39 protein-coding genes and 2 tRNA genes (2 of these 41 cut by a window edge) are annotated in these 57,671 nt (G+C 59.7%); 14 read left to right on the plus strand and 27 right to left on the minus strand.

Annotation, left to right across the window (positions count from 1 at the left end; all coding sequences use genetic code 11):
• On the minus strand, positions 1-643 hold the 5' portion of the coding sequence (locus PSDT_RS04835; protein WP_006289062.1) for an HAD-IIB family hydrolase. 161 nt of this gene lie to the left of the window's left edge; the window shows 643 of its 804 coding nt (coding positions 1-643); the start codon lies at positions 641-643; its stop codon lies off the left edge, out of view.
• A 262-nt stretch (positions 644-905) separates the two neighbouring features.
• Between PSDT_RS04835 and PSDT_RS04840 the strand changes: the two genes are divergently transcribed.
• A complete protein-coding gene (locus tag PSDT_RS04840) occupies positions 906-1,325 on the plus strand; it encodes a metallopeptidase family protein (protein WP_006289061.1) in 420 nt (139 codons plus the stop codon).
• Between the two features lie 102 nt (positions 1,326-1,427).
• Here the strand turns inward: PSDT_RS04840 and PSDT_RS04845 are convergent, their stop codons facing one another.
• Positions 1,428-3,068 (minus strand): DUF5719 family protein, encoded by a 1,641-nt coding sequence (locus PSDT_RS04845; protein WP_006290338.1) that lies wholly within the window; start codon positions 3,066-3,068, stop codon positions 1,428-1,430.
• Positions 3,068-6,595, minus strand: a complete 3,528-nt coding sequence (locus PSDT_RS04850; protein WP_143828286.1) for a beta-carotene 15,15'-monooxygenase — start codon at positions 6,593-6,595, stop codon at positions 3,068-3,070. Before PSDT_RS04850 ends, PSDT_RS04845 begins: the two co-directional genes overlap by 1 nt.
• 189 nt (positions 6,596-6,784) lie before the next feature.
• Between PSDT_RS04850 and PSDT_RS04855 the strand changes: the two genes are divergently transcribed.
• From PSDT_RS04855 to PSDT_RS04870, 4 genes are all read left to right on the plus strand, one after another.
• A complete protein-coding gene (locus PSDT_RS04855) occupies positions 6,785-8,194 on the plus strand; it encodes an LCP family protein (RefSeq protein ID WP_036737402.1) in 1,410 nt (469 codons plus the stop codon).
• 132 nt (positions 8,195-8,326) lie between these two features.
• On the plus strand, positions 8,327-9,784 hold the full coding sequence (locus PSDT_RS04860) for an LCP family protein (protein ID WP_143828285.1): 1,458 nt from the start codon (positions 8,327-8,329) through the stop codon (positions 9,782-9,784).
• Positions 9,785-9,979: 195 nt separating this feature from the next.
• Positions 9,980-12,100 carry an FtsK/SpoIIIE domain-containing protein gene (locus PSDT_RS04865; RefSeq protein WP_036737400.1) on the plus strand — a complete coding sequence of 707 codons (2,121 nt, stop codon included), beginning with the start codon at positions 9,980-9,982 and terminating at the stop codon, positions 12,098-12,100.
• Between the two features lie 116 nt (positions 12,101-12,216).
• Positions 12,217-12,489 (plus strand): WhiB family transcriptional regulator, encoded by a 273-nt coding sequence (locus tag PSDT_RS04870; RefSeq protein ID WP_006289055.1) that lies wholly within the window; start codon positions 12,217-12,219, stop codon positions 12,487-12,489.
• A 104-nt stretch (positions 12,490-12,593) separates the two neighbouring features.
• Here PSDT_RS04870 and PSDT_RS08355 read toward each other — a convergent pair whose 3' ends face one another.
• Positions 12,594-12,734, minus strand: a complete 141-nt coding sequence (locus PSDT_RS08355) for a hypothetical protein (RefSeq protein WP_006290333.1) — start codon at positions 12,732-12,734, stop codon at positions 12,594-12,596.
• A gap of 132 nt (positions 12,735-12,866) precedes the next feature.
• A complete protein-coding gene (locus PSDT_RS04875) occupies positions 12,867-14,375 on the minus strand; it encodes a sensor histidine kinase (RefSeq protein ID WP_006289054.1) in 1,509 nt (502 codons plus the stop codon).
• A gap of 234 nt (positions 14,376-14,609) precedes the next feature.
• On the opposite strand from PSDT_RS04875, the gene trhA reads away from it, so the two are divergent.
• Entirely contained in the window at positions 14,610-15,572 is a 963-nt protein-coding gene (gene trhA / locus PSDT_RS04880) for a PAQR family membrane homeostasis protein TrhA (RefSeq protein WP_143828284.1), read from the plus strand.
• A gap of 148 nt (positions 15,573-15,720) precedes the next feature.
• Here the strand turns inward: trhA and PSDT_RS04885 are convergent, their stop codons facing one another.
• The 12 genes from PSDT_RS04885 to PSDT_RS04945 form a co-directional block, all read right to left on the minus strand.
• Positions 15,721-16,197 carry a GreA/GreB family elongation factor gene (locus tag PSDT_RS04885; RefSeq protein WP_006289052.1) on the minus strand — a complete coding sequence of 159 codons (477 nt, stop codon included), beginning with the start codon at positions 16,195-16,197 and terminating at the stop codon, positions 15,721-15,723.
• Between the two features lie 97 nt (positions 16,198-16,294).
• The gene (locus PSDT_RS04890; RefSeq protein ID WP_006289051.1) at positions 16,295-16,714 is read right to left on the minus strand and encodes an FKBP-type peptidyl-prolyl cis-trans isomerase; all 420 of its coding nucleotides are present in this window, start codon (positions 16,712-16,714) and stop codon (positions 16,295-16,297) included.
• Between the two features lie 20 nt (positions 16,715-16,734).
• Positions 16,735-16,817: transfer RNA gene (locus PSDT_RS04895), tRNA-Leu, on the minus strand.
• 196 nt (positions 16,818-17,013) lie between these two features.
• Positions 17,014-18,009 (minus strand): Ppx/GppA phosphatase family protein, encoded by a 996-nt coding sequence (locus PSDT_RS04900; RefSeq protein ID WP_006289050.1) that lies wholly within the window; start codon positions 18,007-18,009, stop codon positions 17,014-17,016.
• On the minus strand, positions 18,000-18,605 hold the full coding sequence (locus PSDT_RS04905; protein ID WP_006289049.1) for a DUF501 domain-containing protein: 606 nt from the start codon (positions 18,603-18,605) through the stop codon (positions 18,000-18,002). The genes PSDT_RS04900 and PSDT_RS04905 overlap by 10 nt, the downstream gene beginning before the upstream one ends.
• A gap of 84 nt (positions 18,606-18,689) precedes the next feature.
• Entirely contained in the window at positions 18,690-19,265 is a 576-nt protein-coding gene (locus PSDT_RS04910; RefSeq protein ID WP_006290331.1) for an FtsB family cell division protein, read from the minus strand.
• Between the two features lie 143 nt (positions 19,266-19,408).
• On the minus strand, positions 19,409-20,704 hold the full coding sequence (gene eno, locus PSDT_RS04915) for a phosphopyruvate hydratase (protein WP_006289047.1): 1,296 nt from the start codon (positions 20,702-20,704) through the stop codon (positions 19,409-19,411).
• A 73-nt stretch (positions 20,705-20,777) separates the two neighbouring features.
• Positions 20,778-24,398 carry a transcription-repair coupling factor gene (gene mfd / locus PSDT_RS04920; RefSeq protein WP_006289046.1) on the minus strand — a complete coding sequence of 1,207 codons (3,621 nt, stop codon included), beginning with the start codon at positions 24,396-24,398 and terminating at the stop codon, positions 20,778-20,780.
• Between the two features lie 44 nt (positions 24,399-24,442).
• Positions 24,443-25,042 carry an aminoacyl-tRNA hydrolase gene (pth, locus tag PSDT_RS04925; protein ID WP_006289045.1) on the minus strand — a complete coding sequence of 200 codons (600 nt, stop codon included), beginning with the start codon at positions 25,040-25,042 and terminating at the stop codon, positions 24,443-24,445.
• 395 nt (positions 25,043-25,437) lie between these two features.
• Positions 25,438-26,604: a glycosyltransferase family 4 protein gene (locus PSDT_RS04935; RefSeq protein ID WP_006289044.1), complete on the minus strand. Its 1,167-nt coding sequence runs from the start codon at positions 26,602-26,604 to the stop codon at positions 25,438-25,440.
• 32 nt (positions 26,605-26,636) lie between these two features.
• Positions 26,637-27,722: a redox-regulated ATPase YchF gene (gene ychF, locus PSDT_RS04940; RefSeq protein WP_006290329.1), complete on the minus strand. Its 1,086-nt coding sequence runs from the start codon at positions 27,720-27,722 to the stop codon at positions 26,637-26,639.
• A 27-nt stretch (positions 27,723-27,749) separates the two neighbouring features.
• Positions 27,750-29,273 carry an alpha/beta fold hydrolase gene (locus tag PSDT_RS04945; protein WP_006289042.1) on the minus strand — a complete coding sequence of 508 codons (1,524 nt, stop codon included), beginning with the start codon at positions 29,271-29,273 and terminating at the stop codon, positions 27,750-27,752.
• A 95-nt stretch (positions 29,274-29,368) separates the two neighbouring features.
• Here PSDT_RS04945 and PSDT_RS04950 point away from each other — a divergent pair.
• Positions 29,369-29,442: transfer RNA gene (locus tag PSDT_RS04950), tRNA-Arg, on the plus strand.
• 59 nt (positions 29,443-29,501) lie between these two features.
• Positions 29,502-30,695 carry an SLC13 family permease gene (locus PSDT_RS04955; protein WP_006289041.1) on the plus strand — a complete coding sequence of 398 codons (1,194 nt, stop codon included), beginning with the start codon at positions 29,502-29,504 and terminating at the stop codon, positions 30,693-30,695.
• Between the two features lie 53 nt (positions 30,696-30,748).
• Here the strand turns inward: PSDT_RS04955 and PSDT_RS04960 are convergent, their stop codons facing one another.
• The gene (locus PSDT_RS04960) at positions 30,749-33,226 is read right to left on the minus strand and encodes an ATP-binding cassette domain-containing protein (RefSeq protein ID WP_006289040.1); all 2,478 of its coding nucleotides are present in this window, start codon (positions 33,224-33,226) and stop codon (positions 30,749-30,751) included.
• A gap of 13 nt (positions 33,227-33,239) precedes the next feature.
• Positions 33,240-33,890 carry an ECF transporter S component gene (locus PSDT_RS04965; RefSeq protein ID WP_006289039.1) on the minus strand — a complete coding sequence of 217 codons (651 nt, stop codon included), beginning with the start codon at positions 33,888-33,890 and terminating at the stop codon, positions 33,240-33,242.
• Positions 33,891-34,141: 251 nt separating this feature from the next.
• Here PSDT_RS04965 and PSDT_RS04970 point away from each other — a divergent pair, with 251 nt between their 5' ends.
• The 4 genes from PSDT_RS04970 (at position 34,142) to glnA (ending at position 38,890) form a co-directional block, all read left to right on the plus strand.
• Positions 34,142-34,813 (plus strand): DUF3043 domain-containing protein, encoded by a 672-nt coding sequence (locus tag PSDT_RS04970; RefSeq protein ID WP_006289038.1) that lies wholly within the window; start codon positions 34,142-34,144, stop codon positions 34,811-34,813.
• A gap of 3 nt (positions 34,814-34,816) precedes the next feature.
• Positions 34,817-36,337, plus strand: coding sequence for an FAD-dependent oxidoreductase (locus PSDT_RS04975; RefSeq protein ID WP_006289037.1), 1,521 nt, complete (start codon positions 34,817-34,819; stop codon positions 36,335-36,337).
• Positions 36,338-36,447: 110 nt separating this feature from the next.
• Positions 36,448-37,257 carry a DUF4191 domain-containing protein gene (locus PSDT_RS04980; protein WP_006289036.1) on the plus strand — a complete coding sequence of 270 codons (810 nt, stop codon included), beginning with the start codon at positions 36,448-36,450 and terminating at the stop codon, positions 37,255-37,257.
• Positions 37,258-37,453: 196 nt separating this feature from the next.
• Positions 37,454-38,890, plus strand: coding sequence for a type I glutamate--ammonia ligase (gene glnA, locus PSDT_RS04985; RefSeq protein WP_006289035.1), 1,437 nt, complete (start codon positions 37,454-37,456; stop codon positions 38,888-38,890).
• Between the two features lie 237 nt (positions 38,891-39,127).
• Here the strand turns inward: glnA and PSDT_RS04990 are convergent, their stop codons facing one another.
• The 5 genes from PSDT_RS04990 to PSDT_RS05010 all read right to left on the minus strand — a co-directional run bounded on the left by PSDT_RS04990 (position 39,128) and on the right by PSDT_RS05010 (position 45,482).
• The gene (locus PSDT_RS04990; protein WP_006289034.1) at positions 39,128-40,534 is read right to left on the minus strand and encodes a GH1 family beta-glucosidase; all 1,407 of its coding nucleotides are present in this window, start codon (positions 40,532-40,534) and stop codon (positions 39,128-39,130) included.
• Between the two features lie 155 nt (positions 40,535-40,689).
• A complete protein-coding gene (locus tag PSDT_RS04995) occupies positions 40,690-41,637 on the minus strand; it encodes a carbohydrate ABC transporter permease (protein WP_006289033.1) in 948 nt (315 codons plus the stop codon).
• Positions 41,634-42,812 (minus strand): carbohydrate ABC transporter permease, encoded by a 1,179-nt coding sequence (locus PSDT_RS05000; protein ID WP_006290325.1) that lies wholly within the window; start codon positions 42,810-42,812, stop codon positions 41,634-41,636. Before PSDT_RS05000 ends, PSDT_RS04995 begins: the two co-directional genes overlap by 4 nt.
• Before the next feature lie 133 nt (positions 42,813-42,945).
• On the minus strand, positions 42,946-44,259 hold the full coding sequence (locus PSDT_RS05005; protein ID WP_006290324.1) for an ABC transporter substrate-binding protein: 1,314 nt from the start codon (positions 44,257-44,259) through the stop codon (positions 42,946-42,948).
• Positions 44,260-44,480: 221 nt separating this feature from the next.
• A complete protein-coding gene (locus PSDT_RS05010) occupies positions 44,481-45,482 on the minus strand; it encodes a LacI family DNA-binding transcriptional regulator (protein ID WP_223293554.1) in 1,002 nt (333 codons plus the stop codon).
• A gap of 323 nt (positions 45,483-45,805) precedes the next feature.
• On the opposite strand from PSDT_RS05010, the gene PSDT_RS05015 reads away from it, so the two are divergent.
• Complete coding sequence (locus PSDT_RS05015; RefSeq protein WP_006289029.1) at positions 45,806-48,760, plus strand: multicopper oxidase domain-containing protein; 2,955 nt, start codon at positions 45,806-45,808, stop codon at positions 48,758-48,760.
• 80 nt (positions 48,761-48,840) lie between these two features.
• On the opposite strand, the gene PSDT_RS05020 is transcribed toward PSDT_RS05015, so the two are convergent.
• The 3 genes from PSDT_RS05020 to PSDT_RS05030 are packed head-to-tail and all read right to left on the minus strand — an operon-like array spanning position 48,841 to position 56,681.
• Entirely contained in the window at positions 48,841-50,019 is a 1,179-nt protein-coding gene (locus tag PSDT_RS05020; RefSeq protein ID WP_006289028.1) for an Mrp/NBP35 family ATP-binding protein, read from the minus strand.
• Between the two features lie 11 nt (positions 50,020-50,030).
• On the minus strand, positions 50,031-52,616 hold the full coding sequence (gene ligA, locus PSDT_RS05025; protein ID WP_397224340.1) for an NAD-dependent DNA ligase LigA: 2,586 nt from the start codon (positions 52,614-52,616) through the stop codon (positions 50,031-50,033).
• 42 nt (positions 52,617-52,658) lie between these two features.
• Positions 52,659-56,681: a hypothetical protein gene (locus PSDT_RS05030; protein WP_006289026.1), complete on the minus strand. Its 4,023-nt coding sequence runs from the start codon at positions 56,679-56,681 to the stop codon at positions 52,659-52,661.
• A gap of 212 nt (positions 56,682-56,893) precedes the next feature.
• Between PSDT_RS05030 and PSDT_RS05035 the strand changes: the two genes are divergently transcribed.
• Positions 56,894-57,671, plus strand: partial view of a hypothetical protein gene (locus tag PSDT_RS05035; RefSeq protein ID WP_006290322.1) — the 5' portion only. The gene runs 1,595 nt beyond the window's last position; 778 of the gene's 2,373 nt are visible here — the first part of the coding sequence; the start codon lies at positions 56,894-56,896; its stop codon lies beyond the right edge, outside the window.

Here is a 57,671-nt window from a genome sequence, read left to right on the forward strand (position 1 = left end):
AAGTCTGGGCGAGTTCGCGGACGGCATAGGATTTATCGACCCCTTTGACGGAAATATCCACGCTGGTCGCCCCGCCAGCCCGCACGGTCAACTCGGGCAGATCGGCCTGGATGGCCTGGGCCAAGGCCTGCCGACGCGAACCATCAGGGTCCCAAGCCTCTTTGGCGTCCACGGGGGCCTGCTGCCCTAAGGCAGAAAAGGTGATTTGGGACCCCCGGTCATCAATCCTTTCCCCCCAAACGCGGTCCTGAGGATACCAGAACCCCAGTTCCTGGGCCCTGCGCCGCACGGAAGCCAAGGCATGCTCCCGGTCTTGGGGATCGATGTTGATTTCATATTGGCAGACCCAACCCGCCCCATTCCAACTATAGTACCGGGTCCCGGTCGTCGGCATCAGGTGGAGGCGGGAAAGGTCGGCTGAGGAGGAGATCATCGAAAGGATTTGGCTATCGATCAGGTCCCATCGGCCCCCAGAGATGATGGCGACCGGGAAAGAATAGGTGAGTTTGCTCAAAAGTTCGGCGTCTTCCCTCTTCATCGGCATCTTGGACCGGGCCAAGGTCCCGTCCAAGTCGAAGGCGATAAGCGTGGCCCGGCTCGCGATATAGTGATAATCCGCGGTCTGCCAATGAGGAAGATCCATGCTGCCAACCTTTCTTTTCCTACGATTCCCGACTTGTTCTGCCTTTTCATTATGCCATGGCGGCTTGTCAGAGTGGCTCGTCAGGGCATGAAGGCAGGGCATGAAGGTGGCGGCTTATCGGAAGAGCGAAGACGGGTCGATAGGACGACAGGGCGACAGGAAGACAATAAAAGGGAGAGGCAGAAAGGATTAGGCAGTAACCGAGTGGTGAGAGCCATGCAATGGGAGCCAGCCAGTAAGGACGAAAAGCTAAAGTAGAGCTATGAGCGACATCCCTTGGGAAAAAAGAAGATATCGGGACCGGCACGGCCGAGGGGCCAGACGCCCTCCTTTCGGCCTGCGGTTGCCCCACTATCGGACGGCGGCCGGGACCTTCGACGCCCTTTTCGCCGCGCAGCTGCGGCGCCTGTCCCGGGGATGGCCGGACCTGATCGCCAACACCCAGTTCGCCGTGGAGGACGTTCCCCCTTCCGATCCTTTGCCTTGGGAAGAGAGAATCGCCCCCCTGTCGGCGTCTTATCCAGCCGAGCATGGGCAGGCCGCCCGCATCGTGCTTTACCGTCTGCCAATCCAGATGGCCGCGCACAGTCGATGGGAGTTGGAATTCGTCATGCACGACGAAATTGTCCGCCAACTCGCCCAGTTGACGGGGAGGAATCCCGAAGACATCGACCCTCGCTGATCAGACCGATTCGCGCGAATCAAGTCGATCCATACGGATTGGAGTCATGCCTGGCAATCAAGAATTAGAGCCATGACTAGAGTCCTGCCTTAAAACCAGCGGTCACCGCAGGACGGGCTGCTGACGGATGGACACACGTTCGGACACCACTTCCAGAGACGACCCATTCACCGTCGCCAAGGCCTTGACCCCGGCCTTGTTCAGAGAAGGGGCCGCTAGAGAGGCGGACAGGGTCACCGCGGCGGGTTTCTTGGAGATGGAGGCCGTCCCCTCCCCCTGGACCAGGCAGAAGGCACGGGCGGAGGATTCTTTCGAGGAGGATGAAGAAGAAGAGGAAGCCGAAGCGGAAGACAGGGCCGTCACGCTATGCGCCGGCAAATGGTAGGTCTTCGCCGATATGAGCTTGCCTTGGTCGTCGAAAGCCTGCAAAACCATCGCAGTCTCGGAGTCAGACGAATTGGCCGCGTAAAGCGTGGCGGATACATCCTTGGGCAAGGCCAAGGCCGATGTACGACCGGCTTTCTGCCCGTTTTCCAAGGCGAAATCGGCCTGTTCCCCCGATGAGGTCTTCAACTCGGCGCTGACGGAGAAATCCTGGTCGGCGGTCACCGCCAAGCCTCGCGCTCCCCGCGGGAAATCCTGGAAGGAAAGGACCTGGACCTGTCCCCCGGTCACGGTGATTTTCTTCCCTTCCTTCTTCCCCTCCTTCGTCAGCCATTGAAGGGTCATATGGGCGCTTCGGTCCGAATAGACCCGCACGGTCGCGGCAGAGGCCGAAGCCAGGGCCGGCAAGGAGAGGGTGGAATTCGCAGGGGCGGAGTCCACCGGAAGGGCGAAATCGTTCCCCTGGGGGTCCAACCCATCCATATGGACCACGCGGACGAAGGCGGACAGGGGGGTGACGGAGCTGGAAACAGTCAGGTAGACCCCTTCCTGATCCGGAGCGGTGGCGGAAACGTTGACGATCGTCCGCGAATGGGCGTCCACGGTCACCGAACTGTCGGCGCTCAAGGCCAAGGCATTCCCATCATGGGAACCGTGCGCCTTCATGGTGGCGACCGTGGCTTTGGAAGAAGGATTGACCAGGACCAGTTGCTGGGTCCAGCCGGTCTGGGTGGAAGGCAGAAGGAAGGATTGGGCTAGCCGAGCGTCCACGGCGCTGGCGACGGCCATCCCTTTCAAATCACCCTTGCTCGCCCAGGAAACGGTGGAAGCGACCGCCCCGGTCCCCTCCCGGTCGGAAGTCATCCGGGTGGACAAGACCAAGGGGGACTCCCCCATGCTGTCGGACAAAAGGGAGATCGAATCATCCGCCTGGGCGGCACCGATCAACGGCTTGGACAGGGTGCCCGGTCCGGTGGGGTCTGAAGAGACCGCGGAAGGGTCGGAGGAAATCATGTCGGCCACGGAAGATTGATAGACCGAGCCGAAAGCGGCGGCCTGCCAGGAAGCCGAGATATCTCCGGACGAGGCTTGGAATTGGCTGTCTCCATAGGCCTGGGGATCGGCCAAGGTCATCCGGTCGGGAATCACTTGGGTGGATTGGGTCCGGGCCACCCGATAAGCGGCCGGCAGATGGGAAGGAGGCTGATCGTTCAGCCCGGGCAGGGGGATGCCGAAGACCCCGTAGACGAACAAGCTCACCACGAGGATGGCCGAAAGAGCCCCCAGGAAGACCCGCCAAACGATTCTCGGCGCTCGCGACGGTAGGGCGCGGTTCTCGGTTTCCGAACGATCTGCCATTATGCCTGCTCCTGACTGTAACGATGACGCCGTGGGAAGGCGACCAAAAGATAAAGGGCGCCGACGATCCCCATGGACCAGAGCCAAACCTTGCGCCAGAACGAGGATTCCGCCCGGGTCTGGCCGCTGAGGCTGATGCCGTGGGTGTTGGTGTCGTCGACGGCGAACCGGATGTAGGTCCCTTGCTCATTGCTCACTACGGATTCGGTCCCGTCGGAAGAGACCAGGTGGGAAATCAGCTCGGCCGTTTCACCCTGGTTCGTTTTGACCAGATAGATCCCTCCGAATCCCAAAGCGCTCAGGGAAGCGACCGCTGAGGAGTCAGCCTCACCCGCCAATCGGGACAGGGCCGTGGCGATGGATTCATCCTGAGCGCCCACCCCACCCCGGCGGGCGGCTGAGTCTCCTGTCAGCCAGGAGGAGACGAGCCGGGCTTGGGCGCTGGGGTTGAGGTCGATGACGTCCCCCCGAGATGTCCGCATGGAAGCATAAGAGATCTCCCCCGGGTTGGAAGCGTCCACGGCCAGGATGCGGCGGATCTGTCGTGCGGCCAGGTAATCCTGGGCGACCATGGGCAGCTGGGCCGTGGAAGGAGTCAGGCGGGCCGACACGGAGGGGGCGAGCATGCCGATGAAGACGGCGGCGATGGTCCCCAAGACGAACAGGAAGCTGAGCAAACCACGCCCGGCCAAAGCCACGGAATGAGCCGCGCCCGCCGTTCCGGCCCGCTTGCCGTCATCGCGTTTGCGGCTCAAAGCCGTGAAGGACTTGGCCCCGGCTCCGGCGACCAGGCAGGTCCCAGCCAACAAGCCCATAAGAGCCAGCAAAAGACCGGGAAGGACCGAGCCCGCCACCGGAGAGCCGGAGGCATCGAAAGAGACCGTGGTCCGCGAGGCGATGAGGGCGACGACCACCCCTGCTATGACGCAGGTCCAGACCATGCGCGAAAGCCGCAAAGCGAAAGGCAGGAAAAGGGAGACCAAGGCCAGAAGGACCACCAGGGCCACAATCACCAGGACGATCCAGGAAAGCAGGCCCGTCAAGGGCGCGGCGACGGTAGAGGAAAGCCCCAGACCAATCAGCCCCGAAGTCAGGCTGGAGGAGGAACTGGAAGTCAGGATCCCAGACACCCCCAAATGCCGGGCGAAAGACCCAATCAAAGCGCCGCCTGCCGTCACCGTCCCCGAAGAAGAAACAGCAGGGGTCATGGAATCCATGAAGAACTGCCGCCAGCCCCCCTGGCCCCAGCGGGTCAAAGAGTCGACCACGGTGGGCAAAAGGACGATCACGGAAGGCAAAGGGATGAGGAGCAGGTAAGACTTATGGGAGCGGGCCAGCAAGAAGAAGGCCAGGTAAGCCAGGAGGAAGGCCGGTAGGTATTGGGGTTCGCACAGGCAGACGACCATGAGGCAAAGGGCTGCGCAGGCCCCATGCTGGGCCGAAGGCAAAGGCTTGCTCAGGTACTCGGTCCGGTACATGCCCAAGGCCTTGAAAGTGAAAGCCAGCCCGGCCGGCAGGAAGATGGTGGTGATGAGCAAAGGGAGGTTGCCCTGGCCGTAGATCCCCATCAGGATGGACAGGCCCACCCAGGCCAGGGAGGAGGCGACCCGGATGGAGTTGGACCTGGTGACCGTTCCGGCCAAGGCCCAGAAACCCAAAGCGGCGAAAGGGGCCGCCAGGAGGATGATCAGGTCATAGGCGATGGCCACATGGCCGCCCGTGACCGCGCAGAGGCAGAGGAGAAGCAGGAGGAAGGGGGCGGGGGCGGCGGGCAGACCCAGACCGGAAGCGTAGGTCCATGACGTGGTCGCGCTTTCCGCCACCTGTCTCAGGCTGGCCCCGGAAGGCAGCAGAATCGGCGAAGAGACGGCCTGGAAGCTCAGGAGGGAACGCAAAGAGGGGAAATTGGCGGCCAGGCCCATGATCAGGGCGATGACCATCATGATCCCGGCCCAACCATAACGGACCCGGCGGCGGGCGGCCAGATGGGCCCGGACCAAAGGGTTGAGAAGGGCGTCATCGTTCTGGTTGGCGGCGGAGAAGGCTTTTTCCTTCCACGTCTTCATCTGGCCGCGGGAAGCCTGCAGCAAAGCCAGGCTCCGCAAAGGGACCGAGGTTTGCGACGCCACCCGGATCCGGGCGGAAATCATGGTGAACAGGGAAAAAAGGTCCCGCCAGGGGGCGGTCAATTCCGCCCCGGCTTCGGCGACCTGTTTGCGTCCCAAAAGGCGGGCGCAGGCGTAAAGGGAGAAGAGCCAGCGGCCAAGCCAGGCGAAAATCCACTGCCATACGGGCAGGTCGGAATAGAAATACGTATCCCTGGCCTTGGTTTGGGCCCCGTAAGAAGTGGAAGGCTCGTTGACCGGATCATCGACCCGGCGTCCCCGTAAGTCCCTGACACCTTCCAGGCGGGCGGCCCGATGGGCGGTGCGCACTTGGGGGGAGATGATCACGCGGCCCCCACTGCGGCACACCCGACGGCAGAAGTCGCGGGACTGGCCCAGGGTGCTGAAGGGGTAGGGCCCTTGGGACAGGTGGAGCCACTGGTTCAGGTTGACCAAGGCCCCGGACAGGGAGACGGCGAAGACATCGGACCGGTCGTCGTACTGTTCCTGGTCCTCCTCCCCGTCGACGACCAGGCTGGCCACCTTATGGCCGGGGGCGGCGAAATAGCCGACGTTGCGCAAAGAACGGTCGGCCCAATCCATCTGTTTGGTGCCGATGACGGTGGCGCTGGGATTCTTCTCCTTGGTCTCCAGCAGGCCCTCCAGGTAGGAGGTCCCCACGGGACGAGAATCATCGTGGAGGAGAAGGAGGTCGGTCACATGGTTGGAGATGATCCCCTCGTCCCTGGCTTGGTTCAGGGCCGCATTGACCGTTTCGCTGAAGGAGCCGGCCTTGACCGATATTGCGTGGATGCGGCAAGGCTCTTCCTGATCCGGATGGCCTTCTTGATGCCTAGGGACGGCGATCTCCCGCCCTGGGCCGAGGTCCATTTTGCCCGTCCTCTTGCCTCCGGCCGCTTGGGCGATGATGATTTCGCCAGGCAGGACGTTTTGGCTCAGGAGGGCTTCCAAGGTCCTCAGCAGATAGCGGCTGTCATCCTCCACCGTGATGACGGCGGCCACGGCGGACTCCACCCTTTGGTCTTCTGACCAGGTCCGCCCATCCATGGCTCCACCCATGGCGGCGAGGATGCAGTCGTCCACAGGCAGGGCCTGGTTCCTGTCTTCTTCGTAAAGATAGGTCGTCTCGTCCTCATCTTCCATCTGGGGACCTTCCGATTCGAAATCGGGGACCCCGCCGGTGGCCTCATCGGCGGGCTCTCCGGGATTCTTCGAATCGGTACTCTTTGAAGAAAGAGACGAGGAGGGAGACGATACGGACGAGGTCTTGGGAGAAGAGGCCGGCGGCCGGGGCGGGGCCGGCGGAGAAAAAGCCTGGCCAGGAGTCTCGGCAAGGTCAGGGTCGGCCGACCTCGCGCCCTGGCCGCGAGTCTCCCTGATCTGATCCTCAGGATTCGTCATAGCACCACCTTTTGCATAGTTTCCCGAATACCACTGTATGGGTTGGAAAGGAAAGGGAGCGAAGAAAGGGCGGAATTCGGACGTTTTCTTTACCTTTCGCCCATTTTTCCGCCGTTTGGGATCCCGCAAATGCCAGTCCTGGTCTACAATGAGAGGTTGAACACTATCTGACTTCGCGGAAGGACCCCTGTGACTGACCACCATCGCTCCCAGCATCGTCACATCTCGTTGCGAATCAATTCCTACGACCCTCCTCTGCACTCGGTTAACTTCATCACCGGCAAGAGGCTGGCGCGGGGCATCGCCATGGTCCTCATCGGCCTATTGACTTTTCTGGCCGTGGCCAGCGGAGCGCTTTACATGGATTTGGCCAACGCCGTCAAAGAGTCGTCCGTGACGGTCATCGGCAAAGGCGGAAAAGTGGTGAAAACCACGGTAGACCCCAATGAAGGCAAGGCTTTGAACATCCTGGTCATCGGGCAGGACGCCCGCGCCGGCAGGAACGGGGCCCTCATCAACGACAACAATCCCGAAGACGCCTCCAACCACCAAGCGGACACCACCATGGTAGTGCACATCTCCGCCAACCGTAAATTCATCGACATCGTCTCCATCCCCCGGGACTCCTTGGTCAGCGTCCCCGCCTGCACCACCACCGCCGGAACCATACCGGCTCAAAGCAACATCATGTTCAACTCCATCTTCGCCACCGCTTACACCAAGGCCAACAACGTCTCGTCGGCCGCCAGCTGCACCATGAACGCGGTCAACAGCCTGACCGGCCTCGATATCAGCCAGTTCATCGTGGTGGATTTCTCCGGCATGAGCACCATGATCAACGCCCTCGGCGGGGTGGACATCTGCGTCCCCCAGGATTTCAACGATTCCTATACCAACCTGTCCCTCAAACGCGGCCTCCACCACCTGGACGGGGTCAAGGCCACCCAGTTCGCCCGGATCCGCCATGGGATCGGGGACGGATCCGACGTGATGCGAACCGTCCGCCAACAGTACTTGATCAAGATGCTCCTGCGCGAAGCCACCAACAAGAACCTCTTCACCCAAACCAATCAGCTCTACCAATTGGCCAAATCCGCCATCAACTCTTTGAGCATGAGCGAAGGCCTGGCCAAGGTGGACGTCCTGGCCGGCCTGGCTTCCAGTCTGGCGGGATTGGCGGCCAACAGCGGCGGCCACGGCATCTACTCCCAGACGATCCCGGTGGAGACTTCCACCTATGATCCCAACCGCGTGCAATGGACACAGGCGGCTTCCTCCGTCTGGGACAGGCTCAAGGATGACAAGTCGCTCAGCGACGACGATTCCGCGAAGAAGCCTTCCTCTTCCGCTTCCTCCTCCCCCTCGGAAAGCAGCCCTTCACAAGGCGATTCCTCTTCGGCTTCCAGTCCCTCTCTCCCCCTCTCCCCCGTCGACCCCCACACCGGCCTGCAGAAGAAGGCCGACGGTACCCTCATCGATCCCGGGACCGGGGGCACGGTGGACAAGGACTCCGGGGTCATCAGCGATCCGGCTACCGGCTGGTACATCGGCTTCGCGGAGAAGTACGTGAATTACACCTTCTGCAAGATCGAAAGCTGACCCGGACCTATATAAAGTTTTTGTATAAACTTCCGGCCTCGTCCGTCATCCTTTGCCTTCTCCCTTAGAATGAAGGGAGATTTGCGGCTTTCCCCAGCCTAGCGAAGTCCCCAAGCACAGCGAAGGATGACGATGACCGATAACGAATACGATTCCCTTCCCCCCAGTTTCGAGCCTTCCGCCAGGAAAGCGTCCCCCCAATCCGCATCTTCGGACGGACGCAAAGGGCATGCGGGATACAAGGGAAAAGGCGCGTCCTCGGATCAAGGTCTGCCTCCTTCCTATCAGCCCGCCTCGTCACCTTCGCAGACCTCCTCTCGCCCCCGGCAGACGTCTGCGCAGGCAGGGCGGCCTGCGCAGACCGGACAGACGGGGCAATCCGCACAGGGACGGCAGCCAAGTCGACCGCAGACGGACGCGGAGGGCCAACCACAGTCGATCCCCCCTCGCCGCAAAGCCCGCACAGCCGCATCCGGCAGCAATGTCATCCCCGCCGGATCCCCCTCTTCCACTAGGAGCGGCGGTCGGCAGGGCCAAGTTCCCGTATCCTCCCTCCCCTCCCCATCGCCTCTTCCCGCAGGCCCGGGAAGGAATCCGGCTGGCCCATCCGGAACAGGCCCGCAGGCCGCCAGGAGGAAAAAGGCCGGACCTGGCAAAATCGCCATCCGCGTCATCGCCGCCCTCCTGGCCCTGATTCTCGTCTATCTGCTCTGGATCTTCGGGGTGGTCAATTCCAACCTCAGCCATAAGGACTACCTTTCGGCCGCGGCCGACTCCACAGGGTCGACCTGGCTGATCCTGGGATCCGACGCCCGCGATGGCACGACGGGAGGAAGCGCGGACCAGGTGCCGGGATTCAGGACGGATACCATCATGGTGCTGACGAAGCCCGCCCATGGCCCTGCCTCACTCATCTCCATCCCGCGCGACTCCTACGTTCAGGTGAACGGCCAGGATTCGAAGATCAACGCCGTGGCGGAGCTGTATGGCTATGAGAAACTGGTCGAAGTCGTGGAAGGGGTCACCGGGCAGAAGATCGACCATGTGGTGCAAGTCGGTTTCGGCGGGCTGGAGACCATCGTCAACGCCTTGGGAGGCGTCCAGCTCTGCTATGACCGGACGGTGAACGACGAAAAATCCGGTCTCCAGTGGATGGCAGGCTGTCATGCGGCCAATGGACAGACCGCTTTGGCCATGTCCCGCATGCGTTACTCGGATCCTTTGGGCGATTTCGGACGCACCCAACGCCAACGGATGGTGATAGCTGCCATCATGAAGAAAGCATCCTCCCCCGCCTTGATTCTCAACCCCATCAGACTCCAGCGGGTCCTGAAGGCCGGACTCGGGTCCATGACGGTCGACCAGAAGACCTCTCCTTTCACCCTGATTGATATGGCTTTGGCCTTCCGTGCGGCGACAGGAGGGAAAGGCGTCAGCGGCACCGTTTATTACACTTCGCAGGATTATCAGCCGGCCTCAGGGATAGGCTCCTGTATCCTCTTGGATTCCACCAACAACCACAACCTCTTCTCCCGTCTGGCCCGGGGCGAGCAGGCTCCGGGGACGGTGGGAGGCCAATCCGCCTCCTGATTTGACCGTCGTCCGCCGCTCATAGCCCGCGGTGATGGGCAACTGCGGACGGCTGACAATGCCTGCTGGATTTCCGCAGTCCCCTCCGTCACTTATCCACACGTCGGAAAGCCAATGTTTTCCGGCGTGTTTCACGTTTATCCCCATTCGCTTCCTATGATGGACAGGCCGAGTCTTCCCTGTCAGACTGGAAGCATGAGCAAAGCACGTTCCCGAAACACGAATACGGAACCCGAGATAGTCAGAAGGACCGCCCGATGGGACTTCCTTTCCTCCCTCCTGCCCAATTTGGCTGGGGTAATTGGGCAGGGGGTCATGCTCGTCTTCATGCTGGTCGGCCATAACTACCTCTACCTGGTCTTCCTAGTCCCCGGCCTCATCTCCTCACTCGCCTTCGTCTTCATCATTGTGGTCCGCTACGAGGAAGAAAAACGCCGTCTTCAATCGCAGAAGAAAACAGCTGGTCTTGGCGACCGACCGGAGTCGAGTAAGGATTCCGCCCTCACCCACCCCGGAACTTCCCCCTTTCCCGGGGAAGGCATCTCCTCTCCAGGAGACCCTTTGCAGGTCAGCGCCAACGCCTTGGGGCAATATCTTCCAGCGGAGGAATCCCCCGTATCCGGAATCAAGGAGGGCCAGGCCGATAGTTTGAACTGGAGACGGATTGTGGCCCTCTGGCTGAGGTCGGATTCATCTCCTCAAGCGGCTGTCCTTTCTTCAAGCGCCACGACCCATTCGGATGCGGTTGAAGTCGGGATGCCTCCGGCGACAGTCGATTCTTCCGATTTTCCCCGCCCTTCATCTTTATCCATCATCCTTGGATCCTGCCTCCTGCCGGGAAAGGACGCTCCGCAGAAGGCGCCTTTGGCGATAGACCTGAACCGTCAAGGCCCTCATGCCTTAGTCGCCGGAACGACCGGCTCCGGCAAATCCCTTTTCCTGGAGAACTGGTGTCTGTCCCTCGCCTGTCACTACTCCCCTCAGGAACTTCATTTCATCTTTCTTGACTTCAAGGGCGGAGCCACTTTCCAAACCCTACGCCGCCTGCCCCACACGGTCGGCAATGTGTCCGACCTGGATATCGCCCATGCCTTACGGGCCCTTCTCGCCATCGAAGAAGAGCTGAAGCGCCGAGAGACCCTGGTCCAAGAGCAGCGGTGTTCGAATATCGACCAGCTGTCTGACCCGCCCGCCCGGCTGATCATCGTCGTCGACGAATTCCACGCTTTAAAGGAGGCTTTGCCGGATTACATACCCCGTCTGGTCTCCCTCGCCGCCCTGGGACGCTCCCTCGGCATGCATCTGATCGCCTGCACCCAAAGCCCCATGGGCCAAATCAGCAACGAGATGAAGGCGAACCTTTCCCTCCATATCTGCCTGCGCGTGCGCGACCCACTCCAATCCATCGACCTCCTGTCCACTCCCCTGGCCGCATCCATCAGCCCTCAGGAGCCGGGCATCGGTTATCTGAACGATGGCGATTCCTGTTTCCCCTTCCGCTGTTTCACCAGAAGCCCCCATGAAAGCCAGCGCTTGGTATCCGAAATCAAGGCCGCCGCCCGATTCATGGCTTGCGCCAGGAATGAGAGACCCACCATCCGACTTTTCAGCCGTCCCCTTCCCCGGTCCCTGCCGTGGGCAGAGCTCCCGCCCGCGAAAGAGCCCTCCCCCTCTTCCCTGCTACTGGGTCTCCAAGATGACGGCGTCGTCACCAGCCCATGGTTCCTCCCTTTGGACGGACGTACCCTGGCCGTCATAGCCCCACGGGGGTGCGGGAAAAGCACCGTTCTCGCCATCATCCTCCGCTCCTTTCTGGCTCTCCACAGCGGACAGGGGCCTCCGCCGAACCGTCTGGCCTTGTGCGACGACGCCGAGCCCTTCCTTGACCCCTTCGGTGCGGGCCTGCCCGAAGCTCCGGGACCTTCTTTCGGAAAGTTCAGCCAGGATTCTTTGAATGATCAGGACCGGGCAAGTCCCATCCCCCCGTTGGCGCAAGACCTGAAAGAAGCCGTCGCCTGCCCGGGCGTATCCTTCATCCATTCCCGCGAGGATTTCACTCATGCCGACCGGGACCCTCACACCACCCTCATCTACACCGTTTCGGAGGCCCATCTTGTCCATTATCCGCAAAATTGCCAAGCTCGCATCATCATCCCCAGCCGGGACAAGGCCACAGACCTGCTCTGGGGCTTGCCTTCCGAGCTCCTATCGGACACTTACCTAGGAAAATCCCGGATTCCCGGCAGAGGGTTTTATTGGGAGGAGACTCCAATCCCCGTCCAATTCTTCACCCAACTGGATGGGGGCACCCCCTGACTCATCCGCAAGAGGGATTCTCCCGTTTTTCTTATCTTTTTTAGGTAAAAGGCTTGCCAAAACGCTCATTTCGTGCTTATCTCTATATAGGACATTTACTGTAAGAGGAGGCTTCCGTGAGCAGTTCCCAGGATTGGCGGGCGAAAGCGGCGTGCCGCGATAAGGATCCCGAGCTTTTCTTCCCCGTCGGCAACACTGGTCCAGCCCTTCAACAGATTGAAGAGGCCAAGGCCGTTTGCCGTACTTGCGCTGTCGTCGATGAATGCTTGAAGACCGCATTGGACACCAACCAGGATTATGGCGTTTGGGGCGGATACAGCGAAGATGAGCGCCGTGCCCTGAAGCGCAAGTATATGAGGGCCCGTCGTAGCGGCATGCGTATGCATTAAACGACAGCGTATCAAGCAGGCACAGGCAATAGGCGCCAACCGCCGATGCCGCGTTGCGGACGGCCGGACCGCAGATGAAACGGACGACAGGCATCGGATGATTATCACGATTCATCATCATGATTCATCGCCGCGATGTCGGAAAGACCAGAAAGAGGAGGCTTGGAACCGAATGATTCCAAGCCTCCTCTTTCTTTTATTCTTTGTCTTTTGCGCCTTTTTCTCTGCGCCTTTTCCTCCTGCATCTTCTCCTCCGCGCCTTTTTGCCCTGCATTTTTGTCCTATATCTTCCACTCTTCGCCCGTCTGGTAGCCGCTTCCTATCCGGGTCCCCAGCGCTTATCCGCTAGCGCCTGTCTATCTGATGCCCATCACCCATCACTCCGTCGCCCGCAAGGTGATGGACATGGTCACCCGGGTCCCATGGGGATAGTTGGATTCCCACGTAATCGAACCATCGAAATCATTGGTCACGAAAGTGTTGATGATCTGAGTGCCCAGACCGGATCCCGAAGACCGCGCCGCCGACCCTTTTTCGTCGGTCTCCGACCCCAAACCGTTCCCATCGTCCTCGACCAGGATGTTGAGCTTCTTCCCGCTCCTCCCGACCGAAATGTTGATCGTGCCCTCCGTCCGGTCCTCGAAACCGTGCTCCACGCAATTGGTCACCAGCTCCGTCAGGACCAAGGAGAGCGGGGTGGCGTCCTGGGCGGCCATAGTGCCAAATTTGCCCAGATAGGAGATGCTGATGTGCTGCTCATCGGTCGAAGCTACCTCTACGGCCATATGCAAGAGGTTGGCGATCACCTTGTCGAAGTCGACGTTCTCATCAGCGGTCTTGCTCAACCCCTCATGGACGACGGCGATGGTCTCGATCCGGCGCATAGCTTCCTGCAGCTCCTTGCGCACTTCCTGATTGGAGGTCCGCCGAGCCTGCAAACGCAGGAGGGAGGAGACGGCCTGGAGGTTGTTCTTCACCCGATGGTGGATTTCGGCGATGGTCGCGTCCTTGGTCTCCAGTTCCCGTTCGCGGCGACGGACTTCGGTCACGTCCCGGCAGAGGATCACGGCCCCGGTCCGCTCCCCCCGATGGTAGAGGGGGAAAGACCGCATGGCGATGGAACTGTTCCTGGTGGTGATTTCGGCGTCGGCGAAGAACTTGCCGGCCAGGACTCCCGGCAGAGCCTCGGTGAAGGTTTCGGAGGCGTCCGATTTGCTGAATTGGTCGGTCACATACTGGCTGAGATACCGTCCGACCATATCGGTCGCCACCCCCAGACGCCGCAGACAACTGACGGCGTTGGGGGCGGCGTATTCCACGATCCCCTCCTCCGACAGGACCAGGAAGCCGTCGGAGACGCGGGGATCATGCCTTTGTTTGGAAAGAAGATCGCATTTATAAGGGAAAGACCCTTCCCCCACCATGTCGAAGAGGGCGTGGCCGACCCTGATGCTCTCCGATTCGTAATGCCCATTGGCGAGTCGGGTGATCATGTTGGTCTCGCGGATGAGCACGCCCAGAATCCTCTCATCCCTGCGAATGGGGACGACGTCATCGCATACGGTCGCCGTGCCCACCATCCGGTAATGGTCGATCCCCGTCGTGTCCTTCCCGCTCAAGGCGTCCCTGACAAGAGGGTCCAAGATGGTCGGCAACACCTGTCCGACCATGTCCTCCACCTGGCGGGAGACGACGGTCGAAGAGCGGCACTGAGCGGCGATGATAAGCCCGTCCCTGCCGTCGTGGAAGATCGGGATGACCATCAGCAGGTCGGCGAAACTCAAATCGGCCATGACCTGCCAGTCGTCGATGAGCTTGCGCAGCCAAGCTTTGTCTTCGTCTTCCAAACTGGTGCTGCGGGCGAATACGTCAGTGAAATCTGTCATAGTCTCATTGTAGTGCCCGAGGGACAAGACATGACGCGCCGTCGCGGAAGATGGACAGGCAGGGCTGAGGACATTCCGGCAAAGCGGGAAGTCGATGATAGACTAGGGGAAGAAGGCGGCGCTCAAAGGCAATCAAAGATAATCACAACAGGAATCAACGGTAATCAACAGGAACCAAAAGTAAGAAACGGTGATCAACGGCAATTCATCGCAATCACTGGCAGGAGGCTTGGCATGGTCGATAAACAAGTTCGGATGGTCGATAAGCGGAATCAGACAATCAATGAAGAGGCTGAGGACGAGGGGAAGGCAGACAGGGCCTCCGGCAACGGTCCGCAGGCCTCGCTCCCCGAAGTGAGCGATCAAGCCGTGGATCAGGTGCGCAAGGCTCGCATGGCCAGAGACCAGGCCAAAGCGGATTCGATCCGCATGAAATCGCGGGCCAAGGCGGACCGGATCCTAGCCAAAGGCGAGTACAAGGCCAGCGTCATCGAACAGAAAGCCCGCGGCACCTACAAGAAGAAGGTCCGTCTGGATGTCCACGGGCGGCCCAAACCCGCCATGCGCGGTTGGATCCACCTGGTCACGGCTCCCCTGGCCCTGGCCGCCGGAATCGTCCTCATATGCCTGGCTCCCAACGCTGGGACGAAATGGGCCTGCGCCGTCTTCATGACCAGCTCCCTCATCCTTTTCACTAATTCCGCCATCTACCACGTGGGCGACTGGTCTCCCAAAGTAACCGACGTGCTTCGCAGGATTGATCACGTCAATATCTTCCTGCTCATCGCCGGGACCTACACCCCGGTCTCCTTCGCTTTGGAAGAACGGTGGCGCGTCATCATCATCGCCAGCATGTGGATCTTCACCGCCATCGCCCTCATCATCCACGTGATTTGGATCAACGCCCCCCGCTGGCTTTACACCATCATCTACATCGTCTTCGGGGTCTCCGGAGTGGGGTTCCTGGACCTCTTCTGGCGGTCGCCTTACGCGGGTCCAGCCGTCGTCTGGCTGATCGTCGCCGGCGGCGCCTGCTACATCCTGGGAGCCATCGTCTACGGCCTGCGGAAGCCGGACCCCTGGCCCATGGTCTACGGCTTCCATGAGATCTTCCATACCGGGACGGTCCTCGGCTATGCCTGCCATGTAGTGGCGATTTACTTCGTGATCGTCTCCTTGATGCAGGCCGCCCATTAGGTTTCCGACCAGAGCGGGCGGAAGCGGGACCGGCAGCCTGCAGTCAGACATCAGCCACGGCCATCAGTTATCAGCCAGCGGGTATCAGGCGTCAGACAGAAATCAAGTCAGCTAGCCATCAGCCAGTATAGAAACCCCGCAATCCCGATCACAAAGGCTTGGCGTTCTTGATGATGACGGTGATCTCACGCCCATTGGGGGCGGCATAGGTCACCGTATCCCCCTTCTTCTTCCCGTTGATGGCCGCTCCGATGGGCGACTCAGGACTGATGATGTCGAAATCGGTGGCCACAGCCAGATCATGGGACCCCAGGACGTAGGTCATCTCGTTTCCGGCGATTTCCAAGACCACCAAAGACCCCGGACCCACCTTGCCGGCCTTGGGCGCCTTGAGGATCTGGGAATCGCGGAGCTTGACGGTCAGCTCTTGGATGCGTCCTTCGTTCTTCCCCTGTTCCTCGCGAGCGGCCTGATAACCGCCGTTCTCGCTCAAATCCCCTTCGGCCCGGGCCGCGGCGATCTTCGCTTTGATCTCTTCGCGCAAGTCCCCTTCCCGATAGGTCAGTTCTTCCTTCAACTTGTCATATGCTTCCTGCGTCAGCAAATAGACTTTTTCTTCAGCCATAATGACTCCTTTGCGTTACGACTTTATGATTGTCCCCGGCCGTCCGCCTGGCCCTGCGCTCCTTCCACGGTGCCAGAGGCGCTCAGCCGCGGGGGCTTCAACGCCCTTGAGTGGTGGAGATGATATCGATGACGAAGACTAGAGTATCGCCACCACCGATGCCGGCCGAAGGGATGCCGCGGGAACCGTAGCCATACTCAGGCGGAATGGATACCACCAGGCGGGAGCCGACGTTGTGGCCCGGGACCAGTTGGTCCCATCCACGGATGACCTGCCCTACGCCGATGGCGAAAGTCGCAGGCTGATGACGGTCGAAACTGGAGTCGAAGGGGGTCTCCTTGCCCCAAACCACCCCATGGTAGTTGACGGTCACCACGTCGCCCTTGCGGACCACAGGGCCATCCCCTTCCACCAATTCCACGCCTTTCAGCCCGGCAGGGGCATGTTCGGTGGGGAAAGACAAGGTTGGGGCGGCGCCAAATTCGGCATTGACTTCCGGCATCTCAGATACGGTCATGTAATCTCCTTTTCCATTCGTGCCTCGAGCGGGACTCGAACCCGCAAGACAATAAAGTCGGCGGATTTTAAGTCCGCTGCGTCTACCATTTCGCCATCGAGGCGGCTGCCGACGACGGTCTTCAGCGGCCGGCAGTCTGGCAACCTCTTCATTATGCCACAAGGTTAGGTCTATGTCTAGGAAAGACAAATCGGTTTAAGGAAGATAAGCCTCTCAGCTTGGGCCTGGACCCCAAGCTGGTCCTCAGCTTTGACCAGGAGCTTCGGTCTGACCCTAAGGTCTTGAGCATCAGCCTAAGCCTAGCCTTGAGCCTGCAGCAGTCGCAGACCCAGGTCGCGCACAATCCCTTCGACCAAACCATGTTCGCTGACCATCACCTGGTCCACTTCATGCCCGGCTGCGGCCGTATCCTTCCGGATCCGCTTCATGATTTCGGTCAGGACCAAGGCTCCCCCGCCGATCACATCCAGACGGCCGGGATGGATGACCCCCAACCGTCCCCGCTGATCGCGGGTCATGCGGAGGACCTCGTCGTCGGCCTCCTCCATTCGGTCGAAGGAGATCACCTGACCGTCGATGGCGTCATGGTCGTATGAAGTCAGGCCGATGGCCACGGAGGCCATGGTGGTGGCGGTCCCGGAGACCCCGATGAAGGTGCCGGTGGCGGAAAGATCCACTTGCTTGCAAGCCTCGTCAATCGCCTGATCCACATCCTCGGTGGCCGCCTGGATCTCCTCCTGCCGGGGAGGATCGCTGACCAGATGCCTTTCGGACACCCGGACCGACCCCATATCCATGGAATAGGCCTGCCTGACCTGGTGGTCGGGAGAAGCGACCCCATCCCCACCCAGGACCAGTTCGGTGGAACCGCCCCCCAGGTCCATGACCAAGTAAGGGGGCTTATGAAGGGCGGAATCGATGACCGAAGTGGCCCCCAGGAAGCTGAGCCGGGCCTCTTCGGTGCCCGGAATGACATCCGGCCGGACCATCAGTTTCTTCTGGACGTAGTCCTCGAATTCCCGCCTGTTGCGGGCGTCACGGGTGGCACTGGTGGCCACGAAGCGGATCCCATCCACCTGATACGGCTCCAGGATCCGGGCGAATTCGTCGATGGCCGCAAAGGTCCGGGCCAGGGCTTCCGGGCTGAATTCGTGGGTCTTATCCACGTCCTGCCCCAAACGGACGACGCGCATGACGCGGGGGACGATCGCCTCCATCCCTTTCTCGCTCACTGTGGCGACCATCAATCGGATGGAATTCGTTCCACAATCAATACCGGCAACGGTTACAGCCATGATTCTCCTTCGTGGGACCGAGCGTCGTCCCGTCCTTGTGGGCAGCGGCAGACGGCTGGGTCGAATTCATCTTTGACCATGTCCAAAGCCTTGTCTCCTATGGGATTGACTCCCGGGCCCATGGCCAAGGACTGGGCGACCAAAGCGTGCAGGCATTTGACCCGCTCGGGCATGCCCCCCGCGCTGACCCCTTCGATATGGTCTTCGCTATCCCCCAAACGCAGCGCCAGCTGACGGCGGAAATCCAGATAGGCCAGATGCGCCCGCCCGTAAGCCGCTTTGGTTTCAAGGTCTGTCCTTACCTGATCGGTCAGGTCGGTCATTATCCCCGAAGCCTCCAGGCGGGAGATGGCCTTGGTCGCGACTGGAGCGGACAGGTAGAAGGTCGTCGGGAAGGGGATCCCCCCATCCAGAAGAGGACGGGTGACGGTCACCAGGGGCTGACCGCAGACGCACCGGGCTCCGACGGCCACCATCCCCCGAGGGTAACGGCCCAGTTGGGCTTGGACGGCGGCTATGTCTTCGGCAGAGACGGCGGAGGACAAAAGGGCGTCCAACAGGTCGGAATTGTGTTGGTGGAAGGGACTGGGTGTCATGGTTTCATTCTACAGGTATCGTTGTTGGTGTCTTTGCTGGTGTTGTCATCGTCTGTCCTCATCGGCCGATGCCATCAACCACCGTCATTGGTACTGCCGGCTTTTCTCCCACTTCTGCTGTTCCTTGTCGGATGAGATGCGTGGGGAGGTCCCAGATTCACCGCTCTGGTCGGACTTGCCTTTGTCGGCCTTCTGCAAGGAGGAGAACATCTCCTTGTACCAAGGGGGTTTCTGGCCGCTCGTCGTGTCCTGGCCTTGCGAGGAGGAGGACTCAGAGCCGGTCTTGTTCCGGTGCCGGGAGTTCTTCAAAGTGACGGATTTCTCCCCCGGATAGACGAAGCCCAACCTTTCCCGGGCTTGGGTGGTCACGTACGCGTCGTCATCCCAGCGGGAGATGTCGTTCTTCAAGGATTCCTTCCTGGCGATCAGGCTCGCTTCCTGGGCTTTGAGGCTGTTGAGCTCGCTCGCGTTGCGCATGTAGGTCCCCATGGTCGAGACGAACTGGGCCAAGGCGACGAGGATGATGATGAGGGCGATGAAGAAGGCGATGGGGCCGTTCTGCTTGATTCCGGAAGCCATCCACCAGGCCGTCCCCCTACCTTTCGGGGAGGTCTTGACGGACTTCTTGGAGGATTTCTGGGAAGGCATGCGGACGGTCATAGATACAAAAATACCCGCCACCCTTGAAAGAAAGGATGGCGGGCGAGGATTCTTTGCAGAATTCATGCTTTGTCGGAATCCGGGCCTGAGATCAGCCCCAGCGGCTCAGGCGGTCAACAGACCGCGGAAGCCGAAGCAGGAAACTACTTGACGTACTTCTTGCAGGCCTTGAAAGCGCTGTAGCCGGCGTACTGAGCGGTGGAGCCCAGCTCTTCCTCGATCTCGAGCAAGCGGTTGTACTTGGCGATGCGCTCGCCACGGGCTGGGGCGCCAGTCTTGATTTGACGGGTGTTCTTGGCGACGGCCAGATCGGAGATGGTGGTGTCCGGGGTCTCGCCGGAACGGTGGGAGACCATGGAGGTATAACCGTTGGCGGTGGCCAGCTCAATGGCGTCCAAGGTCTCGGTCACGGTGCCTATCTGGTTCAGCTTGACCAGGAGGGAGTTGGCGGCGCCGAGCTCGATGCCCTTCGCCAGACGAGCGGGGTTGGTCACCAGGAGGTCATCGCCCACGAACTGGAGGCGATCGCCCAGCTTCTTGGTGATGGCGGCCCAGTCATCCCAGCCTTCTTCCTGGAAAGGATCCTCGATGGAGACGATGGGGTACTCGTTGATCAGGTTCTCGTAATAATCCAGCATGTAAGCGGCGTCGCGCTCTTTACCGTCGAAACGATACTTGCCGGTCTCCTTGTTGTAGAACTCGGAGGAGGCCACATCCAGGGAGATGCCGATTTGACGGCCAGGCTCATAGCCGGCTGCGGAGATGGCGTCCATGATGTACTTGAGGGAGTCCTCGTTGGACTTCATCTTAGGAGCGAAACCGCCTTCATCACCCAGACCGGTGGCCAGGTCATCCTTCTTGAGGACGTTCTTCAAAGTGTGGTAGACTTCGACGCCGGCGCGCAGGGCCTCATGATAAGAATCGAAGCCGTAGGGGGAAATCATGTATTCCTGGATGTCGGTGGCGAAATCAGCGTGGGCGCCGCCGTTCATGATGTTCATGTTGGGAACGGGCAGGATGTGGCCGTTGGTGCCGCCGATGTAACGGTAAAGAGGCAGGTCGGCGGACTCGGCGGAAGCGTAGAGGGCGGCCAAGGAAACGCCCAGGATGGCGTTGGCGCCCAAGCGACCCTTGTTGGGAGTGCCGTCGAGCTCGATCATGGTCTCATCCAGAGCGCGCTGGTCGGTGGCGTCCATGCCGATGACCTTAGGAGCGATCTCTTCGTTGACGGCCTTGACGGCATTGAGGGTGCCCTTGCCCTGATAACGGGACTTGTCGCCATCGCGACGCTCCCAAGCCTCGGCTTCGCCGGTGGAAGCGCCGGAAGGAACCAGGCCGTGGCCCAAGGCGCCGTCATCGGTTTCCAGCAGGACTTCCACGGTCGGGTTGCCGCGGGAATCAAGGATTTCGCGAGCGTAAATGCTTTCAATAATTGCCACAATTACTCCTTATTTGTCATTGTGTGAACACTACCAGACTACCTGATTTAATGGACGATTCCCCAGATGGGAATCAGGCTTTTTTACCCCTCCAGGTGAGGTCGTCCAGGAGGAGATCCGTCCATTCCAGGACCTGCTTCGAATCCATGGGGTCGGAGTCGAAAGAGCCTTGGAAAGAGGTGGGGATGATGAGGGTATGGGTGACCGGGCGGTACTGGACCGTCTTGTAGATCCGCTTCAAACGCATCAGGACGGATTCCTGCGGATCCGGGCCGACCACGCGGATGTTCCTGCCTTGGGCGATCAGATCCGTGATCCCCATGGCCTTGGCCCGCGAGCGCAGCCGGGCGACGGCGAAAAGCAGGTCCAAGGCCTGCGGAGGTTTGCCATAACGGTCGGTCAGCTCGTCCCGGATCTCCTGGAAGTCCTCCTCCCCTTGGGCGGCGGCCACCTTGCGGTAGACCTCCAGGCGGAGTTTGTCGGAATCGATGTAGGACGGCGGGATGGAGGCCTCCACCGGCAGGTCGACCGTGGTGGCCACGGCGTCGGTCCGCTCCGACTCCTTGTAGTCCTGGACGGCGTCGGAGACCATCCGCACATAAAGGTCGAAGCCGACTCCTTCGATGTGGCCGGACTGCTCCCCTCCCAAGAGGTTGCCGGTCCCGCGGATCTCCAAATCCTTCATGGCCACGTCATAGCCGGCCCCCAAGGCCGTGTTTTGGGCGATGGTGGACAGGCGGTCATGGGCGGTCTGGGTCATGGGCTTGGCCGGATCGTAGAGGAAGTAGGCGTAAGCCCTTTCCCATCCTCGCCCGACCCGGCCCCTAAGCTGATGCAGCTGGGAGAGGCCGAACCGGTCGGCCCGGTCCACGATGAGGGTGTTGGCGTTGGAGATATCCAGCCCGGTTTCCACGATGGTGGTGCAGACCAGGACGTCGATGTCACGATGCCAGAAATCATGGATGATGTTGTCCAGTTGCTTCTCCCCCATCTTGCCGTGGGCCATGCCGATCTTGGCCTCCGGCACCAGGTCCTTGATGTGGGCGGCCACCTTGGAGATGTCCTGCACCCGGTTGTGGACGAAGAAGACCTGGCCCCCACGCAGAAGCTCGCGGCGGATGGCGGCCACCACTTGGGTGTCTTCGTAGGCCCCCACATAGGTGAGCACGGGCAGGCGGTCCTCCGGAGGAGTATCCAGGGTGGACATCTCGCGGATTCCGGTGACGGCCATCTCCAGGGTCCGGGGAATGGGGGTGGCGGACAGGCTGAGCACGTCCACATTGGTGCGCAAGGCTTTCAGGGTCTCTTTGTGTTCCACCCCGAAACGCTGTTCCTCATCGATGATGACCAGTCCCAGGTCTTTGAATTTGATCTGGGGATTGAGCAGTTTATGGGTGCCGATGACCAGGTCCACGGACCCGTCCCGCAATCCTTCGATGGTCTCCTTGTTCTCCGCCGCCGATTGGAAGCGGGACATCATCTTGACCGTGACCGGAAAACCCTCGTACCGGTCGGTGAAAGTCTCGAAATGCTGCTGGGCCAGAAGAGTGGTCGGCACCAAAACGGCCACCTGTTTGGAGTCCTGGATGGCCTTGAAGGCAGCCCGGACGGCGATCTCGGTCTTGCCGAAGCCCACGTCCCCGCAAATGAGCCGGTCCATGGGGATGGGTTTCTCCATGTCCGCCTTGACCTCGTCGATGGTGGTCAGTTGATCGGGGGTCTCCTGGTAGGGGAAGGCCTCTTCCAGCTCGCGCTGCCAGGGGGTGTCGGGGCTGAAGGCGAAGCCCTGGGTCCGTTGCCGGGCGGCGTAAAGCTTGACCAGGTCCTGGGCGATCTCCTTGACCTTTTTCCGGGCCTTGGCCTTGGTCTGGGACCAGTCGGAGCCGCCCAGCTTGTTGAGTTTGGGTTCTTCCGCGCCTATGTATTTGCTCACCTGATCCAACTGATCGGTGGGGATGTAAAGGCGGTCAGGCGGAGCCCCCCGTTTGGAAGGGGCGTATTCGATGACCAGATACTCGCGGAAGGCCTGGTCGGAAGGGTCATGGCCGGCAGCGCCCCGAGAGGAGGGGGCCAGACCCCTGATCCTGGTATTGACGGGACGGACGGGACGACGGACCATCTCCACGAAACGGCCGATGCCATGCTGCTCATGGACGACGAAGTCGCCCTTCTTCAGCTCGACCAGGTCGATGGCCTTGCGCCTGCGTTTGGGGGTTTTGGCCTGGGCGGCCACGGACGAATGGCCGGTGATGTCCCTTTCCGTCAGGAGGGCCAGATGGGCCTTGTCGTCGATGAATCCGTCGGAAGCGAGGGACAGGCGAAAATCGACCCCGGACACGCCGGTCGAGGAGATGACTCGCCGCAGGCGGGACAGGGTCCCCCGTGCGGCGGCGGTCACGGCGACGGCGAAGCCGCGCTCGCGCAGTGCCTGGATGCCTGAAGTGGCTTTGGATTCATCGCCCCGGTACTCATCCGGAGGCACTGCCGCGAGCCGGGCGTGCCCATCCGCGGAAGGGTCCACGCCCAAGCTCGACAAGTCCCAGGTGGCCGGGTGCGTCAATTCCAAAGACCGGTGCACCTCGGAGAAATCAAGGAAGTTGGACTTGTCGAAGCTGATGGGCGCGCCCGCGCCGTGACCGCTCGCCGCCACGTGCCAGGATGCGGCCAGGAATTCATTGGCCGTCTTGGTCAGGTCATCGGCCCCCCGGCGGAGCCTTTCCATATCGCAGAACATGATGACGGCCCGAGGGTCGAAGAGGGAATAAACCGGCATGACGTCATCGATCAAGGCCGGAATCAGCGATTCCATCCCTTCCACAGGGATCCCCTGGGAAATGGATTCCAGCATGTCATCGGCGTTGGGAATGGAGCCGACCAAGGCCGCCGCCCTCCTACGGACCTTCTGGTTGAGGGGAATCTCCCGGCAGGCCGGGGCCCAAATCCGTTCCTGGCCCTGGCCGAAACTCCTTTGGTCGGAAGCGTGGAAAGGCTTGATGCTGTCGATCTCGTCCCCGAAGAAGTCAATGCGGACCGGGTGCGGGGCCGTCGGGGGGAAGATGTCGAGGATGCCGCCGCGCAGGGCGAACTCCCCCCTGTCCATGACCAGGTCGGCGCAGGTGTAGGCGTTCTCCACAAGCCGGTCCGCGGCCTGGGACAGGTCCATCTCCTGACCCACTTGGAAGACCACCGGTTCCATGTCCTGGATTCCCCGGACGACTGGCTGGATGAGGGAGCGGACCGGGACCACCACGATCTTCAAAGGCCCGAAAAGGTCGGACCCTTCCACCGGATGGGCCAGGCGGTGGAAGACGGACATGCGTTGGGCCACCGTGTCCGCCCGGGGGGAAAGACGTTCGTGGGGAAGGGTCTCCCAAGCGGGAATCATGTCCACGTCGGCCGGGTTCCCCCTATACCAGGAGCGGATGGAGCCCACCATGTCTTCGGCGTCCCTGCCGGAGGGGACGACCATGACCACCGGCCGACCCTCCCCCGTCGCCGCCGCCAGGGCGGGACGAATGCCCAAAGGGGCTCCCACCAAGGACACCCCCCTGCCGTCATTAACCAGATCGGCGAAAGCCGGATCCTCCCTCAGACCCGGAAGGAAGGAGGAAAGGGAGCCGTCCAGCTTGATTTCAGGCGCGGCGCCTTGCCCGCCTGCGTCCGCCTTCCTCGTCGCGCTTTTCGTATCAGTCATGTCTGCCGTCTCATCCTATTCATCCGGTCCTTGTTTCCCCGGTCTTATTTCCGCGAATTGTAGCGGGTCTGGGCCTTATCTATCCCTTCGAAGATGATGGTCTCCGCCGCATCCGCCCCATCGGTCAGGAAATCGTCCAATTCCGACTTTTGGGATCCTTTGAAACCGCCCAATACCCAATCGATGGTCTTGTCATGGGCGGCGGCTCCCCTTTGCGCATGGCCGATGCCCAGGCGGACCCGATAATAGTCCTGTGTCCCCAAGGACCGGTCGATGGATTTGATGCCGTTATGACCTCCGGCCGAGCCCCCTTGCTTCACCTTGATCCGGCCGAAGTCCAAGTCCATGTCATCATGGATGACCACGACGTGGTCCGCCCCGATGCCGTAGTAAGAGCACAGGGAAGCGACGGCGGTCCCGGAATCGTTCATGAAAGTCATCGGCTTGGCAAGGAAGAACTTGACCGTCCGGCCGGACAGGCTCATGATCCCTTTGCCGGACAGGGCCAGCCCTTTATGGTCGCTCAGGGAGACCGACCACCGCTGGGAAAGGAGGTCGGCGCACATGAAACCCATGTTGTGCCGGGTGCCTTCGTATTTTTTGCCGGGGTTGCCCAAACCGACGATCAACCAGAAATCCGCCATATCCGCCTATGCTTTCCGACTCGAATTTTTCCGCACCTCATCTTAACGAACCGGCCCTAAAACCTCGCCGTAAGTCCCATCCCGACCCTCAGAAGAAGGAAGCCCAGCGGGAGGAAGGGGCCGTTCGGTCATTTTCCCAGCTTATTTTCAGGAAAACGCCGAACAAACATTCAGGAAAGACGTCTTCAATGATAGATACCGGTTCAATTAAGAGCTGGTCAAGAGTTTTTACCCCTTGATAATTGAAACCTTTCTTCTCTCTCCTTCTCTTCATAAGCCCGGCCCAACCCGCCGGGCCCTTTTCTTTTCAGCGCTTGCAGTCATTTTCATCCCTTGCATCCATTTCAGACATCACAGGCATCGCAGCCATTTCATTGTATTCATTGCATCCATCACTATCGCGGCCGATAAACGGCTTCCAACTGGTCGACCACCGTCCTTACATCGTACCGGGTGATCAGTTTCTCCTGCCAGGAATGGATCTTTCGGGCCCAAACGTCGTCATTGAGGGCCTTGGCTATGAGCATGGCCAGCTTGTAGGCCCGGTCCGGCGACGTCACGTCGAAGAGGATCTCCTCATTGCCCAGCATGGTGGAATGATAACCCGGATTATCCCCGGCCAGGATCACCCCGCTGCCTGCGGCCATGGCCTCGATGAGGACGATGCCGAAGGACTCAGCCGCCTTACTGGGGAAAACGGCCACGTCAGCCGAAGCCAGATAAGGGGCTTTCTCCTCCTCGTCGATGAAGCCAAGAAAATCCGTGGGAATCTTCAAAGCCGCCGCCCGCTTCTTGCTTTCCTCAAGCAAGGGCCCTTTGCCGGCGAAGGAAACGTGGATGTCGTCGGGGAAAGACACCTGGTCGGGATGGGCCTGGGCGTATTCGAGGGCGCCCAACAGGAGGACGGCCCCTTTCCGCTCAACGAAACGACCCAGGAAGACCACATGGTTGCGGTGGTGGACCTGGTCGAAAGGCCGGTCGGGGTCCCGCTCCCCTTCTTCCTCCAAGCGCTGGCGGACGGCCAGGCAGTCCACCGGGTTGGGGATGACGGTCGCCTGGGCGACCCCTTCGGCCTGGCGGGCGTAGTCGGCGGCCACCGTGGAAACGGCGATGATCTGGTCGATCTTCCGCCGGCTGGAAGCGTTGAGCCAGCCCAGAATCTTCCCCCCGGCCATGGCCAGGCCGGAATAGGGGGCTATATGGTAAGTTGCCACGATCCGGGTTCGGGGAGAGACCTTCTTCGCCTGGTCGATGACCCGTCCGGCCATGAAAGGGCTGTAGGGGGCCTGCACATGGAGGACGTCGAAATCATAGTGGCGCAAGGTCTGGCGGATCTTCTCCCGGGAAGTGGGCAAGGGGATGCGCATGATGTTCCCGTTGAAGCGCACAGCCACGTTCCGCGAGAAGGGGACGATCCCGTCCACCGGGTGGGTCGCGGTCTCTCCCACCAGGTAAACCACCTGATGGCCCCGACGAACCAGTTCCCGGCCGACGGTCATGATGTATTGCTGGACGCCGTCGGGGGCGTCCAGGGAATCATCGAAAACGAAACCTATGCGCATGAGGACCACTCAACCATCGTCAGGGGCGTCACTCAGACGTTGAACTTGAATTCGACCACGTCGCCATCCCGCATCACGTAGTCTTTGCCTTCCAGCCGCATCTTGCCTTCCTCCTTCACCTTGGTGTAGGAGCCGGCCGCGACCAGGTCATCGTAAGAAACGACCTCGGCCTTGATGAAGCCGCGCTCGAAGTCGGTGTGGATGACCCCGGCGGCCTGAGGGGCGGTCCATCCCTTATGAATGGTCCAGGCCCGCACTTCCTTGACTCCCGCGGTCAGAAAGGTCTGCAGGCCCAGGGTGTCGAACCCAACCCTGGCCAACTGGTCCAGCCCGGATTCCTTCAGACCGGCGTCCGCCAGCATCTCCCGGGCATCGGCCTCGTCCAGCTCGGTCAGGTCGGCCTCGAACTGGGCGTTGAGGAAGATGGACTTGGCCGGCGCCACCTGGGCGGCCAGTTTCCGCTTGAGGTCCTCATCGGTCAGTTCGTCGTCGTCCATGTTGAAAACGTAGATGAAGGGCTTGGCCGTCAAAAGATGAAGATCATAGACCGCGTCCTTATCGATCTTGCCTTCGGAAGCGGCTTGGTCGATGGTTTCGCCGGCTTCTAGGATCTGCTGCGCCTGTTTGACGGCGTCGAAATAGGTCTGCTTGATCTTGCGGCCGCGCAGATCCTTCTCCAACCGGGGAATGGCCTTCTCCACGGTCTGCAGGTCAGCCAGGATCAGCTCGGTATTGATGGTATCGATGTCGGAATCGGGATCGACCTTCCCGTTCACATGCACGATGTCATCGTCCTGGAAGACGCGGGCGACTTCGCAGATGGCGTCGGCCTCGCGAATGTTGGCCAGGAACTGGTTGCCCAGACCTTCGCCTTCGGAAGCCCCCTTGACGATGCCGGCGATATCCACGAAGGTGACGGTGGCGGGCACGATCTTCTCAGTGCCGACCAGCTTGGCCAGAACGGCCAAACGGCTGTCGGGCAGGGGGACGATGCCCGTATTGGGCTCGATGGTGGCGAAGGGGTAGTTCTCCGCCAACACGTTGTTCCTGGTCAAAGCGTTAAAAAGAGTGGACTTGCCAACGTTCGGCAAACCAACGATTCCAATGGTCAAAGACATGAGTCCCAGTGTAGAAAGAAGCTATGACTAGCCTTCCCGCTTTCGCCGGGATTCGAAGGAATTCCGCGCGGCCACGGTTTCCTGAAAATTGTGGTCCAAATCCCCGCGTCGAAGGGCCTCCTGGTAAAGGTGGACGAAGACGTCGCCGGAGCGGACCCCGTCATGTTCGTACTGGTTGGTCACCCAGGCGTGGGAATGGGACAGACGGCTGAGGGTATCCAGTTGCAGGGTAGAATCCACATACATGTCGTCAAAATAGACGACACATTGCACCGGGACCTGGTTGTGGGCCAATTGGTCGGGGTCGTAGATCTTCCCCCACCGGGTATCGGTCATCATCTCCTCCACAAAAGCGTGGAAAGGCTTGAGAGAGCTGTCCTCACGGAACATCTCCGGCAGGGCCGCCTCCCCGATCAAGACCAAGGGCCGGTGATCGACGGCGAATTCAGGACTGTGCTCGATCACGTCATGAGCGGCCCAGTCGATGGGACCGCAGTCTTCGTTGGCGTAGATGAACTCCTGTAAGGTCCAATACAAAGGATTGCCGTAGGTGGAGGTCAGATCCATGACTTCCTGGAGGAATCCGTCGGTCAGAGTGATTTCCTTGTTGGGAGCCTGGCCGGACTTTTTGGCAGACAGACTGCCATCAGCCGAAGCGAAGGCGGAATCCAAGGTCCAATGCATGCGTTCGAAGCTGGGCTTCATGCCGAAATCGCCGCCCATCATCTGCAGACGGCGGACGGTGAGGGGGTCTCCGTTGGGCAAGGTCACTTCGTGGGTCGCCACATAGTCGGCGATGGCGGCAAGGCGGTCTTTGTCCCCCGGGTACCGCTGGTAGAACTGCTGGCTCTTGGCCAGCATCCGGGGAACCGTATGCTCATACAATTCGTGGGCATTGCCGGGGATGTGCATGACCCCGCCGGTCACGAAGGAGGCGGCCAAGGCTTGCGGATAAAGGGACAGATAGGTCATGGTCAGGAATCCGCCATAGGACTGGCCCAAGGTGGTCCACTTGGCTCCGCGGAATTCGGTGCGGCGAAGATATTCGAAATCCCTGATGATGGAGTCGGCCAGGAAGTGGTGGAGGTAGTCGGCGCCCGCGCGCGGATCATCGGCGAAGACGGCCATCCGATGGGAGTCCACATGGGTGGACCGGCCCGTCCCCCTTTGGTCGGGCAGAACGATCCTGTAGTGTTTGCTGGCCTCTTCCAGCCAAGGGATGGATTCCAAGCTCATCGGCCGAGGTCCCGCTCCCCCGGGGCCGCCTTGCAGGAAGACCAGTAGGGGAAGATCCCGACCCATCTGATCGGCCCGGGTCACCAGCCGGTAGAAAAGGCGGATGTCCCCATCCTCCTCCCCGGTCTGGCTTCCCCTTTCCGCTGGGAGCAAAGACCGGCATTTCCGATAAGACTGGTAAAGCCCTGCCGTGACCTCATCCTTCAGATCCGGGTCGAAGCGGGGCGAATCGGCCCGGGACCAATCCAGGGGGACGGACAGGGAGTGGTCTTCCACATGAAGGCCAGGTAGGTAGTAGGAATCCAAAAGGGTCATGGCAACAGTATAGAGGCTGGACTCCCACGAAAACAAGCCATCCCCGTTTTGGTGACGAATCTTGTTAGTATGGTGGGAGGCGCGCCAAGCGCCAAGGCCCCGTAGCTCAGCTGGATAGAGCAGGAAACTTCTAATTTCAAGGTCGTGAGTTCGAATCTCATTGGGGCCACGAGTCGCCAGGGATGCCCTGGCATGCGAAATTACCATACCTTCTATGGGGAGATGTCCATGCGTCGCTGGGTCATTCAGACTCTCAAGCGGGAAACCATTCTCGTCATCGCCAGCATCCTTGCTATCGTTTCCTGCTTCATCGTCCACCCCGATAAGGAATATCTCGGCTATATCCATACCCACACCATCGGCCAGCTGATCTGCCTCATGCTGGTGGTCGCGGGGATGCAGCGCATCGGCGTCTTCCGCATCATCGGCGCCAAAATGCTCTCCCACGCCCGCACCCCGCGTTTCCTGGTCCTCATCTTCATCGGCCTGACCTTCTTCTCTTCCATGCTCATCACCAATGATGTGGCTCTGGTCACCTTCGTCCCCTTCGCCATCGCCGTGCTCATCATGGCCCATATGGAAGACAAGACGGTCATCACCGTCACCCTCATGACCCTGGGAGCCAACCTGGGTTCCATGCTCACCCCGGTGGGTAACGCCCACAACCTGTATCTGGCCGCGAAGACGGAGATGCCCATCGGCCAGTTCCTGCTCATCATGATCCCCTACTCCGGCATGGCCGCCATCCTGCTCATCATCGCCACCTTCATCTTCTTCTCCGACAAGCAGATCCCCGGCTTCGAAGGCCTGGATTCCGACACCATCGAACGTCACATCCTGGCCCCGGAGATCGAAAAGGAACAGCCTGACGAAATCCGCATCACCGGCTACGGCGCCGGCTACGGCGGCTGGCGGCTCTACGTCTACATCGCCCTTTTCATCGTCTGCCTCCTGGCCGTCAGCGGCATCATCCCCTTGTGGGCCATGATCGCCGTCTGCTTCGGCGTTTTCTTCCTCACCGACCGTCGGGCCTTCAAACATGTGGATTGGGGTCTGCCCCTGACCTTCGTGGCCTTCTTCATCTTCATCGGCAACATGCGCCGCGTCCCCGAATTCTATACTTTGGCGGCCAATCTGGTGCAGATTGATCCCTTGGATGTGGCCGTCGGATCCAGCCAGCTCATCTCCAACGTCCCGACCACCCTGCTTCTGGCCAGCTTCTCCAATAACTGGCATGCCCTCATCGTGGGCACGAACCTGGGCGGCATGGGCACTCTGATCGCCTCCATGGCCTCCTTGGTCTCCTTCAAGGCCGTGACCGCCCGATACCCGGAGAAAAAGCGGAATTACCTGGGCGTCTATACGGTCATGAACGTGGTTTTCCTGGCCATCCTGCTGGGCCTGGCCCATCTGCTTGTCTGAGATTTCCGATTTCCCCCATTTCTCTTTTCTTCTTCGCTTATGACCTACAACTATCAGGCGGCCGTATGCCCCAGGAAGCGGAAGGTTCCGGCCCAAGCTGCGGCCATCAGAGCGATGGCGGGGATGAGGATGCAGATGAGCAGGTAAAGCCCGTCTTTGAGCAATCCCCTGCTCTCCCGCCAATGCGTGCGTTCGCGAGGCCCCCCAAAGCCTCGGGCCTGCATGGCCGTGGCGAGGTTCGACGAACGGCGGATGGACAAAACTAGCAAAGCGAAGGATTGAGAGAGGAAATCCCCCACTTTCGAACGGCTTTGGACCCCTCGTGACCGCCGGGACATGGACAGGGAAGCCCAATCATCCTGGAGGAGGGAGAAGAGGCGCATGCCGGCCAACCCGCCGTAAACGAAGCGGTCGGGCATATGGAAGCATTGGGAGAAGGAGTCGGCCAGGTCGGTCGGTTCGATGCCGATGACCAGGCAAAAAGCGGGGACCCCCATGGCGATGATGCGTAAAGAAGTGGCGGCCGCCAGGAGGAGCGAGCCTTGGGAGACTTCCATAATCCCCCAGTGAAGGAAGACCCGGCCGGAAGCCTGCCCGTAGAGGGCGACGGAGATGGCGGACGCCAAGGATCCCAACCAAATGATCCAGGATTTCTTCATGATCTGAGACCAGCGATAACCGCATAGAAGGAGTCCACCTATAGATAAAACGCATGCAACTGTCGCTGAAACAAGGTCAAGGCTGATGACCATGATCAGGCAGAGGATGATGGCCCCCAGCAAACGGAAACCGGGATTGAGGGAGGAGATCAGGGCCGAAGGGCTCGACTGTTTCTTATCCTCCTTCCGTTGCGAGTCCGGGCTGACCTTGATTTGCATCTCCCCCCTGCCGGAATCGGTCTCTTCTTCGAAACGCACGATCCTGGCCCCCACCGCCTTGAGGAAATCCTCGTCATGGGTGACCACGATCAGACAGAGGCCTTCCATGGCCAGACGCCGGATCGTGGAGACCAAAGAGAGCCAAGCAGCCCGGTCCTGTCCGAAAGTCGGCTCATCCAAGATGAGGACGCGAGGGCTGGCGGCCAAGGCCGAAGCCACCGTCAACCTGCGCTTTTGCCCACCGGAAAGGGTGTAAGGATTCGCTTCTTCCAATCCATCCAAACGGTAGGTATCCATCAAATCGCGGGCTTGACGAATCTCCGACTCACTGGGGTCTTTGCCCGACCGCCCGGGCCGGCCATCAGCCGTCCGTAAAGATTGGACCAGTTCGGAGAGGACGGAGGCCGTGACGAATTGATACTCTGGATTCTGGAAAACGTATTGGATGCGACCGGCCAAAGCCGGGGAAGACCAGTCCTGTGGTCGCACCGAGTCCTTCCGCCCCCGCAGGTCCTCCCCCGCGGTCACGCGACCGGATCGCGGCTGTAGGAGCCCGGCCAAAGTCAAGGCCAGAGTGGATTTCCCCGAACCGTTGCGCCCCACCAAAGCGGTGATCTGGCCAGGGTAAAAATCCATGGTGATACCCCGGGCTATGGGTTCGTCGGTATGGCCGACGGCCAGGTTTCTGACGGATAAAAGGGGTCGGCTGCTTGCCGTCCTTCCTTCCGCCTGCGATTGATGGGCCGTCCGATCGACCTGGAGGTCAGCTGGATGGTCGGATGCAGAACTGGACGAACTCCGGTAAAGGCGAGGTATCCATAAGCCCAAGGATTCCACAAGGTCGGCCTGGCCTTTGAAAACCTGCTCCGGACTGCCATCGGCCACGACCCTGGTGACCCGGGATGAGGACGGGTCCCGCTCATCAGGGCCCGGGGCCAAAACAATCACCCGGTCGATCAGAGGAAGCCAGAGGTCCGCCTTATGCTCCACCAAAACCATGGTCGGATGGGTCCGCTCCATCACCTGGCTTACCGCTTCCACCAAGTCCCCGGACCCGGGTGGGTCGATCATGGAGGTCGGCTCGTCCAAAAGCAGCAGACCCGGCCGCATGGCCAAAACCCCGGCCAAGGCCAGTCTCTGGGCTTGGCCGCCGGACAAGTGGGCGGTGGAACGGTGCCATTGCAAGTCTTCCAAACCGACCTGGCCCAGGCATTCCTTCACCCGGCTGGTGATATCAGGCCGGCTCAACCCCAGATTCTCCGGCCCGAAGGCCACGTTATCAGCCAGACGTTCGAAAATCGTCTGCGCCTGGGGGTCCTGCATGAGCAGACCGGAAGAGCCTATGGCCTGCCCGGCCGGCTTCCCGCCGACCAGGAGGGCGCCTTCGCTCAGCCCCCCCTCCTCGTCTTCCTGACCGGCCTCAGCGGCTCCCAGCAACCCGGCCATAGCCTGTAGAAGGGTGGATTTACCCACTCCCGAAGCGCCGAGCAGGAGGACCCGTTGCCCGGCGTCTATATGGAGGGAGAGGTGGCGCAAAGCCCAGTCGGAACGCAGGGGGTGATGGTAGCCCCAATCGTGCAGATCGATCGAGACCGTCGAGACCGGCTCCTCCGGGCAGGAAGCCGAGGAGGATGAGGAAGATGGGGATGACAAGCCGGTCCCGCCTTCACTTCGTCTGAGCGGCGTCGGCCTGACGGACCAGGCGGCCGGAAGCGAAACGGTCCAAAGCGCCTGTCTTGGCTATGGCTTTATAGAGGAACCACATGAGCAAGCCGGCCACAATGGCCCCGGAGACGACCGTGCTCACGCATTCCACCAAGTTCTTGGCCAAAGAATTGCCCTGTTGATAGCCCAAAATCACGTAGCCGACGAAGCAGAAGAGGCCGGAGACGAGGCCGGACAAGGTCGTCGACCACCAAGTCCAAACCCGGTAGAAGAGGATCAGGAAGACGATCTCCGCCCCCAGGCCTTGGATCAGGCCGGAGACGATGGTTTCGGCCCCTCCCCAGGAATTCCCCAGGAGGGATTCCAAAAGGGCGGCGACCATCTCCGCGTAGAGGGCGGCTCCCGGCTTACGCACGATGATGGCGGCCAAGGGGCCGGCGAAAAGGAAGATCCCGTTAACCAGGCCGATCAGTCCCGGGATGAAAGCGAAGCCAGGCTTGAGCGCTTCATAAATCCAGGCGCCGGCCCAGAAGACGAAAGCGGAGACGACCCCGATGACGGAGGCGACGATGATGTCGACCACCCTCCAGCGCAAGGAGCGCCGGGGGGAATGGTTCGGGAATGATGCGGGAGAAGGGGTGTTCGAGTTCATGATGTGCCTTTCTATGTAATGATTACTCGAAAAGCACGGGGAGAAGATGACGGTCCGTGCGCCGGCATTGCCCGGTAACGTTCAATCGGTTATCTCAGCCGCCCGGCCGATTCGGTCAGACAGCACCCGTGTCAGCATCCATGATGCCACTTTCGGCTGACAAAAGAAGTGAGAGGGCCTGGCCGGGGAAGGCTCGGGAAAGGCCGGGGGAAGGCTTGTCTTATCTGGCCTTGACGGTATGGTAAGGCCTCATGGATTGGAATTCAGTGAAGAGCTTCTTCAAGAAAGACGATAAGGAAAACGAGCAGGCCGGCGAACCCGCCCAGGCCGAGCCCCGTAAGACGACGGACCCCTCCCCCGGCCGCAAGAAAGGGCCGACTCCGAAGCGGAGCGAAGCGGAATCCCAGAACTATCATCCTTTGGTCCCCAAAGACCGCAAAGCCAGCCGCAAGGCGGAGAAGCTCCGCCGCAGGAAGCGCCAGGACGCCGAATACGCGGCCATGAAAAGCGGGGACTTGACCCATATGCCCGCGGCCGAGCGCATCCCGGTCCGCGTCTACATCCGGGATTACGTGGATTCCCGCTTCAATATAGCCGAATACTTCCTGCCCGCCATGCTGGTCATCCTCATCATCTCCATGATCGTGATGGTCACCCTGCCCATCGCGGCCATGTGGCTCATGGCCGCGATGTACGTCTACATGGTGGTGGCCGTCATCGACCTCTTCGTCCTGTGGCATGACCTGAAAAAACAGTTGGTCGACCGCTTCGGAGCCTCTTCCGTGGATAAGCGGATGAGGTCCGGCATGTACGCCAGCCAGCGGGCCATGAACATCCGTCGGTGGCGGCTGCCCATCCCCCGCCTGAAGAAGCGGGCTGATTACGCCCAGTGGCGTCAGAAGAACGTGAAGAAAGGCCTGTGAGACATGACCCCTGTCAAGGCCGCTTCCACAAGGACCTATGATTACGAGCTGGCCGTCATCGGGTCCGGCCCCGGTGGTTATTCCACCGCTTTACGGGCGGCGGAGCTCGGCCTGAAAGTCGCCCTGGTGGAGAAGGACCCCCATCTGGGCGGCACCTGCCTGAACCGGGGCTGCATCCCCACGAAAGCCCTTTTGACGGCGGCGCATGCCAGACGGAACATGACCCAGGCGGATTTCTGGGGAATCGCGGTGGACCCTTCGTCCATCAGCCTTGATACGGCGGCCTTGCACGAACGGAAGCGCTCCCTCGTCTCCTCCATGGTCTCCGGTTTGGAGAGACTGGTCAAAGCCAGGAAAATCGCCCGAATCCAGGGGACGGCTCATCTTCTGGGACCTCATACCGTCGGGGTGAAGGACCGGCGCATCGAGGCCGACCAGATTGTTCTGGCCCTGGGGTCCCAGCCTGTGGAACTCCCCTGGCTCCCCTTCGGCGGACCGATTCTGGACTCGGATATGGCCTTGGCCGAAGAATCGATCCCTGGCCGCGTGGCCATCGTCGGCTCGGGGGCCATCGCTTTGGAGTTCGCCACCTATTGGAGTTCCCTGGGATCCGAGGTGACCGTCTTCCTGCGCAAGGACCGGCCGCTCTCCCACGGGGACAAGCGGACCGCCCTGGCCGTCATGCGGGGTCTGGCCCGAAGCGGCATCCGTTTCATCCCTCGCGCCCAGGTGACTCAAGCGGTCCTCCTGCCTGATTCCCGTCTTGATTTGTCTTACGGACAGTCCGACAGTCGGTCCCAAGGCCAGGCGGACGGACCGTCCGACGACCCCTCGCACGAACAGTCGTTGACCGTCGACCGCCTTTTGGTGGCGGTCGGCCGAGCCCCCCGAACCGACCTCCCCGGCCTGGATTTGACCCAGGTCCATCTGGACCCCCACGGATTCGTGCTCACCGACCCTTATGGACGGACCGATCAAGGCAACATCTGGGCCGTGGGCGACATCCGGGCGGGCCATCAACTGGCCCACCGCGCTTTCGGACAGGGAATCGCCGTCGCCGAATCGATCGCTTTCGACCGCGGTCTCCTCTCCCGGCCTCCCCGGCCGGTGGACGAACATTCCGTCCCCCAGGTGGTCTATTCGGAAATCGAATACGCATCCGTCGGCTATACGAAAGATGAAGGGATGGCCCGGCCCGAAGAGTTCTTCGACGTCCAGGAGACCGCCATCCCCCTGCTCTCCAACTCCCGGGTCCTCATGGAACAAGCCTCCGGCAACCTCACCCTGGTCACGGGAAAGCTGACCGCGAGGAAAGGCGGCCAGGGAGCCGACACGGTTTATCTTCTGGGAGCCCACATAGCCGGCCCCCGGACCAGCGAAATGATCGCCGAAGCCCAACAGATCATCGCCAACCGCATCCCCCTCCATCTGGCGGCCAGCCTCATCCACCCTCACCCTACGATCAGCGAATCCCTGGGCGAGGCCCTGCTCAAAGCCGACGGACGTCCCCTGCATCTGCGGTAGCACCATCCGCTTCCTTACTTCCCCGGGCCCCATTAAACTTGGTTCCAGTTAGTCTTTGACGAATTCACCAATCGAACCATCGACGAATATACAAACAGACAAGAGGTACCATGGCCGACATCAAGCCACGCAATCAACGCCAAGCCGGTTCCGCGAAGCCCGCGGCCGGCTCCAACCAGAGCAAGAAGAAGGATTCGAAGCCCGCCCGCCGCAACATCTTCAAGCAAGTGGCCATGATCTACCGCTTCACTAAGAAGGAAGACCCTTCCATCACCTGGTGGCTGGTCGGCGCCTTCGTGATTCCCGCCCTGATCGTGGTCGCCTTGGGCTTCGTCTTCCATAACGGCGTCGTCGGATGGATTTTCAATGTCGTCCTGGCCATCATGCTGGGAATCCTGGTCATGACCATGGTCTTGACCAACCGAAGCGAGGCGGCCGGCTACCGACGTCTGGAAGGGCAACCCGGCGCCACCGGGGCCGTGCTCGAAAGCATCAACGAAGGCCGCTTCTCCAGCCGGGTCATCAAGTTCACCCAGCAGCCCGTCTGGGTGGATCCCCGCACCAAGAACGCCATCTGGCGCGGAACGTCCGTTTACGGGGTCTACCTGGTGGGCGAAGGCCCTTTGGACGCCATCAACAAGGCCATGGATAAGGAAGCCCAGAAGATCCACCACGTGACCCCCGGCTCCGACATCCCCATCTACCGCATCTGCGTGGGCAGGGGCGCCGGTCAGACCCCTCTGACCAAGCTGCGCAAGGCCTTGCGCAAACGCCACAAAATCAAGTTCACCATGGAAGAGCTGGAACAGGTCAACGATCGCCTGCGCACCCTGCAGACCAAGTCCGGCCTGCCCATCCCTAAGGGGGTCGACCCCTACCGCATGCAGCGCGTCTCCCGCAGGGCCATGCGGGGCAAGTAAAACCAGGGAAAGCGAAGATTTATTCACCGGATTTCGGATAATGAGACATCAACGCCCGCAAGCCCAAGAATTCCAAGGATTCTTCCAGTTTCCCGGGCGTTTTTCCATGCCCTATATGAACCCCCTGAACTAGACTGGGGGACGTCCCAGTGATACAAAACGCCATGCCCCATAGCATAGCGAAAGGAGCGGTCTCGTGACCGAAATTAAGACCAAAGAGGATGTCGAAGCCCTTATCCAGCAGGAAAACGTGGAATACGTTTCCGTTCGCTTCACCGACCTGATCGGCGTGCAGCAACACTTCACCGTCCCCGCCAGCGAGTTCCTCAAGGACGCCTTCACTGACGGCATGCCTTTCGACGGCTCCAGTGTCAAGGGTTTCCAAGCCATCAACCAGTCCGATATGAAGCTGATCCCCGATGTTCAGACCTCCTACCTGGACCCCTTCCGCAAGCACAAGACCCTCAATATGGCCTTCTCCATCGTGGACCCCATCACTGATGAGCCTTATTCCCGCGACCCCCGTCAGGTGGCGCAGAAGGCCGAAGCCTACCTGCGTTCCACCGGCATCGCGGATACCGCCTCCTTCGCCCCGGAAGCCGAGTTCTTCATCTTCGACAAGGTGCGTTTCGAGAACTCCATGCGTCGTTCCTTCTACGAGATCGATTCCGTGGAGGCCCCGTGGAACAGCGGAGAAGAGTACGAAGAGGACGGCGCCCCCAACGTCGGTTTCAAGAACCGCGTCAAGGGCGGCTACTTCCCCGTCCCCCCGATCGATCATTCCCAGGACCTGCGCGACGACATGGTGGCCAACCTGCAGAAGGTAGGCCTCATCCTCGAACGGTCCCACCACGAGGTCGGGGCGGCCGGCCAGCAGGAGATCAACTACCGCTTCAACTCCCTCACCCACGCCGGCGATGACCTGATGAAGTACAAGTACGTGGTCCATGAGACCGCCTTCCAGGCCGGCAAGGCCGCCACCTTCATGCCCAAGCCCTTGGCTGGAGACAACGGCACCGGCATGCACTGCCATCAGTCCCTGTGGAAGGACGGCGTCCCGCTCTTCTACTCCGAGAGCGGTTACGGCGGCCTGTCCGACATCGCCCGTTGGTACATCGGCGGCCTGATCAAGCATTCTTCTTCCGTGCTCGCCTTCACCAACCCCTCCCTCAACTCCTACAAGCGCCTGGTTCCCGGCTACGAGGCCCCGGTCAACCTGGTCTATTCGGCCCGCAACCGTTCCGCCGCCATCCGCATTCCTTTGGCCGGAACCGCTCCTGCCGCCAAGCGCATCGAGTTCCGCGCCCCCGATCCATCCTGCAACCCCTTCCTGGCCTTCTCCGCCCAGCTCATGGCCGGACTGGATGGCATCGTCAACCACATCGAGCCTCCCGCTCCCATCGACAAGGACCTGTATGAGCTTCCTCCCGAGGAGCATGACAAGGTCAAGCAGGTTCCTTCCTCTTTGGAGGAGGCCCTGCGCGCTTTGGAAGAGGATCACGACTTCCTGGGCGAAGGCGACGTCTTCACCGATGATCTGATTCAGACCTGGATCGACATCAAGCGCGAAGAGATCGATATGCAGCGTCTGTCTCCCACTCCTTTGGAGTATGAGCTTTACTTCCATATCTGATCTGATCGAATCCGCCTGATTCAGGACTTCTAGAAATATATTCAAGTCCATTGATACGAAGATGATAATGCGTGGAGGGCGGCGTTGGTTCATAACGCCGCCCTCCACGCATATCCACAAAAGAGACGCCTAAAAGAGTCGACGAGTAGGAGGAGGGGAAAGCGGAAATAATCCTTTCTCCTATCGTTAATCGCTTTCCGCTGGCTTACCCCTTCCGCTAGAGGAGACCACCATATCCTACGAATCCAATCCTTCTCGGATAATGCGCTGATACCAGTATGCGGAATCCTTCCATATACGCTCCTGGGTGGAAAAATCGACGCCGATGATGCCGAATCGTTTCTGATAGCCATAGGCCCATTCGAAGTTATCCAGCAATGACCAGACGAAATAGCCCGTCAGATGGGCGCCTCCTTCTATGGCCTTCTTCAGGGCTTTCACATGCGCATCCAAATAAGCGACGCGCTGGGGGTCATGGATGATCTTTCCACCGGGCGCTTGGGAATCAAGGCTCACTTGGTCATCCCAAGCGGATCCGTTCTCCGTCACCATAAGATCCAACTCAGGATATCGGCGACTCAGCTCCAGGAGAAGATCAGTCAAGCATCGCGGTTCTTGATTCCATCCCATAGCTGTCAGAGGACCTTTGGGAGGTAAAGAATCGACGATTTCCTGAGCAGGCATAGGAGAGCTATGGGAAGCCTTTCTACTTGCGATTTCATCAGGATCGGTGACTCCGCGCACATGGGAGGAAGAATAATAATTAACTCCCAGTACATCAAGCGGCTGATGGATGATCTCTTCGTCTCCATCCTTCAAGAAAGACCAGCCGGAATAATCCGAAGTCACTTCCAATAGTTCCGGATCATAGGAGCCATCCAGCATAGGTCCCAGCCAAATTTCATTCGCCAATAAGTCAACGCGACGCTTGGCGGCCACGTCCTCTGGTGCAGCGCTCTCTGCAACACTTGCGGTCAAGTTCAAAGTGACCGATACCCGAGCTTTTTCCCCTAATACAGATCGTAAAGCTTGAACGGCCAAACCATGAGCAAGGTTGAGATGATGGGCAGCGGACAAGGTCTGTGCATAGTCTCTGATTCCAGGAGCATGTTCCCCGCTTCCATACCCCAAGTATGCAGAGCACCATGGTTCATTCAACGTGGTCCACGTATCGACCCGGTCCCCTAGTGATTGAGCCAATGTCTGGGCATAATCCGCGAACCGCAAAGCGGTGTCCCGGTTGATCCACCCTCCCCTATCCTGCAAGTATTGAGGCAGATCCCAGTGATAGAGAGTTGCTACAGGTCGGATTTCAGCCTGTAGCAAAGAGTCAAGCAGCCGATGATAATAGTCGACGCCTTCCTGATTGACAGGTCCACCTAGCTGAGGGATGATCCGGTTCCATGAGATGGAGAAACGGTATGCATCGACCCCCAACTCTTTCATGATCCCAACGTCTTGCGGATATCGGTGATACATGTCGCAAGCGATTTGGCCCGACGAATGGTCATGAATCACCCCCTCCTTTCGGCAAAAAACATCCCATATGGAATCCGTCCGTCCACCTTCATGGATGGCTCCTTCTACCTGATATGCGGCTGTTGCCGTGCCCCAAATGAAATTCTGCGGGAACCCGATAGTCATAAGCGCACTCATCCTTTCGTACCCCCATTGTCCTGACGTTTCGGGCGCACAGGGTCATGGAGACGGATGCCTCCTCATGAAGCCATCCGTATTGATGAATAAGAAATTACTTGAGATAGGTTGGTTTGAGATTCAAAAAGATAAGATTGATGATTTCATCCTTTCACGGCTCCAGCCATAATGCCCACCACCAGCTGTTTGCCCGCCAAGAAGAAGATGAGGAGCAGAGGGGCGGTGGTGAGAATCACGCCCGACATGACAATGGTATAGTCTGTGAAATACGCGCCTTTCAAGGCCGCCGCAGCAGTAGTCAGCATATAGTTCTTGTTCGATCCCAACACCAACATAGGCCAGAAGTAGTTAGTCCACTGCCCAATGAAGGTGAAGAGGAAGAGCATGGAAGCTGCTGGTCGGGCTGCTGGCATTCCAACTGAGATGAAGGTGCGAAACATGGAACAACCATCTACGCGGGCGGCCTCGATCAATTCGTACGGTAAGGCGTCGGTGATGTACTGAGTCATCCAGAAAACCCCGAAAGCGCTGACGAGTCCAGGAATGATCACTGCCCAGAGACTGCCATAAAGGCCAGCTTTATTGGCCATAATGTACAAGGGGACAACACTGAGCTGCTGAGGAATGGTCATTGTGGCCACTACCAAGGTCAAAAGCGCATTACGCCCGCGGAAGCGAAGCTTGGCGAAGGAGTACCCCGCCAAAGTGCTAAAGAAAACAGTAGAGATAGAGACCAGAACAGCCACGGTCAAAGTACCTCCCAAAGCTTGCCAGAATTTGAGCTCTCCGAAGGCACGCCCTAGGTTCCTCAACAGAGAAGACCCTGGGACCAAAGCCCTCACTCCATACTGATTGCTGGGGCTGTCCTGGGATGCTATGGAGAACGCATAATAAAGCGGAAAAACGAAGATGATGAGAGTGACGATAAGAATCGCATAACTCCCCCATCCTGGTTTGCGTCCTTCTGAAGTCATTCCCAGATGGCTCTTACGGTGTTTCCCAATAGCATGAGCCGTTTTTTTGCCGTAGACCTGTTCCAGGACGGGAGTTCCCATAGCCTGATCGTAGATCTTTTTCGTTTCCTTGGTCATTTAATCATCCCCCTCCTTGCAGATCGTTCTTCTGCTGGAAGCCTTTCTGCTTGATCTATACCTGAAGCCAGACGGGCGTTGTACCCAGAGCGAAGAGCCCGCTGTCGTTCTTCTTCCTCCCTCAGGGAAAGGAGACGATCAGCTTCCTTAGATCGCTTTGGATGACCGCCTGCGGCAACCTTCCGCGTCAAGCTGTAATTCAGGATGGCGAAGAAGATGATGATCAGGAACAGAAGCCACGCAACGGCGGCAGCGCGACCCAAATTAGGCTGTCCGGGAGTCACACTGACAAAACCGAGCTTATAAAGGTAAAGGCTGACTGTCAGATATTGATTGTTGGAACCGCCACCAGCGCTCGCTGCATTATGAAATAGCTGAGGTTCATCGAAAATCTGCAGGCCACCGATAGTGGATGTGATGATGACGAAAATCAAAGTCGGCCGTAGCATGGGCAAAGTCACCGAACGGAAGATTTTCCACTTGCCAGCTCCATCGACCACAGCAGCTTCGATGACGTCATGTGGAATCGCCTGCATGGCAGCCAAGATGATCAAAGTGTTGTAACCGATGAAGCGCCAATTCACTATCGTGGCTATAGCTATGTGTGACCAAATCGTGCTATCATGCCACATGATGGCGTGCAGGCCCATCTGCTGCAAAAGCACATTGATGGCGCCCATCTTATCCGAGAAAATCTGCGAAAAGATGATGCCTGCGGCCGACGGGGCGACCACATAGGGTAAAAGCACCCCCATACGCCAGAATGTCTTGGCCCTCAGATTGGCATCCAAAACCCACGCCAGCCACAAGGCGATCATGATTTGGGGAACGGAACTGAGCAAGAAGATGGAGAAAGAATTGCGTAAGGCTATGTAGAAGGTCTGCTGATGGAGAACCCACTGGAAATTTCCATACCATGATCCCGTAGCGGTTCCACAAGTCGCTCCGCATATGGCGGCTCCAGAATCGCCGGTCAGGGTATTGAATTGGCGTGTAGCAATCCACATCGTGTAGAGAAGCGGGAATAGTCCTACAATGGCGAAAAGAATGAAGAAAGGTGAGATGTAAAGGTAAGGAGAGGCTTTCCATTCGAACTGACCCAGCCTGGTACGCCAGGTCCTTCCCGCTCCCCCTCGGTTCACTTCGCTTGAGTCTGATTTTTGGATTGGCATCATTGATAATCCTTCTTCAAGAGGTGCGGCGGGAACAAGAATCCCATCCCCGCCGTTGATTTCACCGAAACCAGCAGCAAGCCCTTTTGCAAAGGTCCGCTACACGTGTCAGCCTCTTGATGTCAGGTAGAGGACGTCAAGAAAGAGCCTTGACATCCGCCACGTACTGTTTCCAGGCTTGTTCGGGTTTTTGCTCTTTGGATACATCCACCCGGTTAAGTGCGTCACCAAACTTCGAATCGATATCGAAGTACTGAGCACCGGTATAAGGAACGATTTTCACCGCCTTCGCTCTGTTGGCGAAAATCTTGCCAGTCGGAGCGTTATTGAGAAAACTGTCGATTTTATTGGTCACAGCAGGATCCTTCATGGCTGTAGGGGAACTTGGATAATTCGAAGCTGCTTTGAAAGTGGCGACTTGTTGCTTCGGCGCCGTCAACCAAGCGACCAGTTTCGCCGCCTCATCCTTGACTTTTGAAGTTTCAGGGACAACCAGCCAAGAACCACCCTGGTTGGAGCCACCTCCAGGGGTGACGTCGGCGACATCCCAACCTTTGAAGTCCGAGCCAGAGTTGCCTTTGATGTTATTGACCAGCCAAGCGGGGCACATGATGGTAGCGAACCCCTTGTCGGACTTGAACTGAGCGTTCCAATCATCAGACCATTGGCTCAAGTGGGCGGACATGTCTGTCGTGGCTGTCAATTCATCAAAATCCTTCTTAATGGTGGATCCGGTAGCGACGATGGTTCCATCCTTCTTTACATACGCCTCTTTCAGCTGGCTTTTCATGACGCCCCAAAGACCGCCCATCGCGTCATACCAAGGCAGACCAGTCTTTTGGGTGTACTGGCGGCCAACCTTGAAATATTGCTCCCAGGTGGCGGAATCTCCGCCAAGCATCTTTGCAACCTCAGCTCTGTCAGTAGGCAATCCTGCCTTCTTGAACAAATCCGATCGATAGCAAACAGCTGTAGGACCGATGTCGTTGCCGGCACCAATAGTCCTGCCATCGCTGGTCTTGGCTCCCTGAACCTTCCAGTCCAACCAATCATTCTTCTTCAGATACTTACCCAAATCCATGAACTTGTTAGGCATGGATAAGATGGATGGCATCCAAGCTATATCCACTGCATAGATGTCATAGGCGTTGGCCCCAGACGAAATAGCCGTGTTGAAGGCGGAACGGGCGTCATCAGATCCCGATGCAACCGTTTCCTCAATTTTGACATTGGGATGCTCCTTTTCATATTGAGCCCAGAGGTTTGCTCCTGGACGCTCATTGGAGGACTTTCCATATCCGAAGTTATTGAAAGTCTGGATCTTAATAATGGTCTTCCCATTCGAAGTCGTCGCAGCCCCGCTATTTGAATCGGAACCACAGGCGGTGAGACCGGCCATGGTGGCGAGAGCTAAGCCTGCTGCCAGGAAGGTCTTAATACTCTTTTTCATTCATCCTCCTTAAATGCACTACTGCGTACATTATGGAATTAAGAACAACAATGTCCTTAATATCTTTGGAACCGTTTCCACAGATAAAGTCAGAATAGCACGCTTTTCTCAAAAAGTAAAGCGCTCTTATCCATGTCTGCCACATTCAAAATCCCGAAGACGCCGAGGAGAAAAACGGGTGACCAAACCGATGCGATTTACACTATCGAAGAGTGGTCATATCACAAGCTACCGCGGAGAATCAAGGTCACCGGGAGCACCTGAGCAGTCGTTTTCCACTCACCATGTCTGAGCCGCCAAGCCAACATCTCAGTGGCCGTTTCAGCCAAATCCGCCAAAGGCTGGGCAAAAGTCGTCAAGCCTGGAGACAAGGCACGAGCTACATGGAAATCGTCAAATCCAACAATCGACAGGTCCTGAGGGACTCTCTTACCGTATTGAGACAGCGCCTGCATAGCCCCGGCAGCAATCTGGTCAGAATGAGCGAAAACCGCGTCTACCTGCGGATCATCAGCAAGAATCTCTTTCATCGCCTGATAACCATGAGCTGAAGTAAAGTCACCAACATTGATTGCAATCGGTTCCAGACCAGCAGCAGCCAGTCCTTCCACGCAACCGCTTGTCCTTTGCTGAGGAGAGAGCATATCGTCGGGACCAGCGATGATGGCGATCCGTCGTCTTCCCCGTTGAACCAATAGCTCCGCCGCCTCGTATCCACCATGAAAACTATCCACATCCACATAGGGATAATTCATATGGTGAGGAGGCTGGCCGATGAAGATGGTTGGCTTATCGAATTGAGCCAAAGTATCCACTAGACCTTTGGAGTAGTGGAAACTGAGGACCACCGCCCCATCGGCTCCGGAATCATGCAGGAGTTTGTTCAACGACTCGGTATCGTGTGGGCCAGTCAAAGCCAAAAAAGGCAAGAACGTCTTCTGGGTGAAAGAATCGGCCAGATGGCTGATCATACCGGAAACGAAGGCGTCGTTGAAAAGGAACTGCGTGCGCTCAGGAACCGCGATAGCTATGATATTGCTGCGCCCAGACGTCAGTTGTCTTGCGGCTTGGTTCGGAACGAAATTCAGCTCTTGCGCAACTTCTCGCACTTTCTGCCGAGTCTCGAGCGACGCGGGTCCATTCCCTAAGGCACGCGAAGCAGTGGAGACGGCGACCCCGGCTTTTTTCGCGACATCTCGTATGGTCACTGCACGCTCTGCCATGATTTCCCCCATTTCAAGCCCATGCCCCTACGACAGGGACTGAGTCTGCGCATGTCCCCATGGAACGGTTTTACTTATGGTAGCATGCCTACTCTGCCAAGACTGGAAACGTTTTCAAAATAAGCTTATTGCAGAGTCCATCCAGAATCCACCCTCTCATACGCACTCACCGCCCTTATGAAAGGGTCCATTGACAGTTTCATCAACGGGGTCTGTCCCCTCACAAAGCTCAGGATAAAATCCCTTGTCTAAGCTTGGGAAAGAAGGTAGGCTTACATTCATAGGGAAATCGGATCGTCACTCGGGGAAGGAAAGACCGGAAAATGGGGACAAGGAACAGGCAACCGCAGGCAGCCAAAGGAAAGGCTGAAAACAAGGCTGCAGGCAAGGCAAGCGGGGCGAAGGGGACCAAGATGTCTTTCACCCGTTCGGGCAGGCAGGCCCCTTTCCCCTGGTCCCGCCTCTTCCTCCTCGTTTTCGTAGGTCTGGCGGCCTTGGCCGGGCTTGCGGCCGCTTTGACAAGGTCCAACCTCCCCTCTCCCCTGGTCAGGGCCCCCTTGGCTGACGCCCACGGAGCCTTGATGACTTTCGGCTTCCTCGGCACGGCCATCAGTCTGGAACGCGGGGTCGCCTTCCGGGCCGGATCCCCCCGCAAACCGACATGGGGATTCCTCTCCCCGCTTTTCGGCGCAGTCGGCATGGTCATGATGATTCTGCTGATGACCCGCCTCATCCCTTTGACGACTTGGTGGCCGGCCCTGCCCGGAAGCCTATGGACCGCCGACATGATCCTCCTGACCGCCGTATACGCCGTCATCTGGACGCGGCAACAATCGGTCTCCCTGCTCATCCAGCTTTTGGGGTCAGCCGTCGGAGCCTGTGGGATAGGCCTATGGGCCCGCGGAATCGACGCCGCCATCCTGGCCCCTTCATGGATGGTTTTCCTGGTGTTGACCATCGTGGGAGAGCGCCTGGAACTGGCCCATGTCTCCTTCGTCAGCCGATACGTGGAACCGACTTTAATCGGGTCCAGCATCCTGGCCACCGTGGCCGTCCCGGTTCAGATCATGCAGCCCGTGGCCGGCTATCCTCTTCTGGGAATCGCCCTAGCCGCCTTGCTGGTAACCATGCTGCTCAATGACACGGCCATCAAGACCTGGAAGGCGGCGGGAGTCACCGGCTTCATGGGGATCTGCATGCTTCTGGGCTACCTGTGGGCCTTGGCCGCCAGTTTCCTGTGGATGACCGGGAGGGCGAACCGGAGCGGCTACTGGGCCGATCTGAGCATCCACGCCTTCGCCTTGGGCTTCGCCATGTCCATGGTGATAGCACATGTCTGCGTCATCATCCCCTCGATCACCAGGCGACAGATGCCTTATAACCCGGTCCTCTGGCTCCCCCTTCTCCTGCTTCATCTGGGACTTTTCTTCCGCCTCTTGGGGGCCATCCAGGAAAGGACGATCCTGTGGAAAGTCGGTGACGCCGTCACCGCCACCTCCGTGCTCGTCCTCATCCTCTGCGTGCTGGGGATGAACGTCGTTGCGGGCCTGAAGCGCAAGAAGCAAGGACGGGCTCAGAAAGAGGGGCAAGGCCAGAATCAGCGGCGGGATCAAATCCAGGAAAAAGATCTGAGGAAAGAGGCCCTGGCAGTCCGTAAGGCGCAAACGGCCCAGGTCAGCCATGACCGGGTCCGCCACCGGGTCACGATGACGACCTCGGACGTCTCTCGTCACGCCCAATCCCATCAGGCCTTCTTCCGCCTGGCCTTCCAAGCGGTCACCGTCACCATCCTGCTTTTGCTGGCGGCCACCTTCATCTTGGCTGCCTCCCCCACCTTGGCCACGTCGGCCTCAGCGGCCTCAGCCACATCCTCTTCGATCGGGTCGGAAGGTTTGGCAGGAGGTCTGGGCCCAAGCTCAGGATCCAGCCTCTCCCCTTCCCAAGGCCCCCAAAGCCAGGAATCGGTCCGACCAAGCGGAAGGACCAAGCGGATCCGTCTGTCCGTCGGCCCGGACGGCATGTCCTTCAGCCCTTCGAAGATCACGGTCCCGGCGGGAGACAAGCTCTCCCTCACTTTCGACAATACCGGCGACCAAAGGCATGATTTGGTTCTGGATAATGGTCTTTCCACCGGCCCCCTGACCCCGGGGACAAGTAAAACCGTGGACGTGGGGATCATCAGCCACAGCATGGAAGGCTGGTGCTCCATCACCGGCCACCGGCAGATGGGGATGAACCTGACCATCATCGCCGTCAATAGCCAAGGCCAGGAAGCGGGGGCTTCATCAACGGGCGGGAGAGGAAGCAAGGCCGGCTCTTCGGGGAATTCCTCGGAATCCTCTTCAGGGACGGGGACATCGACCGGAGACCCTTCCGACGTCCCCGTCCCCACCTATTCGCAACTGCAGAAGCAGGCGGCGACCAGCAAGCCCTACGACCCCGCCTTGCCCTCTTATACTCCCACCGATTCCAGCGGACGGGTCCGCTCCCTGACCATGACCGTCACCGAAACCAAGACCACCATCGCCGAAGGGGTCAGCCAGACCGTCATCCATTACAACGGGACCAGCCCCGGGCCGATATTGAGGGGGAAGGCCGGCGACACTTTCCGCATCACTCTGGTCAATAAAGGGAGCATGGCCCATTCCATCGACTTCCACGCCGGTGACGACGCCGCTCCGGACAAGGCCATGAAGTCAATCGAACCCGGTCGGACCTTGGTCTATACCTTCCGCGCCCCCCGCTCGGGCATCTGGATGTATCACTGCTCAACCGCCCCTATGAGCAACCACATAGCCAACGGCATGTTCGGGGCCGTCATCATCGAGCCGAAAACAGGATGGCCGCCCGTGGACAAGGAATTCGTGCTTATCGGGTCGGAGATGTATCTGGGCCCGCAAGCGGGTTTGGCGGATCCCCAAAAGGTTTCCTCCATGACGGCCGATCTGACCGCCTTCAATGGGCGGGCCTTCCAGTACGACGCCTATCCGCTGACCGCCCGCATAGGCGAAAAAGTGCGGATTTGGGTGCTCAACGCCGGGCCGAACAGCCCCCTCTCCTTCCACGTGGTGGGGACCCAATTCTCCACGGTCTGGTCGGAAGGCCGCTACCTGGTGAAAGACGGCTCCACCACCGGGGGCCAGGTTCTTCCCCTGCTTCCCGCTCAAGGCGGTTTCGTGGAGATGACCTTCCGGACGGCCGGAAAATACCCCTTTGTCAATCACATCATGAGCCTGGCCGAAAAGGGACAGCACGGCTTCATCCAAGTCAGCAAGTGAAAGCCCGATCAACACAGCCAATGGAAGTCAGGCCACGAAAGAGGTCAGCAATCAGTTGAAGGAGATTCAGCTCCTCGGCGTCAGCCCAGCCACTCATCCCCCATCAGCTGATGGACGACTCCTTGGAAAGCCGAGGAAATCGGGCTATCGGACAGACTCCCATCCGGATTCAGCACCACAGGCCGACCGGATTCGCCCACTTCCCACACATCATCCTCCAAAGGCAGCTGGGCCAAAAGGGGAACCGGGTAACGCAGGGAATCAGTCAGCTGGTCGCTCACCCGCTGACCGCCGCCCTGACCGAAAATACGTAGACGCTCCCCGGCATGGTCATACCAGGACATGTTCTCGATCACCCCATCGACCTTGATCGGCAGCTGAAGGCTGACCAGGCCGGCGCGGACGGCGATGTCGGAAGCGGAGGGCTGCGGGGTGGTGACCACCAGCATCTCCGCATTGGGCAGGGCCTGCACCACGGTGATGGTCATATCCCCGGTCCCCGGCGGCAGGTCGATGACGAGCGCATCCGGCTCGCCCCACCAGACGTCGGAAAGGAACTGCTCCAAGGAGCGCTGCAAACGAGGGCCACGCCAGAGAATGGCCCGTTCGGAGCCGGCGAACATCCCGATGGACATGAGCTTGACCCCCCAGGATTCCACCGGCATAAGCATGCCATCCAGGTTGGTCGGCTGACTATGCACCCCGAAAAGCCGCGGAAGGGAGAAGCCATAGATATCGGCGTCGATGGCGGCCGTGGAATACCCCATGGCGGCGAAGGTGGCGGCGAGGTTGGCGGAAACGGCGGATTTGCCCACCCCTCCTTTGCCTGAGGCGACGGCGAAGATGCGGGTCTTGATCCCTTTCTTGTGGAAGGGATTCTTCCGCCTGGCTTCCCGCAATTCGGCCACCAGGCTGGTCAGCTTCTCCTTGCTCATGGTGTCCACCACGGTCTGGGTGGTCAGATGGGCCGGCAGGTAATCGCTGGCCGCCTGCTTGATGCCAGCGATGATGGTCTCGCTCAAGGGGCAGCCCGGCACTGTCAGCTCCAGGTGGACGGTCACTTTGTAAGAAGGCCTTTGCTGGGATTCAGGGCCAAGGTCGTCGTAGATGGGCTGACCTTCGATGGCGGAGACCTCCAGGCCCACGACCATGCCCAGATCGGTGATGCTGCGGCCGAGTTCGGGGTCGATGACGGAGCCCAAACGGGTCATCATATCATCGTGGACTGCTTGGCGGAATTTGCTTTCCCGTCGTGACATGCGGGATTCGATCATGCCTTCGCCCTTTCTGGTTCGGTGGGGCGCGGGGAGTCGGATGCTGAGTCGGATTCGGTTTCCGCGGAAGCGGTTGACTCCTCGAACCGCCCTGTCTCCAACAAGGTCTTGAACTGGTCCTCGTCCAACATGGGGATGCCCAAGGCTTCGGCCTTGCTGGCCTTGGATCCGGCGTTGGCCCCGACCACCACATAGGAGGTCTTCTTGCTGACCGACCCGGCCGCCTTGCCTCCCCGGGATTCGATGGCCTCTTTGGCTGATTCGCGAGAGAAATCCTCCAAAGTGCCGGTGACCACCACCGTTTTGCCGGCCAAGGTCTGTTCATCGGTGACGGTCTCGGCCGCCTTCCGGCCGATGCCCGCCTGCGCCCAAGCGGCAAGGATCTGCCCCCGCCAGCTGGAAGGGTCTTGGGCTTCGCGGAACCACTGATAGACGCTTTTGGCGATTTCGTCCCCGATGGCGTCAATCGAGGTGAGCTCCTCTTCGGATGCCTGGGAGATGGCGGTCAAAGTCTTGAAATGCTTGGCGATCAGGCGGGCGGTCGGAGCACCCACATGCCGGATGGACAAAGCGACCAGGACCCGCCAAAGATCGGCTTGACGGGCTTTGTCGAATTCCTCGAACATGGCCAGGGTGGTTTTGGACGGTTGCGTCTCGGCCAGGCTTTGCCCCTTCTTCGGGAGGTTGAAGAAAGCCGGGACCTGGGTCCACAGACCGGAGCCGCCCCGGTTCTTGCGGATCCGCTTCTTTTTGCCCGTGTCGGGATCCGTCCTTTCGCTGATCTCCACTAGGGGGATCTCCCTCCAGGTGCGCACGGACCGCAGGTCTTCCGGTCGCAAGGCGAAGAGGTCCGCCTCCGACTGGACGACGGGCTTCTGTTCAGGAGGCAGACGCAGGCCTTCCGCCGGCAGGTAGACGGGAGGCTCCTCCCCTTCCTCGATCAGGATCTCCTTGATATCGGGCAGGTATTCGTCCACGGAGTCAGGCCGGTTATTCTCCGGGTTGGTCAGGGCCAAGGCGCTCTGTTCCCCCAGATGCTCGATGTCGAAAGCCTGCCGGGAGGCCAGATGAAGGACCCGGTTGGCCAACTGGGCCGGGCAGGACTCCACATTCGGACAGCGCCAATCCTTGTCCCCCTCCTTTTCCGGAGCGAGTTCGGTCCCGCAGGAAGGGCAACGGTCAGGCATGACGAATTCGCGGAGCCGGCCTTCCCTTTCCGGGCGGGCGGCCAGCACAGGGCCCACCAGCTCGGGGATCACGTCCCCGGCCTTGCGTACGACCACCAAGTCGCCGATGAGGATCCCCTTATGCTTCACTTCCGACGGATTGTGCAAAGTCGTGCGGGCGACGGTGGATCCCGCCACCTGAACCGGTCTGAGGTGGGCGACCGGAGTCACCCGGCCGGTCCGCCCGACTTGCACGCGAATGTCGAGCAGGTCCGTGTTCACCTCCTCCGGGGGATACTTGTAGGCTATGGCCCACCGGGGGGCGCGGGCGGTGGCGCCGAGTCGGCGTTGGAGGGCGAGCTGGTCAACTTTGACCACGATCCCATCCAGAGGATGCTCGATGTCATACCGGTGGTCCCCGTAATAGGAGATCATGTCCAAGATCTCCACATAGGAGTTGACCAAACGATTATGGGGGGAAGTGGGGATCCGCCAGGTGCGGTAAAGGTCGTAAGCCTGGGACTGTCGTTCGATGTCCGGATGCCGGACCGCGGCTTGCGGTCCCCATTCCAGAATGCCCAGCCCATGGGCGTAGAAGCTGAGCCTTCTGCGAGCGGTGATCCGGGGGTCCTTCTGTCTCAAGGATCCGGCGGCCGCGTTGCGGGGGTTGGCGAAAGTGGGCTTGCCCTCTGCCTGGGCCTGGTCGTTGAGCTTGCGGAAATCATCGAAACGCATGAAGACTTCGCCGCGGATCTCCACCAAGTCGGGGATGTCGGCCGGGTCACCAGCCAGCTGTGAGGGGATGCCGGCTATGGTCCTCACGTTCATGGTGATGTCTTCCCCCGTGACCCCGTCGCCCCGGGTCAGGCCTTGTTCCAGGACCCCGTGCCGGTAGACCAAGTTCAGGGCCAGGCCGTCGATCTTCACTTCCGACGTCATGGGCAAGGGGTCGCCCGCCTTCCAATCCAGGTCGCGGACCAGGCTTTGATACCAGTCTTTCAGCTCTTCCAGGGAGAAGACGTCATCCAAGGAAAGCATGCGGGAAGGATGCCTCACCTCGGTGAAATCGTTGGAGAAAGTGCCCCCGACCCGATGCGTGGGCGACTGGGGGTTGTCCAGGGCGGGGAACTGGGCCTCCAACCGTTGCAGGGTCAGCATCCGCTGGTCGTAGGCCGAGTCGGAGGAGACCGGGGAATCGTTGACGTAGTAGGCGATCTGGTCATCCTCCACCCAGGAGGCCACTTTGGCCCAGAGCCGGGCGGCCAGATCGACCGGGAGGGCGACCAGGTCGATCTTCCCCATCTTCTGGGCGTCGGCGTCGGTCTTTTGCAAGGAATCTATGATGGAGGCCAGGTCCACCGCCCGTCCGCTTCCCGACCCGCCTTCCGGCCGTCGATTCTCTGACTGCGCAGTCATACACACTCCCATCATGCCCATGCGGACTCCAGAATCCACCTGTCAGGCGTTCAAAGACCTCAAAACCTGCAATTGCTGAGATTTCACCGACAGCTGCCCCTGGTCCTCCATCCGGGCCCAAGCGATGAGCAAAGTCTTGGCGGGGACGAAAAGCTTGTCCTCCACGCAGACTCGGGCCGCGTTTTGAATGATATCGCGTATCTGAGGATTTGGCCAGACCGGTATTTCAGTAGCGGACAAGACATCCGCCGCCTCCTGGACGGTCGTCGGCAAAGCCACCCCTTGGGAGGAGCAGCGTTCTTCCAACTCCCTCAACTCGGCCGAAGCCTGGTCGGCGACGACGGAGCTGATGTCCAAGCTCAACAGATAGGCTGCGGCCGCCACCCGGAAGTCATCCTTCATCCAGGCGGCGAAGGCCATCCGATAGTAGCCGAAAGATGCGTCCTCCCTGTCCTGGGCCAAAGAGACGGCGTTGACGGCGGCAGCGAAATCGGATTCCCAATCATCAGCCGCGGCCAGGCCCGTCGCCTGCCGCAAATGGACCAAGGTGTAGGTCGGGGCGTAAGCGACTGCCTGATTCAGGTGCCCCGCGGCCTTCTCCGGCTGGTGCACCATCATGTAGGCGTCAGCCAGACGGCAGTGGGCCACGAAGAGTTCATCCGGAATGAGGACCGTCCTCTCTCCTTCGGTGGCGAAAAGCCGGTTATAAAGCACCCGGTCGGCGTAGGAGTTGAAATAGCGAGGGACCAGGCCTTCCTGATGGAAGAGGTCGTCCAGCTGTTTGACGGCCTTCTCCTGATTGGCGAACGCCTGCTGGAACTGGCCGGCCTGGAAAAGGTCGTTGGATTTCTCTCGGGCTTCGTTGAAACGGTCCACCCAAGTGAAGGTGATTTCGGGGACGGGGGCCCCGTCGATGAGGGACGAAGTCACCAGGGCCGCCTTCTCCTTCAGCTCGGGATCGGCCACGGCGTTCACGTACGACATGACGGTCTCGGCCTTGGCGGCGGAGGACATGTGGGCGTTGTCCGCGATCTTGCGGATCTCATCGGCCGCCCAATGCAGCAGGTCTTCGCGTTGGATGGCCAGGCCTTCGCTCCCCTGGGCGTTCATGGCCCTGGCGGCGACGGGGTCCAGGGCCCGGTCGGCCATTTCCGGCTCTTCATGGGCTCCACGAGGGGAGAAACAGTCGTCGTGGATGTCGAAGTCCGGCTTGATCTCCTGCAGGGACCCGTCCTCCTCGTCCTCCTTCATGGTCGCGCCGAATGACCGGTAGACTTCACGGGGATCGATCCGAGTCATGGAGGGCAGGACGTCGCGGAATTCCTGGCGGGTGAAGGTGACGGTGACCAGAGGGGTCAGGCCGGCCGTACTGTCTTCGCTGGCGTCGATGCTGATGGGCTCCGGCTGTTGCTGGTCCGGGGCGTCGAACAGGCGCAGGGGGAAGAAGGCTTCCTGCTCCTCTCCGGGTCCTTCGTCTGGATCCGGGTCCGAGGCCGATTCCGCATCCAGGGTCTCGCCCGACCGCGCGCCGAATCTTTTGTCCTGATCCTCGTTCGGATTCTCGGTCCCTTCCTCGTCCCTTTCCTTTTGATGATCGCGAGCCGGATCCCCTTTCTCCTGCCGGCTGGCCTCTGGCCGGCCATCCCCGGAAGCGGCTTGGGCCTGGTTGTCCTCCCAGGCGTGCTCTTCCATGGAATCCAGGTCCACGTCTTCCATGAGCTGGGAAAAGGCCTTGTTGACCTCCTCTTGGCTGACCTGATGGGCGGGGCGCGACGGGCCCGTATGAGTAGGATTGGCGGGATTGGACTGGTTGGATGCAGACGAATTGATAGCCGGACCTTGCCATTTGGCCGCATGCGGGGCCATATCATCCACGGGGCCGTGCTGATCCCCGTCTTTCGGGGCCGACTTGGCGTCCCCTTCCGCCGAGGCTTCGCTCATGGATAGGAAGTCGTTCCCCTTGCTTTTGATTACATGCCGGACCGCGGCCATCAGATTCTCGGCCAGGTCATGGGCGATGTCGGCCGCCTTCGCTTTCACGTCGGCCGCCTTCCGATCCAGGCCCAAGGAATCAATCCGGATGGAGACGGACTGGACGTCCGGGTCGAGGCCGAAGGCGTAAGCGGCGAAAATCAAACCCAAAGAGAGGTTGTAGCCAGTGCTTTTGCGCTCCCTCCAACTGGTCCCGCTGTTCACCCATTGGTCTGAAGTCGGGTCATAAATGCGGGTGGGCATCAGGCTGGAGCTGACCGAAGTGAAGGCGATGGCCACTGACCCGGATTCCAGGTTCGAGCGGAAGTTCACGTCGTAGCGGAAGGGGATGCGGGTATGGGCGAGAAGGTCGCTGAGGGCCTGACGGTAAGCCCATTCATGCGTCAGCTTCTGGCCGTCCCCGTCCTCATTCCTATACTCGTCCTTGTCCCCGTTTTCATTCTCCTGATCGGAATCCATCCCATCGGCATCAGCCAGATACCCCTTGCCCACTTGACCGGCGATGGAATAAAGCTCCTGGTAAGCGGCGATGGTCGACTCTTCCGGTTTCTCCGGGTTCTCCCAAAAATCAGGGCTGTCAATCAGGCGACGTACCCAAGGGAGTTGTGAGGCGGAGGGAAGAGCCCGGGCCCGCAGCCCTGTCGCGGCAGTGAGGCCGAAGGGGTAGGAATCCTGAGGAATGGGGGTCTGGGCCAGGTTCAGGTCGCCCTCGCTCAAGTAATAGGCTGGCGGCAGGGAAATCAGGACCCCATGGGCCGGATGCGTCAGGAAGGCCATATCCAGCCGGGCGATCCGCTCCTGGCTCAGGCTCGCTTCGGTGGCTGGATAGCCGGCCGTATCCATGGCGTCCACGAAATCGGAGACCATGTGGATCCGGTTGACGGCGGTCTCCATCCGAATGGCCTGCATGGCCGACAGGAGGTCCAAACCATCCCAAATCATGGTGATGAGGTTGGTATCCGGATTGGAAAAGGCCCGCACCGGCTCTTTCCCGTGGACGGCCTTCAGCCCGGGGCGGAGGTTCTCCCCTACCACGTCCTGGCTCAAAGAGACGAAATAATCCTCAATCCCCGAGACGGACAGGCCCCGTTGATTCTCTTCGGCAACGTCCTCATGGATGGTCCGGAAGGCATTGACCGGGGCCCGCAACCGCAAACGGGTAGTCAGATTGCCCACCCCGAATTGGGGGGTCAGGCCGGCGACTTGGGGATACATGTGGATGAGGAAGAAGGCCACCGTCATGGCGTCCCTGTACAGCAGATCGTCTTTCAGGTGGTCCGGCAGAGGAATGAGGGTCTGTTCCAGACAGAAAAGCCCGTCGCTTTCCAGCCAGCCGGCCGTCCAGGCGAAAGGCTCGTCCGCGCCGGAGCGGGTGAAGATCCCTCCTTGCGAGGCATAAATCCTCTGTGGGAATGCCTCCGGGGAACGGAAGGGGTCATACGCGGGATTGGGGGCATGTTCCCTGCGCAGGCTCATCCGATAGTCGAAACCCCGCTTGTCGCCGCAGATCCGGGCCATGTCGAAATAGCCTTCGGAGTCCTTCCCGAAAAGCACCACGGGATCGCTCAAATGGGCAGGGTCGGGGAAGATGCTGTTCGTGTGGTAGATCTGCCCCACCTCGTCGCAGTACCCGACCGGGATGACCACGTCGTAGCTGGCGAAAAAGCACAGCAAGGCCGCCCTGTCGCTGCCTGTCCGGTCATCGGCGGTCGTGTCCAGCCATCCGATCCTGGGGAAGGGGAACTGGTCCCTATAGGGGATATCGTCGAAGATCCGCCGGTCCATGTCCGACGGGACGGAAAAGGCTTCCCATTCGTTCCCTTGGGCGTCAGAGACCGAAGTCAGGCTGATCGTATCGTCCTGGTCGGCATCGGTTTCCGGGGCTTCGGCTTCGCTCAGCAGGCCACCCTCCCGCTGCTCCCACTCATGTGGATCGTCGTGTGGATCTAAATGCTTCACCTTAAACCCGATTCCCGTGTGTCCCAAAGTTTCCGTCGTCCGTCTGGCCGTGCCAGGCAAAAGCCCATCGAAAAGCCCATCGAAAATCCAACCGTCCGGGCCATCAGCGCTCATGTCATGGTCATGTTTCCTTCCCTATTTTAAGGTTTGGGGGCAACCTCCTGGCGGATTTCGCCTTCAGACATGTCACACCTGCCGAAAGGCGCGAGCGGCCCCGGCCGAACGAGCCGCAGAGGCAGGCACTCGGCTACAATGAGTCTGTGGCTGAGAAACGGATACGACAGACTTACACGGCTTATCACCGGCGGGGAAAGACCCCCCGAAGCTTGTCCTATATCCTCCTGGCCTTGGTGGTGACGCTTCTGACCGAGGCGACCGTCTTCAACCTCTCCTTTTGGAAGACCGCCTTCTCCTCCTCGAATTTCCCCGTTCCCTCTTACAGCATCGCCCAGCTGGCCTCCGGCCACCACCTCGGCAGCGGTTTGAAACCGGCCTCGCAGGCATTCCTGACCGTCACCGATTCCTCCCAGGCATATATCGACATCCCCCTTGTCCCCAAGACCGTCGTCTCACACCTCTATCTGAACAGCGAGGGGATAGACTCCCCCGGCTTCAATGACGCCAACTCCCCGGTCCGCGGTTCCTACTCGGTCATCATAAACGGAAACACCTTCAACCTCAGCCCGCAAATCCGCAGGACCGCCTATCTGACCCTTCCCTCCCCTTCGCCGGCATCGTCCACGGCATCGTCCCTGCGCATCTGGATCAGCGAACCCAAAGGGAGCCAAATCGCCCTGAAATCCATCCAAGTCAACCCGCAGATCCCCTTCTCCTTCAACGGCATCCGGGTCGGCCTCCTCTTTTTGCTCCTCTTCTTGCTGATCGCCCTGCGGCCACGGTCGGAACTGTATCGGATGCCCTTGAATCCCTCCTCCCGCGGGCAAAGGACCGTTTTCGGCCTGTTCATCCTCCTGCCCTGCCTGGCTTTGATCGTTGGATCGGCCATGGCTTTCGGCCTGGTGCAGACCGAAGGGGTCTACCATCTGACGCCCGATTCCTACACTTACAATTTCCACCAGTATCAGCTGTCCGCCCAGGCGATCT

Source organism: Parascardovia denticolens DSM 10105 = JCM 12538, from assembly GCF_001042675.1.
GTDB classification, from domain to species: Bacteria; Actinomycetota; Actinomycetes; order Actinomycetales; family Bifidobacteriaceae; genus Scardovia; species Scardovia denticolens.

Bases quoted from the DNA above. Each gene is read 5' to 3' on its own strand.
- PSDT_RS04840 (WP_006289061.1), top strand. From the start codon at position 906: ATGAGCGACATCCCTTGGGAAAAAAGAAGATATCGGGACCGGCACGGC.
- PSDT_RS04845 (WP_006290338.1), bottom strand. From the start codon at position 3,068: ATGGCAGATCGTTCGGAAACCGAGAACCGCGCCCTACCGTCGCGAGCG.
- PSDT_RS04850 (WP_143828286.1), bottom strand. From the start codon at position 6,595: ATGACGAATCCTGAGGATCAGATCAGGGAGACTCGCGGCCAGGGCGCG.
- PSDT_RS04860 (WP_143828285.1), top strand. From the start codon at position 8,327: ATGACCGATAACGAATACGATTCCCTTCCCCCCAGTTTCGAGCCTTCC.
- PSDT_RS04865 (WP_036737400.1), top strand. From the start codon at position 9,980: ATGAGCAAAGCACGTTCCCGAAACACGAATACGGAACCCGAGATAGTC.
- PSDT_RS08355 (WP_006290333.1), bottom strand. From the start codon at position 12,734: ATGCAGGAGGAAAAGGCGCAGAGAAAAAGGCGCAAAAGACAAAGAATA.
- PSDT_RS04875 (WP_006289054.1), bottom strand. From the start codon at position 14,375: ATGACAGATTTCACTGACGTATTCGCCCGCAGCACCAGTTTGGAAGAC.
- trhA (WP_143828284.1), top strand. From the start codon at position 14,610: ATGGTCGATAAACAAGTTCGGATGGTCGATAAGCGGAATCAGACAATC.
- PSDT_RS04885 (WP_006289052.1), bottom strand. From the start codon at position 16,197: ATGGCTGAAGAAAAAGTCTATTTGCTGACGCAGGAAGCATATGACAAG.
- PSDT_RS04890 (WP_006289051.1), bottom strand. From the start codon at position 16,714: ATGACCGTATCTGAGATGCCGGAAGTCAATGCCGAATTTGGCGCCGCC.
- PSDT_RS04900 (WP_006289050.1), bottom strand. From the start codon at position 18,009: ATGGCTGTAACCGTTGCCGGTATTGATTGTGGAACGAATTCCATCCGA.
- PSDT_RS04905 (WP_006289049.1), bottom strand. From the start codon at position 18,605: ATGACACCCAGTCCCTTCCACCAACACAATTCCGACCTGTTGGACGCC.
- PSDT_RS04910 (WP_006290331.1), bottom strand. From the start codon at position 19,265: ATGACCGTCCGCATGCCTTCCCAGAAATCCTCCAAGAAGTCCGTCAAG.
- mfd (WP_006289046.1), bottom strand. From the start codon at position 24,398: ATGACTGATACGAAAAGCGCGACGAGGAAGGCGGACGCAGGCGGGCAA.
- pth (WP_006289045.1), bottom strand. From the start codon at position 25,042: ATGGCGGATTTCTGGTTGATCGTCGGTTTGGGCAACCCCGGCAAAAAA.
- PSDT_RS04935 (WP_006289044.1), bottom strand. From the start codon at position 26,604: ATGCGCATAGGTTTCGTTTTCGATGATTCCCTGGACGCCCCCGACGGC.
- ychF (WP_006290329.1), bottom strand. From the start codon at position 27,722: ATGTCTTTGACCATTGGAATCGTTGGTTTGCCGAACGTTGGCAAGTCC.
- PSDT_RS04945 (WP_006289042.1), bottom strand. From the start codon at position 29,273: ATGACCCTTTTGGATTCCTACTACCTACCTGGCCTTCATGTGGAAGAC.
- PSDT_RS04955 (WP_006289041.1), top strand. From the start codon at position 29,502: ATGCGTCGCTGGGTCATTCAGACTCTCAAGCGGGAAACCATTCTCGTC.
- PSDT_RS04965 (WP_006289039.1), bottom strand. From the start codon at position 33,890: ATGAACTCGAACACCCCTTCTCCCGCATCATTCCCGAACCATTCCCCC.
- PSDT_RS04970 (WP_006289038.1), top strand. From the start codon at position 34,142: ATGGATTGGAATTCAGTGAAGAGCTTCTTCAAGAAAGACGATAAGGAA.
- PSDT_RS04975 (WP_006289037.1), top strand. From the start codon at position 34,817: ATGACCCCTGTCAAGGCCGCTTCCACAAGGACCTATGATTACGAGCTG.
- PSDT_RS04980 (WP_006289036.1), top strand. From the start codon at position 36,448: ATGGCCGACATCAAGCCACGCAATCAACGCCAAGCCGGTTCCGCGAAG.
- PSDT_RS04990 (WP_006289034.1), bottom strand. From the start codon at position 40,534: ATGACTATCGGGTTCCCGCAGAATTTCATTTGGGGCACGGCAACAGCC.
- PSDT_RS04995 (WP_006289033.1), bottom strand. From the start codon at position 41,637: ATGACCAAGGAAACGAAAAAGATCTACGATCAGGCTATGGGAACTCCC.
- PSDT_RS05000 (WP_006290325.1), bottom strand. From the start codon at position 42,812: ATGATGCCAATCCAAAAATCAGACTCAAGCGAAGTGAACCGAGGGGGA.
- PSDT_RS05005 (WP_006290324.1), bottom strand. From the start codon at position 44,259: ATGAAAAAGAGTATTAAGACCTTCCTGGCAGCAGGCTTAGCTCTCGCC.
- PSDT_RS05010 (WP_223293554.1), bottom strand. From the start codon at position 45,482: ATGGCAGAGCGTGCAGTGACCATACGAGATGTCGCGAAAAAAGCCGGG.
- PSDT_RS05015 (WP_006289029.1), top strand. From the start codon at position 45,806: ATGGGGACAAGGAACAGGCAACCGCAGGCAGCCAAAGGAAAGGCTGAA.
- PSDT_RS05020 (WP_006289028.1), bottom strand. From the start codon at position 50,019: ATGTCACGACGGGAAAGCAAATTCCGCCAAGCAGTCCACGATGATATG.
- ligA (WP_397224340.1), bottom strand. From the start codon at position 52,616: ATGACTGCGCAGTCAGAGAATCGACGGCCGGAAGGCGGGTCGGGAAGC.
- PSDT_RS05030 (WP_006289026.1), bottom strand. From the start codon at position 56,681: ATGAGCGCTGATGGCCCGGACGGTTGGATTTTCGATGGGCTTTTCGAT.